This window comes from Mesorhizobium sp. M1A.F.Ca.IN.022.06.1.1 (assembly GCF_003952605.1).
Classification (GTDB): Bacteria; Pseudomonadota; Alphaproteobacteria; order Rhizobiales; family Rhizobiaceae; genus Mesorhizobium.
Map to the genome: position 1 here is coordinate 451111 of NZ_CP034455.1, position 55614 is coordinate 506724.

Annotated in this window: 53 protein-coding genes and 4 pseudogenes (2 of these 57 cut by a window edge); 34 read left to right on the forward strand and 23 right to left on the reverse strand. The window is 64.8% G+C overall.

Annotated features, from left to right (window positions below):
• The 3 genes and pseudogenes from EJ078_RS02205 to EJ078_RS02215 all read left to right on the forward strand — a co-directional run.
• Positions 1-991 (forward strand): annotated as a pseudogene (locus EJ078_RS02205) (pilus assembly protein) (it extends 982 nt beyond the left edge of the window).
• 100 nt (positions 992-1091) lie between these two features.
• Positions 1092-1670 (forward strand): nuclear transport factor 2 family protein, encoded by a 579-nt coding sequence (locus tag EJ078_RS02210; RefSeq protein ID WP_127217294.1) that lies wholly within the window; start codon positions 1092-1094, stop codon positions 1668-1670.
• On the forward strand, positions 1646-2278 hold the full coding sequence (locus tag EJ078_RS02215; RefSeq protein WP_095801158.1) for a LysE family translocator: 633 nt from the start codon (positions 1646-1648) through the stop codon (positions 2276-2278). Before EJ078_RS02210 ends, EJ078_RS02215 begins: the two co-directional genes overlap by 25 nt.
• Before the next feature lie 25 nt (positions 2279-2303).
• Here EJ078_RS02215 and EJ078_RS02220 read toward each other — a convergent pair whose 3' ends face one another.
• Together EJ078_RS02220 and EJ078_RS02225 are read right to left on the reverse strand one after the other, a co-directional pair.
• Positions 2304-3185, reverse strand: a complete 882-nt coding sequence (locus EJ078_RS02220; RefSeq protein WP_245459065.1) for a dienelactone hydrolase family protein — start codon at positions 3183-3185, stop codon at positions 2304-2306.
• 55 nt (positions 3186-3240) lie between these two features.
• Positions 3241-4064, reverse strand: a pseudogene (locus EJ078_RS02225) (DUF2189 domain-containing protein).
• Positions 4065-4232: 168 nt separating this feature from the next.
• Between EJ078_RS02225 and EJ078_RS02230 the strand changes: the two are divergent.
• Positions 4233-4739 (forward strand): CAP domain-containing protein, encoded by a 507-nt coding sequence (locus EJ078_RS02230; protein ID WP_208721060.1) that lies wholly within the window; start codon positions 4233-4235, stop codon positions 4737-4739.
• 206 nt (positions 4740-4945) lie between these two features.
• Here EJ078_RS02230 and EJ078_RS02235 read toward each other — a convergent pair whose 3' ends face one another.
• From EJ078_RS02235 to EJ078_RS02245, 3 genes are all read right to left on the reverse strand, one after another.
• On the reverse strand, positions 4946-6478 hold the full coding sequence (locus EJ078_RS02235; protein ID WP_127403376.1) for a DHA2 family efflux MFS transporter permease subunit: 1533 nt from the start codon (positions 6476-6478) through the stop codon (positions 4946-4948).
• 297 nt (positions 6479-6775) lie between these two features.
• Positions 6776-7960: an HlyD family secretion protein gene (locus tag EJ078_RS02240; RefSeq protein ID WP_127216864.1), complete on the reverse strand. Its 1185-nt coding sequence runs from the start codon at positions 7958-7960 to the stop codon at positions 6776-6778.
• Entirely contained in the window at positions 7957-8436 is a 480-nt protein-coding gene (locus tag EJ078_RS02245; protein ID WP_095801336.1) for a MarR family transcriptional regulator, read from the reverse strand. The genes EJ078_RS02240 and EJ078_RS02245 overlap by 4 nt, the downstream gene beginning before the upstream one ends.
• Before the next feature lie 271 nt (positions 8437-8707).
• On the opposite strand from EJ078_RS02245, the gene EJ078_RS02250 reads away from it, so the two are divergent.
• The 11 genes from EJ078_RS02250 (at position 8708) to EJ078_RS02300 (ending at position 21533) form a co-directional block, all read left to right on the forward strand.
• Positions 8708-9316 (forward strand): CDP-alcohol phosphatidyltransferase family protein, encoded by a 609-nt coding sequence (locus EJ078_RS02250; RefSeq protein WP_127216863.1) that lies wholly within the window; start codon positions 8708-8710, stop codon positions 9314-9316.
• A 36-nt stretch (positions 9317-9352) separates the two neighbouring features.
• Positions 9353-11140: a bifunctional alpha/beta hydrolase/class I SAM-dependent methyltransferase gene (locus EJ078_RS02255; protein WP_164750630.1), complete on the forward strand. Its 1788-nt coding sequence runs from the start codon at positions 9353-9355 to the stop codon at positions 11138-11140.
• Positions 11141-11152: 12 nt separating this feature from the next.
• Complete coding sequence (locus tag EJ078_RS02260; protein ID WP_127216861.1) at positions 11153-12484, forward strand: phosphatase PAP2/dual specificity phosphatase family protein; 1332 nt, start codon at positions 11153-11155, stop codon at positions 12482-12484.
• Entirely contained in the window at positions 12481-12924 is a 444-nt protein-coding gene (locus EJ078_RS02265; RefSeq protein ID WP_127216860.1) for a hypothetical protein, read from the forward strand. Before EJ078_RS02260 ends, EJ078_RS02265 begins: the two co-directional genes overlap by 4 nt.
• Positions 12921-13580, forward strand: coding sequence for a lysophospholipid acyltransferase family protein (locus EJ078_RS02270; protein ID WP_127403374.1), 660 nt, complete (start codon positions 12921-12923; stop codon positions 13578-13580). The genes EJ078_RS02265 and EJ078_RS02270 overlap by 4 nt, the downstream gene beginning before the upstream one ends.
• Positions 13580-14515 carry a phosphatidate cytidylyltransferase gene (locus EJ078_RS02275; protein WP_066996678.1) on the forward strand — a complete coding sequence of 312 codons (936 nt, stop codon included), beginning with the start codon at positions 13580-13582 and terminating at the stop codon, positions 14513-14515. The genes EJ078_RS02270 and EJ078_RS02275 overlap by 1 nt, the downstream gene beginning before the upstream one ends.
• Positions 14516-14735: 220 nt before the next feature.
• Complete coding sequence (locus EJ078_RS02280) at positions 14736-15872, forward strand: efflux RND transporter periplasmic adaptor subunit (RefSeq protein WP_245459068.1); 1137 nt, start codon at positions 14736-14738, stop codon at positions 15870-15872.
• Positions 15873-15874: 2 nt separating this feature from the next.
• On the forward strand, positions 15875-17455 hold the full coding sequence (locus EJ078_RS02285; protein ID WP_164757266.1) for an FAD-dependent monooxygenase: 1581 nt from the start codon (positions 15875-15877) through the stop codon (positions 17453-17455).
• Between the two features lie 118 nt (positions 17456-17573).
• The gene (locus EJ078_RS02290; RefSeq protein WP_275955119.1) at positions 17574-20678 is read left to right on the forward strand and encodes an efflux RND transporter permease subunit; all 3105 of its coding nucleotides are present in this window, start codon (positions 17574-17576) and stop codon (positions 20676-20678) included.
• Positions 20679-20756: 78 nt separating this feature from the next.
• Positions 20757-21170 carry a hypothetical protein gene (locus tag EJ078_RS02295; protein ID WP_067324856.1) on the forward strand — a complete coding sequence of 138 codons (414 nt, stop codon included), beginning with the start codon at positions 20757-20759 and terminating at the stop codon, positions 21168-21170.
• A 30-nt stretch (positions 21171-21200) separates the two neighbouring features.
• The gene (locus tag EJ078_RS02300; RefSeq protein WP_066996527.1) at positions 21201-21533 is read left to right on the forward strand and encodes a hypothetical protein; all 333 of its coding nucleotides are present in this window, start codon (positions 21201-21203) and stop codon (positions 21531-21533) included.
• Positions 21534-21645: 112 nt separating this feature from the next.
• Here the strand turns inward: EJ078_RS02300 and EJ078_RS02305 are convergent, their stop codons facing one another.
• Complete coding sequence (locus EJ078_RS02305) at positions 21646-23139, reverse strand: winged helix-turn-helix domain-containing protein (RefSeq protein WP_127403616.1); 1494 nt, start codon at positions 23137-23139, stop codon at positions 21646-21648.
• Between the two features lie 148 nt (positions 23140-23287).
• On the opposite strand from EJ078_RS02305, the gene EJ078_RS02310 reads away from it, so the two are divergent.
• The gene (locus EJ078_RS02310; protein WP_127217083.1) at positions 23288-24121 is read left to right on the forward strand and encodes an AraC family transcriptional regulator; all 834 of its coding nucleotides are present in this window, start codon (positions 23288-23290) and stop codon (positions 24119-24121) included.
• A 165-nt stretch (positions 24122-24286) separates the two neighbouring features.
• Here EJ078_RS02310 and EJ078_RS02315 read toward each other — a convergent pair whose 3' ends face one another.
• From EJ078_RS02315 to EJ078_RS02330, 4 genes are all read right to left on the reverse strand, one after another.
• Entirely contained in the window at positions 24287-25222 is a 936-nt protein-coding gene (locus EJ078_RS02315) for a bifunctional helix-turn-helix transcriptional regulator/GNAT family N-acetyltransferase (protein WP_127217084.1), read from the reverse strand.
• A 117-nt stretch (positions 25223-25339) separates the two neighbouring features.
• Entirely contained in the window at positions 25340-26476 is a 1137-nt protein-coding gene (locus tag EJ078_RS02320) for an alanine racemase (RefSeq protein WP_127403615.1), read from the reverse strand.
• Positions 26473-27753 (reverse strand): D-arabinono-1,4-lactone oxidase, encoded by a 1281-nt coding sequence (locus EJ078_RS02325; protein WP_127217086.1) that lies wholly within the window; start codon positions 27751-27753, stop codon positions 26473-26475. Before EJ078_RS02325 ends, EJ078_RS02320 begins: the two co-directional genes overlap by 4 nt.
• Positions 27754-27766: 13 nt before the next feature.
• The gene (locus EJ078_RS02330) at positions 27767-28951 is read right to left on the reverse strand and encodes an MFS transporter (protein ID WP_127403614.1); all 1185 of its coding nucleotides are present in this window, start codon (positions 28949-28951) and stop codon (positions 27767-27769) included.
• A 111-nt stretch (positions 28952-29062) separates the two neighbouring features.
• Between EJ078_RS02330 and EJ078_RS02335 the strand changes: the two genes are divergently transcribed.
• Positions 29063-29689, forward strand: coding sequence for a TetR/AcrR family transcriptional regulator (locus EJ078_RS02335; RefSeq protein WP_127403613.1), 627 nt, complete (start codon positions 29063-29065; stop codon positions 29687-29689).
• 204 nt (positions 29690-29893) lie between these two features.
• Here the strand turns inward: EJ078_RS02335 and EJ078_RS02340 are convergent, their stop codons facing one another.
• Positions 29894-30793 (reverse strand): LysR family transcriptional regulator, encoded by a 900-nt coding sequence (locus tag EJ078_RS02340; protein ID WP_067324844.1) that lies wholly within the window; start codon positions 30791-30793, stop codon positions 29894-29896.
• A 106-nt stretch (positions 30794-30899) separates the two neighbouring features.
• Between EJ078_RS02340 and EJ078_RS02345 the strand changes: the two genes are divergently transcribed.
• On the forward strand, positions 30900-31661 hold the full coding sequence (locus tag EJ078_RS02345; RefSeq protein WP_095801140.1) for an SDR family oxidoreductase: 762 nt from the start codon (positions 30900-30902) through the stop codon (positions 31659-31661).
• Here the strand turns inward: EJ078_RS02345 and EJ078_RS02350 are convergent.
• Positions 31658-32509: a hypothetical protein gene (locus tag EJ078_RS02350; RefSeq protein WP_127403612.1), complete on the reverse strand. Its 852-nt coding sequence runs from the start codon at positions 32507-32509 to the stop codon at positions 31658-31660. The two genes, EJ078_RS02345 and EJ078_RS02350, sit on opposite strands and share 4 nt — an antisense overlap.
• Positions 32510-32582: 73 nt before the next feature.
• Here EJ078_RS02350 and EJ078_RS02355 point away from each other — a divergent pair, with 73 nt between their 5' ends.
• The 5 genes from EJ078_RS02355 (at position 32583) to groL (ending at position 36811) form a co-directional block, all read left to right on the forward strand.
• Complete coding sequence (locus tag EJ078_RS02355) at positions 32583-33377, forward strand: methyltransferase domain-containing protein (protein ID WP_127216891.1); 795 nt, start codon at positions 32583-32585, stop codon at positions 33375-33377.
• A gap of 99 nt (positions 33378-33476) precedes the next feature.
• Positions 33477-33947: a hypothetical protein gene (locus EJ078_RS02360; RefSeq protein ID WP_127403611.1), complete on the forward strand. Its 471-nt coding sequence runs from the start codon at positions 33477-33479 to the stop codon at positions 33945-33947.
• An 88-nt stretch (positions 33948-34035) separates the two neighbouring features.
• Positions 34036-34539, forward strand: coding sequence for a hypothetical protein (locus EJ078_RS02365; RefSeq protein ID WP_127403610.1), 504 nt, complete (start codon positions 34036-34038; stop codon positions 34537-34539).
• 258 nt (positions 34540-34797) lie between these two features.
• Positions 34798-35094 (forward strand): co-chaperone GroES, encoded by a 297-nt coding sequence (groES, locus tag EJ078_RS02370; protein WP_010915433.1) that lies wholly within the window; start codon positions 34798-34800, stop codon positions 35092-35094.
• A 64-nt stretch (positions 35095-35158) separates the two neighbouring features.
• On the forward strand, positions 35159-36811 hold the full coding sequence (gene groL / locus EJ078_RS02375) for a chaperonin GroEL (protein ID WP_067324836.1): 1653 nt from the start codon (positions 35159-35161) through the stop codon (positions 36809-36811).
• Between the two features lie 468 nt (positions 36812-37279).
• Here the strand turns inward: groL and EJ078_RS02380 are convergent.
• From EJ078_RS02380 to EJ078_RS02395, 4 genes and pseudogenes are all read right to left on the reverse strand, one after another.
• A pseudogene (locus EJ078_RS02380) lies at positions 37280-37890 on the reverse strand (LysE family translocator).
• 235 nt (positions 37891-38125) lie between these two features.
• Positions 38126-38458, reverse strand: a pseudogene (locus tag EJ078_RS02385) (YkgJ family cysteine cluster protein); the annotation flags it as partial.
• 193 nt (positions 38459-38651) lie between these two features.
• The gene (locus EJ078_RS02390; RefSeq protein WP_245457244.1) at positions 38652-39434 is read right to left on the reverse strand and encodes an SRPBCC domain-containing protein; all 783 of its coding nucleotides are present in this window, start codon (positions 39432-39434) and stop codon (positions 38652-38654) included.
• Positions 39431-39751 carry a metalloregulator ArsR/SmtB family transcription factor gene (locus EJ078_RS02395; RefSeq protein ID WP_067001113.1) on the reverse strand — a complete coding sequence of 107 codons (321 nt, stop codon included), beginning with the start codon at positions 39749-39751 and terminating at the stop codon, positions 39431-39433. The genes EJ078_RS02390 and EJ078_RS02395 overlap by 4 nt, the downstream gene beginning before the upstream one ends.
• Positions 39752-39892: 141 nt before the next feature.
• Here EJ078_RS02395 and EJ078_RS02400 point away from each other — a divergent pair, with 141 nt between their 5' ends.
• Both EJ078_RS02400 and EJ078_RS02405 read left to right on the forward strand, forming a co-directional pair.
• A complete protein-coding gene (locus EJ078_RS02400; RefSeq protein WP_095802556.1) occupies positions 39893-40072 on the forward strand; it encodes a CsbD family protein in 180 nt (59 codons plus the stop codon).
• 166 nt (positions 40073-40238) lie between these two features.
• Positions 40239-40418: a CsbD family protein gene (locus tag EJ078_RS02405; RefSeq protein ID WP_095784086.1), complete on the forward strand. Its 180-nt coding sequence runs from the start codon at positions 40239-40241 to the stop codon at positions 40416-40418.
• Positions 40419-40547: 129 nt separating this feature from the next.
• Here the strand turns inward: EJ078_RS02405 and EJ078_RS02410 are convergent, their stop codons facing one another.
• Positions 40548-41681, reverse strand: a complete 1134-nt coding sequence (locus EJ078_RS02410; RefSeq protein WP_208721062.1) for a metallophosphoesterase — start codon at positions 41679-41681, stop codon at positions 40548-40550.
• A 145-nt stretch (positions 41682-41826) separates the two neighbouring features.
• Here EJ078_RS02410 and EJ078_RS02415 point away from each other — a divergent pair, with 145 nt between their 5' ends.
• Positions 41827-42420 (forward strand): hypothetical protein, encoded by a 594-nt coding sequence (locus tag EJ078_RS02415; protein ID WP_127217106.1) that lies wholly within the window; start codon positions 41827-41829, stop codon positions 42418-42420.
• A 45-nt stretch (positions 42421-42465) separates the two neighbouring features.
• Here the strand turns inward: EJ078_RS02415 and EJ078_RS02420 are convergent, their stop codons facing one another.
• A complete protein-coding gene (locus EJ078_RS02420) occupies positions 42466-43125 on the reverse strand; it encodes a TetR/AcrR family transcriptional regulator (protein ID WP_127217105.1) in 660 nt (219 codons plus the stop codon).
• Here EJ078_RS02420 and EJ078_RS02425 point away from each other — a divergent pair.
• On the forward strand, positions 43118-43999 hold the full coding sequence (locus EJ078_RS02425; protein WP_306462625.1) for an NIPSNAP family protein: 882 nt from the start codon (positions 43118-43120) through the stop codon (positions 43997-43999). The two genes, EJ078_RS02420 and EJ078_RS02425, sit on opposite strands and share 8 nt — an antisense overlap.
• Here EJ078_RS02425 and EJ078_RS02430 read toward each other — a convergent pair whose 3' ends face one another.
• Both EJ078_RS02430 and choX read right to left on the reverse strand, forming a co-directional pair.
• A complete protein-coding gene (locus EJ078_RS02430) occupies positions 44000-44836 on the reverse strand; it encodes an alpha/beta hydrolase (RefSeq protein ID WP_067324826.1) in 837 nt (278 codons plus the stop codon).
• A complete protein-coding gene (gene choX, locus EJ078_RS02435; protein ID WP_127403609.1) occupies positions 44833-45771 on the reverse strand; it encodes a choline ABC transporter substrate-binding protein in 939 nt (312 codons plus the stop codon). Before choX ends, EJ078_RS02430 begins: the two co-directional genes overlap by 4 nt.
• Before the next feature lie 108 nt (positions 45772-45879).
• On the opposite strand from choX, the gene betI reads away from it, so the two are divergent.
• Positions 45880-46491: a transcriptional regulator BetI gene (gene betI, locus EJ078_RS02440; protein WP_127216670.1), complete on the forward strand. Its 612-nt coding sequence runs from the start codon at positions 45880-45882 to the stop codon at positions 46489-46491.
• A gap of 6 nt (positions 46492-46497) precedes the next feature.
• On the opposite strand, the gene EJ078_RS02445 is transcribed toward betI, so the two are convergent.
• Positions 46498-47457, reverse strand: a complete 960-nt coding sequence (locus EJ078_RS02445; RefSeq protein WP_208721063.1) for a LysR family transcriptional regulator — start codon at positions 47455-47457, stop codon at positions 46498-46500.
• A 105-nt stretch (positions 47458-47562) separates the two neighbouring features.
• Here EJ078_RS02445 and EJ078_RS02450 point away from each other — a divergent pair, with 105 nt between their 5' ends.
• The 4 genes from EJ078_RS02450 (at position 47563) to EJ078_RS02465 (ending at position 50839) form a co-directional block, all read left to right on the forward strand.
• Positions 47563-48045 carry a cupin domain-containing protein gene (locus EJ078_RS02450; RefSeq protein WP_127216666.1) on the forward strand — a complete coding sequence of 161 codons (483 nt, stop codon included), beginning with the start codon at positions 47563-47565 and terminating at the stop codon, positions 48043-48045.
• A 131-nt stretch (positions 48046-48176) separates the two neighbouring features.
• Entirely contained in the window at positions 48177-49574 is a 1398-nt protein-coding gene (gene fumC / locus EJ078_RS02455; RefSeq protein ID WP_127216667.1) for a class II fumarate hydratase, read from the forward strand.
• A 291-nt stretch (positions 49575-49865) separates the two neighbouring features.
• The gene (locus tag EJ078_RS02460; RefSeq protein WP_127216668.1) at positions 49866-50288 is read left to right on the forward strand and encodes a DoxX family protein; all 423 of its coding nucleotides are present in this window, start codon (positions 49866-49868) and stop codon (positions 50286-50288) included.
• A 128-nt stretch (positions 50289-50416) separates the two neighbouring features.
• A complete protein-coding gene (locus EJ078_RS02465) occupies positions 50417-50839 on the forward strand; it encodes a DoxX family protein (RefSeq protein ID WP_127216669.1) in 423 nt (140 codons plus the stop codon).
• A gap of 4 nt (positions 50840-50843) precedes the next feature.
• Here EJ078_RS02465 and ppx read toward each other — a convergent pair whose 3' ends face one another.
• Both ppx and EJ078_RS02475 read right to left on the reverse strand, forming a co-directional pair.
• Entirely contained in the window at positions 50844-52379 is a 1536-nt protein-coding gene (gene ppx / locus EJ078_RS02470; RefSeq protein WP_127847224.1) for an exopolyphosphatase, read from the reverse strand.
• Positions 52376-54571: an RNA degradosome polyphosphate kinase gene (locus EJ078_RS02475; RefSeq protein ID WP_127217251.1), complete on the reverse strand. Its 2196-nt coding sequence runs from the start codon at positions 54569-54571 to the stop codon at positions 52376-52378. The genes ppx and EJ078_RS02475 overlap by 4 nt, the downstream gene beginning before the upstream one ends.
• A gap of 240 nt (positions 54572-54811) precedes the next feature.
• On the opposite strand from EJ078_RS02475, the gene EJ078_RS02480 reads away from it, so the two are divergent.
• On the forward strand, positions 54812-55057 hold the full coding sequence (locus EJ078_RS02480) for a zinc-finger domain-containing protein (RefSeq protein WP_066997164.1): 246 nt from the start codon (positions 54812-54814) through the stop codon (positions 55055-55057).
• 26 nt (positions 55058-55083) lie between these two features.
• A protein-coding gene (locus EJ078_RS02485) for an FAD-dependent monooxygenase (RefSeq protein WP_127403282.1) crosses the window boundary here: on the forward strand, positions 55084-55614 show its start. The gene runs 699 nt beyond the window's last position; only the first 531 of its 1230 coding nucleotides appear in the window; the start codon lies at positions 55084-55086; the stop codon falls past the right edge of the window.

A 55614-nucleotide genomic window follows, 5' to 3' on the forward strand; every position in this document is an offset into this window, starting at 1 on the left:
GCAGGGCTGCGTCGAAGTGCGTCCCTACCCTTACAATGTCGACGATACGCCTGCGTCCGGCGGGCCGAACAACACCGGCATCGGGGTCGGCGACCCGGCGACCATGTTCGTGCCGATGTTCGCGCCCGACGAACCCGGCAACCACTGGAAGGTGACGCAAGATCCCGACGAGCCGAACCCGGTGACCTACGGCGCCGCCAACAGCTGGTGGAACGACGATCCGTCGAGCACCACCGGCAAGACGCGCCAATCCAATATGGCCAAGTATTTCATGCCGCGGCCGATCAATGCGCCGGTGCTGGCAACGGGCGCCGGTCCCAACTACAGCTGCACCACGACGCCGGTCACGCCGCTCACCGACGTCACCACCGCGGACGGGCTGGCCGCGATCAAGGCGGCTGTCGACCTGATGCAGCCCAACGGCAACACCAACGTGCCGGAAGGCATGGCCTGGGGCTGGCGCACCGTGTCCAGCACGGCGCCCTTCACCGAAGGGCGGCCGGAGACCGAACGCGGCAACGACAAGGTCGTCATCGTGCTCACCGACGGCGAGAACACCTATTCGACGGTGAACTCCGATCCGGCCGGCAACAAATCGACCTATGCGGCCTACGGCTATACCGGCGTCGGCTACAAAGGCACCTCGGTCACCCGCCTGTTCGGCGGCACCTCCAGCGACATCGGCCAGTTCAACTATTCCTCGGGCAATTACACCAACGCGCTCAACGAGCAGATGGCCAAGCTCTGCGACCACGCCAAGGCGGCCAACATCATGGTGATGACGGTTGCGCTCGACATGTCCGCGACCGACGCCGGCGACAAGCAGGCGATGGACGCCCTGAAGACCTGCTCATCCGACTCCCGCTTCCGCAAGGATCCCGCCGACCCCAGCAAGCCCGCCAAGCTTTTCTGGAATGCAACCGGCGCGACGCTGTCCGACAATTTCAAGGAGATTGCGAACGAGCTATCGAATTTGCGCGTGGTGGGGTAAGGGACATAAACTGACGCCGGCGCGCCAAGAAGCGAAAAGGCAGGATCAGGGGCTTGATTTCAGATAGTATTCTCTTTCCCCTTTATCGGAGGATGCTGAGATGCTGTCAGACCTCGCGAAACTCATCGAGCAGGATCATTTAGCCGTGGATGCCTTCGTCAAGAGCAATCCCGAACCATTGAAAAGTCTCTTCTCACAACGGGATGACGTCGTCATCGCCAATCCATTCGGCCCGCCGGCAAAAGGATGGAAAAAGGCTGCCGAAACGATGGACCGGGCCGCTACCAACTACCGAGACGGAGAGGTTATCGGCTTTGACCGTGTTTCCGAGTACGCAACGACCGACTTGGGTTACATCATCGAGATCGAGCGGGTCCGATCCAAGGTCGGCGGCAGCGACAAGCTTGTTCCGATCGCACTTCGAACCACCACTATATTTCGGCGGGAGAAAGGCGCGTGGAAGATCGTCCTTCGTCATGCCGATCCTATTACCTCGCCTCGTCCGAGTAGAAAGGCTACCAAAGCCTGCGGCGCTGCCCGCCCTGGCGCAACGAACGGCGCCGGCAAGTCCCTTGCGCTGGTGCGCGGCACAAGGCACATGTCCGTCCCCGCCGGCATCGGACCTTCCCTGCCGCAGGTGCTGGAGATCGAGCGATGCCTGACGCCGCCAACCATCTGACCTTCGCGCTGATCTGCCTCGGCATGGTGCTCACACCCGGCCCGAACATGATCTATCTGATCTCGCGCTCGCTGTCGCAAGGGCCGAGGGCCGGGCTGATCTCGCTGGGCGGCGTGGCGCTGGGCTTCCTGTTCTATGTGGTGTCCGCGGCCTTTGGCATCACCGCGCTCATCTTCGCCGTGCCTTATGCCTATGACGCGCTGCGCTTTGCCGGCGCGCTTTATTTGCTGTGGCTCGCCTGGCAGGCGCTAAGGCCCGGCGGCCGCTCGCCATTCCAGGTGCGCGAGCTGCCGAAGGACAGGCCGCGCAAGCTGTTCGTCATGGGGCTGATGACCAACCTGCTCAATCCGAAGGTGGCGGTGCTCTATCTGTCGCTCTTGCCGCAGTTCATCAACCCGGCCAAGGGCCATGTGCTGTCGCAGCTTCTGGTGCTCGGCGTGACGCAGATCTCGATCAGCCTGACCGTCAACGCCATGATCGCGGTGACGGCTGGCTCGATCGCCACCTTCCTCGCCGGACGGCCGTTCTGGCTGGTCGTCCAGCGCTGGATGATGGGCACGGTGCTGACGGCGCTGGCTTTGAAGATGGCGACCGAAGCGCAGCGCTGAGATCGGATGATCAGGGCTATGGCTGTTATCCGCTGAAGGCCTGCTTTAAAAACGTGTGGACGTCGCTTGCCGATTTTTCGGCCGCAGCTGCGTTGTACTCCACCCGGTGGCCATACTGCTCGGTGCCCGTCTTGAATGACGGGGAGGCAAAGGCGTGGCGAGCGCCCTTGAAGACATCAAGCTGCACGGCGCTGCCCTTGCCGCTGCGCTGCGCCATCATTTCCCGGCAATTTTTGGCGGGGGTCCAATCGTCGAGCTCGCCGATCAGGATCAATGTCGGGACCGCCACGTCGCCATTCGTAGCCGAACAATTCGGATAGTAAGCGACAGCCGCCTTGAACTTGCGATCCATCAGCCGCTCGGCGCCGCCAGGTTGCACGGCCGCGAGCGTTGCGATCCCACCGGCGGAGAACCCCATCAACGCTGTGCGCTGCGGGTCGACGAAACTCAATTTCGACAGGAACTCCAAGGCGCCGTAGGCGTCATAAACGCGATCAGCAAACAGGCTGCCATCGGCGAGCAGGCCGTGATCACACGTCTCGCGAATACCGCGCGTGCTGAAGCTGTCGACAACGAGTACGACGTAACCCCAGGAAGACAATCGCTGCGACCAGGTTTTCTCTACAGTTGGGAATAGGCCCGAACATCCATGGAGAACGACGACCGCCGGGAACGGCCCCTCACCCGGCGGTCGCGTCAGATACCCATTCAATGGCGTGCCAGGAATGGCCTGGAGCGCTCGCCCGTTTTGTTGCGCAATGCGCTCCTGAAACGGCGTCGGCTTCACGGCCGCGCTTTCAAAGTGCGCCAACTCGTCAGCGTTGGCACGCGTAGTATCAATGCAGCCGACAGCCCAAAGCCCGGCCACGAATGCCGCCCCCTTGAGTGACCTCAAGAACATCTTCATGAACCAGGCTCGGTAAACCGTTTCGGGCCGTCTGCTTTGTTCGAGCCGGCGCGGCCTACATCGGCCGGCGGATGGGCCGGATATCCTGCGGCTCCACCACCTTGCGATAGAGATGCCAAGTCGCGTGGCCGAGGACCGGCATGACGACGGCAAGGCCGGCAAACAGCGGGATCGAGCCGATCACCAGCAGCACCGCGACCTCAGGCCCCAGAGCGCCATCTGCAGCGGGTTGACTATTACGGCGCGCGCCGAGGTCTCGATCGCCGAGACGGCGCCGACGTCGCGGTCGAGCAGCAGCGGGAAGGCAATCACGGTGGTGGCGAGCACCACGACCGCGAAGACGAGGCCGGCAGCGTTGCCGAGCAGGATCAGCGTCCAGCCCTTGCCGGTCGTCAGCACGTCGCGCAGGAAGGTTCCGACGGAGGCGGGCGGCTCGGCGCCGAACAGGCTGGTGTAGATCGACTGCGCGGTGAACAGCCACAGAAGGAACAGCGCGAAAAGCAGGACGCCGATCGCGGCGATCGAGGGCAGCGCCGGCGAACGGCGCACGTCGAGCGCATCGTGCCAGCGGCTGCTCATGCCGAGCTCGCGCCGGCGGCTGATCTCGTAGAGGCCGATCGCCGCAAAGGGGCCGATCAGCGCGAAGCCCGACATCAGCGGATAGACGAGCTGGATGGCACTGGAGCCGGAGGTCCACCGCGTCAGGATCAGGCCGACGACCGGATAGATCAGGCACAGGAACACGTAGTGCGAGGGCTTGGCCCAGAAATCCTCGGCGCCGAGCCTTAGCGCGTCCCATAGATCCGACGTGGTGATGTGGCGCACCGTGGGCTGCACATGCAGCCCTTGCGCGTCCGCCATGACATGAAAACCAGCCATAACCGTCCTCCGTATCGCTCGGGGGGCGGTCACCGCCTGGGTGGCCCGCCCGTGGCTGCCACTTCTAGAACGCCAGGATGATAACCGATCTCCCGGAGGATGTCGCCGCATAACGCGATTTTCATCGGCTGCCCGGCAAAAGCCACGATCGCCGGTATCAGAGGCCGGATGACCAGCCTGACCACCGATTCCCCCAATCTCGACAGACGCACATTGCTCGAGACCGTCGGCCTTGCGGCGCTTGCCGGCATTGCCGCCTGCACAAGCGTCCCGCTGCCGACCGGCGAAGGCGCCGGCGTGTCGTCTTCCGCCACAGGAACGTTGAGCACAATCCGCACATCGGCCGGACTGCCGGCGCTCATCCCGGACACGCAGCTCGAACAGGCGGCGCTGCAGCAGGCCGGCTACATGGCGTCGCGCGCCCGTATGAGCCACACCACGGGCTGGGGCAAGGATTTCGCCTCACGCATGAAGGGCAATGGCGTGCGCGGCGCCGCGGGCGAAAACATCGCCGAGGGACGTTTCGACCTGCAAAAGCTGTTCGACATCTGGATGCATTCGGACGGCCACCGGCGCAACATGCTCGACCCGGACTTCAGCCGCTTCGGGTTGGCTTACGTGCGCGACGGCCGCGATCCCAGCCTGCGCTACTGGGCACTGGTGCTGGGGAGGTAGCGGAGAGAGGGGACAGGAGCGACGCGTAATCTCTCCCCTTGAGGGGGAGATGGCCAGCAGGCAGAGAGGGTCGGTTCGACCGGGCTCGGCTTGCATGTGCAGATGAAGGTTGGCGTTCCATGCGCGGCGACCCCCTCTGTCGCCTTTCGGCGACATCTCCCCCTCAAGGGGGGAGATTACGCATCGCAGAGGCGGCGCGATGAAAATCAATCCATATGCGCGGCCGGCGCGCCGCCCGCGGGCGCGGCCTTCGGCTTGCGCAGCAGGACGACGAACGGGACGGCAAGCAGCGTCATCACCATCAGGAGTTTGAAGTCGTTGATGTAGGAGATCATCATCGCCTGGACGTTGACCAGCCTGTCGACCCGCGAAAGGGCCATGGGATCACCGCTCGCCGCCGCGGGCGAGGCTGCCCACAGGTTGGGGTTGTAGGGGTTGATGAAGGCTCCGAGCTCGCTGTGGTTGACCTGCGTGTTCTGCACCATCAGCGCCGCAACCACCGAGACGCCGATCGATGAGCCGAGATTGCGCACAAGGCTGAACAGCGAGGTGGCGTCGGTGCGGTAGCGCGCGTCGAGCGTGGCGAAGGCCACCGCCGAGAGCGGCACGAACACCATGCCCATGCCGAGGCCCTGGATGACGCCCGAAGAGATGATCAGCCAGTTGTCCATCTGCGGCGTGAAGCTCGCCATGGTGTAAAGCGACTGCGCGGTGAGCAGGAAGCCGATCGCGACCAGAATACGCGCGTCGATCCTGTGCATGATGCGGCCGACGAACAGCATCGAAATCATCGTGCCGATACCGCGCGGGCCGAGCACGACACCGATGGTGACGGTCGGGTAGCCGAAGATGTTGGCAAGCATCGGCGGCAGCAGCGACATCGAAGCCAGGATCAGCACGCCCATGACGAAGATGAAACCGAGCCCGGTCACGAAATTGCGGTCGAGGAAGATTTTCGGATCGATGAAGGGACGTTCGGACGTCACCGTGTGGATGATGAACACCCAGAAGCCGGTGATCGACAGCGCAAGCTCGATCCAGATCTCTGTCGAGGAGAACCAGTCGACCTCGCCGCCGCGGTCGAGCATCAGCTGCAGCGCGCCGACGCCGAGCGAGATCATGGCGAAGCCGAAGAAATCGAAGCTGCGCACGCGCTTGGCGACGACAGGCAGGTAGGCGGCCATGCCGATGAAGGCGAGGATGCCGACCGGCAGGTTGATGAAGAACACCCAGCGCCAGTTGAAATTCTCGGTCAGCCAGCCGCCGAGCGTCGGGCCGAGGATCGGCCCCAGCATGATGCCGGCGCCCCAGATGGCCATGGCCTGGCCGTGGCGTTCGCGGGGATTGATATCGAGCAGGAAGGTCTGCGACAGCGGCACGATCGCCGCTCCGAACACACCCTGCAGCAGGCGGAAGAGCACCATCGTCTCGAGGCTCCACGCCATGCCGCAAAGCATGGAGAAGATGGTGAAGCCGACGACGGAGGCCAGGAACAGCTCCTTGCGGCCGAGGCGGTCGGCGAGCCAGCCGGTGACCGGCGTCATGACGGCGGCGGCGACGATATAGGAGGTCAGCACCCAGTTGATGTTGTCAGGCGAGGCACCGAGGTCGCCGGTCATGGTCGGCAGCGCGACATTGGCGATCGTGGTGTCGAGCGCCTGCATGACCGTCGCCAGCATCAGCGCGACCGTGATCAGCCCGCGGTGCGGTACTTCCTTGAAGGGTTCGGGCGTGCTCATGGTGCTGAACTTCCAGCAGGTAACAAAAACGGGTACATTGGGATTCCGGGCGGCGAGGCCTTGCTTTGAGACCCTCGTCGCGGTGGGACGCGAGGATCGATGTGGGGGTTACATCGAGCGAAAGTCTCTGTTGGAGCGGATGCCTGCCGCCCGGAAACCTGAGGACCGACGTATCCGTGTCGAAAGCCTCTGCCTTGGATCGACCCGCGACGCGGCTCGCCTCAAACGCTCGGCTTTCCCTCCAACCCTTCAGACCATTCCCTTGCGGCCGCTCATGCCCGCGGGCTTCACTTTGCTTTATTGCGCGTGCTCGCCGGCCGTGGCGTGACCGAAGATCGACGGCAATCCGCGCGCGACGCCGGTATCGACGGTGACCGTCGCGCTCATGCCGGTGCGCAGCGCCATCTTGGCGTCGGGGTCGGTCAGTTCCAGGCGCACGGGAATGCGCTGGGTGACCTTGACCCAGTTGCCGGTGGCGTTCTGGGCGGGCAGCAGCGAGAACTCGGCGCCGGTGCCGGCGCCGATCGCCTTGACGGTCGCCTCGAAGGTCCGGCCCGGATAGGTGTCGACCACGATCTCGGCCTTCTGGCCCGGCTTCATATTGGTGAGCTGCGTCTCCTTGAAGTTGGCGTCGATCCAGGTGTCGTCCGTCTCGACCAGCGCGAACAGCGGCGTGCCGACGGAGACATACTGGCCGATCTTGAAGGACGAGGCCTGGTAGACGATGCCGTCCGACGGCGCCTTCACCGTGGTCTGCGAGAGGTTGTAGGCGGCCTTGTCGCGCGCGGCGAGCGCCGACATCACGCTTGGATGCTTGTCGGTCTCGATGTCGGGGTTGCCGCCAAGCGCGGCCTTGGCGCTGATGATGCCCTGCTCGGCGACCGCGAGCTGCTGCTTGGCCTTGTCGAGGTCGTTGCGGGCCTCGTCCAGCGACGACTTGGCATTGATGCCCTTCTCAGCGAGATCGGCGGCGCGGTCATATTGCGACTGCGCATAGTCGACCTCGCTCTTGGCCGACTTCTGCTGCGCCATCGCCTGGCTATAGGCGGCGCGCAGCTGCTCGACATTGAGCCGCGCGGCGGCGACAGCCGCGTCGGCCTGGGCCAGCGCGATCTTGTAAGGCTCGGGGTCGATGACGAAGAGAAGGTCGCCCGCCTTGACCGTCTGGTTGTCGGCAATGCCGACCTGGACGATGCGGCCGGCCGTATCCGAGGCGATCGAAATCCGGGCCTGCTGCAGGTTGGCGTTCTCGGTCTCCTGGTAGCGACCGCCGGTGACCCAGACATAGGCGCCGCCGGCGAGCAGCGCCAGCGGCAGGGCGACCATCAAAAGGAAGCGGCCGGTGCGGCGCTTCTTCCTCGGTGCTGCCGGTGCGGGCTGCGGCTCCGCTGCCGCGGAGACTGGCGCAGCCTCCGGCTTCGCCGGCGCCTCGATCTCGAGCTTGGTGACGTTGTCGTCTGCTTTCTTGGCTGCCGCGTTCATGCTGCCCGCCCTTCCGTATTCTTGATCTTTTCGAGCGACGACGTCTCGCCGTCGGTCAAATTCTGCACGATGGTGTCGAGCACCCGGATCAGGATGCGACGGTCCTCCAGCGATACGCCGGTGAGCGATTCCTCATAGACCTCGCCGGCGAGGCTTTTGACATCGGCGTAGGCCGCGTTGGCCTTTTCGGTCGGGAAGATCATGCGCACACGCCGGTCGGCCGCATCGGCGCGACGCTCGATCCAGCCGCCCTCCTCCATCCGGTCGACGAGGCGCGAGACGCTGATCGGCTCGATCTCGAGCAGCTCGGCGAGCCGCGCCTGCGCGACACCGGCCTCCTTGGCGACGCGGACGAGAAGCCGCCACTGCGCCGAGGAAAGGCCCAACCCGCTGGCGCGCGCCTCGAAGCGCTTGCGCATGAGGCGCTGCACGTCGTGGATCAAAAATCCCAATCTGTCGATGCCATCTGAAACCATGAGCGGCATATATAATAAGCGTGCTTACTATTCAAGTGGCTGCGTTGTTCCAGAAGCCGGCAACCGCATGCGGCCATGCCAGGGCTGCATGGTCGAAGCTCGCCAAGGCGGCATGAGAGCGCCACAGAGCGCCGGCTCCGGCGTCGTCTTCAGGCAATGGGTGCATGGCATGGTGCCAACTGTCTAGGATTCACAGTGTTTTAGCAGCTGTGCTGGTGCCGTTCGGCATGTTTGTGATACATCTGGCGGCGAGGATCGGGGGATCATCGCAATGCCGACGCTCTATGCGCTGAAGCCGGCTTTCCAGGACAGGCTGCGGCCGCTGGTCAACAGGCTGGCGGCGATGGGTGTGACGGCCAACGGCATAACGGTCGCGGCTGCGCTGCTGTCCATCGCGGCTGGATCGGCGATCGCGATCCTCCCCGATTGGAGCCCGCTGCTCTTCCTCATCCCCCTTGTGCTTTTCCTTCGCATGGCGCTCAACGCGATTGACGGCATGCTGGCGCGGGAACATGGCCAGGCCTCGACGCTCGGCATGTACCTCAACGAGATCTGCGATGTCGTCTCCGACCTTGCGCTGATCCTGCCGTTTGCCGCCCTTCCCCAATTCGGCGCCTGGGGTGTCGTCGCCTTTGCCATTGCCGCGGCGCTCACCGAGTTCGCCGGCGTGCTCGGCATCGCCGCCGGGATCGGGCGAAACTATGCCGGGCCGTTCGGCAAGAGCGACAGGGCGCTGGCGCTCGGCGTGGTCGCCGTGCTCGCCGCCGCCGGGCTCTGGCCTGAGGCAATCGCGCCGTTTGTGTTTCCGGCCATGGCTACGCTTTCGCTGCTGACCGCCATAAACCGGATACGCGCCGGTCTTATTGGCAGCACCGGCTGAGCACCGAGACTCGCCATGCCGTCCGGGGGAACCACCATGCTTCACGAACAGGTCGCCAGCGCGCCGGCGCAAAGCCTTGCGCGGCAGGCGCAGGAACGCACCTTCCGCAGCCATGACGGCACGCAGATCTTTTACCGCTACTGGCCGGCGATGCAGGCCACGGCCAAGGGCGCGGTCGTGCTCTTCCATCGCGGACACGAGCATGGCGGCCGCATGGCGCATCTCGTCGACGAACTCAGCCTGCCCGACTACGCCTTCTATGCCTGGGATGCGCGCGGCAACGGCCGCTCCGCCGGCGAGCGCGGCTACGCTCCGTCTTTCGCCGCGCTGGTGCGCGATATCGACTGTTTCATTCGCGAGATCGCCGCCAGGGACGGCTTTGCCGCGCAGGACATCGCGTTGATCGCGCAGTCCTTCGGCGCGGTGCTGGCGGCCGCGTGGGTGCACGACTATGCGCCCAAGCTGCGCGCCATGGTGCTCGCCTCGCCCGCCTTCTCGGTGAAACTCTATGTCCCTTTCGCCAAGGAAGGCATCGCGCTGTGGCAGAAGATCAAGGGGCGCTTCTTCGTCAATTCCTACGTCAAGGCGAACCTTCTCACTCATGACCCTGTGCGCATTGCTTCCTTCGAAAACGACAAGCTGATCACAAGGCCGATCGCCTCGAACATCCTGGTCGAGCTCTATCAGCACGCGGCGCGCATCGTTGCCGATGCGCGCGCCATCACCGTGCCGACGCAGCTTCTTCTGTCGGGCAGCGACTGGGTGGTGCGGCACGCGCCGCAGCACGAGTTCTTCGTCAATCTCGGCAGCCGCGCGAAGGAGCGCCACGTGCTGCCGGGCTTCTTCCACGATACGCTGGGCGAGCGCGACCGCGCCAAGGCGCTCGACCTGATCCGGCCGTTCCTCGAAGCGCAGTTCGCGGCACCCGCGGAAGCTGTAGACCTGAAGCAGGCGGACATCGCCGGCTACACGCGCGACGAGGCCGACCGCCTCGCCTCGCCGCTCGATCTGCTTTCGCCCAGGGGCCTCTACTGGGCGATGAGCCGCGCCTTCATCCGCATCGGCAGCTGGTTCTCGCAAGGCATGAAGGTCGGCGTTACCACCGGCTTCGATTCCGGTTCGACGCTCGACTATGTCTATGAGAACGAGCCGCGCGGCCTGGGGCCGATCGGCCGCATGGTCGACCGGACCTTCCTCCACGCCATCGGCTGGCGCGGCATCCGCCAGCGCAAGCTTCACATCGAAGAGCTGATCGGCTCGGCGCTGGCAATGCTGAAGGCCGCTGGGCGGCCGACCAACATCCTGGACATTGCGTCTGGTCACGGCCGCTACGTCCTCGATGCGATCGACATGAGCCGGGAGCAACCGACCAGCGTTCGGCTGCGCGACTATTCCGACCTCAATGTCGAGCTCGGCCGCAAGCTGATCGCCGAGCGGCAATTGCCGGCCAGCGTGTCGTTCCAGCGCGCCGACGCCTTCGACGGCGACGGGCTCGCCGCGCTCGATCCGGCGCCGGACCTCGCCATCGTCTCCGGCCTTTACGAGCTCTTCTCGGACAATGCGCTGATTGCGCGCTCGCTCGGCGGCCTTGCCCGTGCCATGCAGCCAGGCAGCCTGCTCATTTACACCAACCAGCCCTGGCACCCGCAGCTCGAAATGATCGCGCGCAGCCTGACCTCGCATCGCGGCGGCCAGGCCTGGGTGATGCGGCGGCGCACGCAAGCCGAGATGGATCAGCTGGTCGAGGCGGCAGGCTTCGAGAAGCTCGACCAGCGCATCGACCAATGGGGCATCTTCACCGTCTCGCTGGCAAGGCGGCTTTAGGACCACCGCCGCATGCCTTCCAGTGCCGAGCCCCCGCCACTTTCACCCAGCGCCGAGCCCTATGGGCATGTCGTCCTTCGCGCAGCGCTGTGGCTCGCCTTCCTCGCGCCGTTCTTCTATTCGACCTACGGCTTCGCCAATTGGCTCGCCTCGACGCGCGACCATGTCGGCAGCATCGTGTTCTCCTGGGAACACCATGTTCCGTTCGTCGCCTGGACGATCGTGCCCTACTGGTCGATCAACCTGTTCTACGGACTGTCGCTCCTGCTCAACGACAGCCGCCAGGGCGTCGACCGGCTTGCCGGCCGCTACCTCACCGCGCAGATCGTCGCCGTCGCCTGCTACATCCTGTTTCCGTTGACCGCCACCTTCGTGCGGCCGGAATCGAGCGGCCTGCCGGGTTTCCTGTTTGCGGTGCTCGGCGGCTTCGACAAGCCGTTCAACCAGGCGCCGTCGCTGCATATCGCGCTGTTGGTGATCATCTGGGATCATGGGCGCCAGCGCCTCGCCGGTCCTTTGCTGGGGCTCTGGCACGGCTGGTGCTTTCTGATCGGCGCCTCGGTGCTGACCACCTGGCAGCATCATTTCATCGACATCCCGACCGGCGCGCTGCTCGGCTTCTTGGCCCTGTGGCTCTTTCCGGCACAGGGCGAGCTGCCGTTCGCCGGTTTCCGCCTGACTGCCGACGGCAAGGCACGGCGGCTTGCGCTATACTACGCGCTGGGCGCCGCCCTGGCGCTAACGGGCGCTGCGGTCGGCGCCTTCTTCTCCGCCCTCGCCTTGTTGCTTCTATGGCCCTCGCTGGCGCTGGCCATTGTCGCCTTCGCCTATGCCGGGGCCGGCGCGAAAGTGTTCCAGAAGACGGCGGATGGCCGTGTGTCGCTGGCAAGCCGCATCCTGCTTTGGCCTTATCGCCTAGGCGCCAGGGTCAATGTCTGGGCATGGACGCGCAAGCTGCCACCGGTCGTCCCGGTCAGCGACGGCGTCTTCCTTGGGCGGTTCCCGAACGCCGCCGAGGCTGACGGCTTCGGCACGGTGATCGATCTCGCCGCCGAGCTTGAGCGGCCGGGCGACGCGCCGGGCCGCTGGCAAAGCTTCGGCATGCTCGATCTGCTGTCGCCGCCGGCGGACACGCTCGACCAAGCGGTGGCGGCGATCGAGCCGGCGCGCCGGCATGGCACGGTGCTGATCTGCTGCGCGCTCGGCTTCCAGCGCAGTGCCACCGTCATCGCCGGATGGCTCGTCGCGAGCGGCCGCTCGCACACGCCGTCACAGGCGCGCAAGCAGCTCGCCGCGTCCGGACGACCGGTGCATCTTCAGGTCGGACTGGACGAGCCGGCATGACGGACGAAGCCTATCAGCAGCGGACAGCCGCCTTTGCCGCGATGCTGATCAAGCACGCCGCATGGCCGGCCGCGATCGTGCTCGTCTGCGACGGCTTCGCGCCTTTGGTCGCTTCGGCGCGCGGCGCGCTCCAGGCGCCGATCGCGGTGCTGGCGCTGCTGGTCGCCGCGGCAAGCGCCGTCGTGGTGCTTGGGTTTTCGGCGCTTCTCGCCTTCGACGCGCTGTTGTTCCGGCTGATGGCGAGCCATGACAATGAGCGTTCGGGATGCGCCGCGGTCGACGACATGCTGGCGCGGATGCGGCTCAAGCCCGCCTCCTCGTCTCCGCGCCCGCTCGACGACCGCATCGCCGGAACGCGCCGCCTGCTTGCCCGGCAGCGCATCGCCTTCGCGATCTTCATCATCGCGTTCCTGACAGCCGGATTCTGGATGCCGGGATGAACAAGCTGTCGCTCCGGACCTTCACGCTGCTGCAGACGGCGACCTCGGTCGGCCTGTCGGCGCTGGCGCGGGCGGTGACCGGCGTGCGTCCGATCTGGAGCGGCTGCCAGCCATCGGACGGGCAGCGCATCTATTTCGCCAACCACACCAGCCATGGCGACTTCATCCTTTTGTCGGCCTGCCTCAGCGAAAGAGAACGCGCCACCACACATGCGGTCGCCGCCGCCGAATATTGGCGAAAGTCGCGGCTGCGCCGCTTCATTGCCGAGGACATGCTGTCCTCCGTGCTGATCAGCCGGCAATGGACGAGGCCGGACGAGAACCCGATCTCCGTGATGCTTTCCGTCCTCGACCGAGGCCATTCGCTGATCATCTTCCCGGAAGGCACGCGCAACATGAGCGACGAGCTGCTGCCGTTCCGCTCCGGGCTCTACAATCTGTCGATGGCGCGGCCGGAAGTGGAGCTGATCCCGTGCTGGATCGAGAACATGTCGCGCGTGTTGCCCAAGGGCCAGTTCCTGCCGGTGCCGCTGCTTTGCCGCGTCGTCTTCGGTACGCCGGTGGCGGTGGCGCCGGGCGAGGAACGCCGCGCCTTCCTCGAACGCGCCCGGGCCGAACTTCTGGCGCTCAATCCGCGCCCTGATCGAGACGAATGATGCGCCACGAAATCAGCATCCTGATCATCGGCCTTTTCGTGGTGCTGACCACCGCCAGCGCCACCGCCGCCGTGCTGTCGGCGCGCGCGCCGAAGCCGCTCAGCGCGACGCTCACCAACCTCACCCAGCGCATCAATGCCTGGTGGGTGATGGTGGCGCTGATGACGGTCGCCTTCTTCTTCGGCCGCTACGGCATGACCATCCTGTTCGCGCTGATCTCGTTCGCGGCGCTGCGCGAGTTCGTGACCTTGACGCACAGCCGCCGCAGCGACCATTGGGTTCTGCTCGGCATGTTCGGCATCGTCATTCCGTTCCAGTACTGGCTGGTGTGGACGGCCTGGTACGGGCTGTTCGTGATCTTCATCCCGGTCTACTGCTTCCTGCTGATGCCGGCGATCACGGCGCTGCACGGCGATACCGAGCGCTTCCTGGAGCGCGTGTCGGCGCAGCAATGGGCTATCATGATCGCGGTCTATTGCGTCAGCCACGTCCCTGCTCTGCTGACGCTGAACGTGCCCGGCTTCGAGGGCCGCAACCTGCTGCTCGTCGCCTTCCTGATCATCGTCGTGCAGGGCAGCGACGTGCTGCAGTACATCTTCGGCAAGCTGTTCGGAAAGCACCGCTTCTCGCCAAAGGTCTCGCCGTCGAAGACTTGGGAGGGGTTGATCGGCGGGCTCGTCGCCTCGAGCCTGCTCGGCGCGCTGCTCGCCTTCATCACGCCGTTCTCGCCATTGCAGGCCTCGGCCGTCGCCTTCGTCGCCTGCACGATGGGGTTTCTCGGCGGGTTGGTCGCTTCCGCCATCAAGCGCGACCAGGGCGTCAAGGATTGGGGGCATCTGATCGAGGGCCATGGCGGCATGCTCGACCGCACCGACAGCCTGGTCTTCGCCGCGCCGATCTTCTTCCACCTGGTGCGCTATTTCTGGACGGTTTGAGCGTCCGCGCATCGGCGTCTTCCCTGCGCAATTCCAAGGTCGCCTCACCCAAACATCGGAAAATTTTCAGAAACCGTTCGGGATTTCCGGAGCCGGAAGCGCCAAGAAGATCGGGCTGGCGAAAAGACAGGCCGCAAAGCCCGATCTCCCTCTCCAGCCAACTGATTTCCCGGTCGCCGCATCCTCCCAGCGCGGCCGCAACCTTGGTCATGGAGACAACATGATTGCACTTTTTCATAACAGGCCGCTGCGGCGCCGCCTTGTCGCCGGATCGATCGCCGTTCTTGCCTGCGGCGGCGCCATGGTCTGGCACGGCGCCAGAAGCGAGGCCTCGAACGTGAAGCCCGCCGCAGCCGAGACAAAGCTTGTCAAGGCCATCGCGGCCGTCCCGATGCTCAGCGCCGATACCCGCATCGCCATCGGCGAGATCCGGCCGAGGCTAGAAAGCGACCTCGGCTTCCGCGTGTCGGGCAAGCTGCTCGAACGCGTCGCCGAGATCGGTTCGACGGTGAAGAAAGGCGAGGTGCTGGCCCGCATCGAAGACCAGGACTATCGCAACCGGCTCGCCAGCGCCGAGGCCGATGTCGCGGCGGCACAGGCCGTGCTTGTCGAAGCAAAAGCTGCGGAGGCCCGGATCGGTGCGCTGCTCGGCAAGGGTTTTACCACCCGAGCCAATTATGACGCGACACTGAAGAATCTGCGTTCGGCGCAGGCCAAGCTCAAGTCGGCGAACATCGCCTTCGAGATGGCCAAGGACCAACTCGGCTATACCGAGCTGCATGCGGAATTCGACGGCATCGTCACCGCCACCGGTGCCGAAGCCGGCCAGTCCGTCAATGTCGGACAGATGGTGGTGCGGGTTGCCGATCCCGAGAGCCGCGACGCGGTGTTCTCGATCGCCGAAGCTGTCTTCGCCAACGCGCCCGATACGAAGCACCCGCCAAAAGTGACTGTCTCGCTGCTCAGCAATCCGGCAATCACCGCGGTCGGCACCATCCGCGAAATCGCACCTATGGCCGACGCCGCGACCCGCACCTTCCAGGTAAAGGTCTCGATCGAGAATGCGCCCAACGAGATGCGCTTCGGCGCAAGTGTTTCCGGCCGCGCCGAGATGGGCGGCGCGCCGGTCATGGTGCTGCCGGGCAGCGCGCTGTTCGACAAGGACGGCAAGCCGGCCGTGTGGGTCGTGTCCGCCTCGTCGGCGGTGGAGCTCAAGCCGGTCACGGTTGCCCGCTACGAGACCGACCGTGTCGTGGTCAGCGGCGGCCTCGCCAAGGGCGATCTGGTCGTCACCGCCGGCGTGAACCGGCTGCGGGAACGCGAAAAAGTGCGTATCGTTGAAGGAGAGGAAAAATGACCATGTCCAAGACAAAGGTCCTGATCGCCGGCGCCGGCCCGACCGGGCTGACGCTCGCTCTCTGGCTGACCAGGCTCGGGGTCCCGGTCCGCATCTTCGACAAGGCCACCGGTCCGGGCGAAACCTCGCGCGCGCTCGCCGTCCAGGCGCGCACGCTGGAGTTCCATCGCCAGATCGGCATCGTCGAGGACATCCTTGCCGAGGGCATCCGGCTGGAACGGCTTACGTTGCATACGCCGGCCGGCGTCGCAGCGCGGCTGCCGCTTTCCGATTTCGGCCGCGGCATCAGCCCGTACTCCTTCGCCTTCGCGCTGCCGCAGGATATCCATGAACGCGTGCTGATCACGCATCTGGAACGCGCCGGCGTCGAGGTCGAGCGCGGAACGGAGCTCGTTGCTTTCCAGGACAAGGGTGACGCGGTCATCGCGACTCTTTCGCGGAACGGCAAGACCGAGACCGTCAGCGCAGCCTATCTTGCCGGTTGCGACGGCGCCCGCAGCACGGTTCGCCATGGGCTGAACATCGGCTTTCCGGGCGGTACCTACGAGCAGGCCTTCTACGTCGCCGACGTGAAGGGCACGGGCAACGTCACCCGCAATGGCATGGACACGACCATCAGCACCTATGGCTTCGCTATCGTGATGCCGGTCCGGCAGTCGGGCTCGCTGCGCCTCATTGGCATCGTGCCGAAGGCGCATGAGGCCGACGAGACGATCAGCTTCGAGGCGATCCGCGCCGATGTCGAGCGCGACACCGGCGTCACGGTCGAGGAGGTCAACTGGTTCTCGACCTATCGCGTCCATCATCGCGTCGCCGAGCGCTTCCGCGCCGGCCGCGTGTTCCTCGTCGGCGATGCCGGACACATCCATAGCCCGGCCGGCGGCCAGGGCATGAACACCGGCATGGGCGATGCTGTGAACCTCGCGTGGAAGCTAGGCGCCGTGGTGCAGGGCCGTGCCGATCCGCGCCTGCTCGACAGCTACGAGCCGGAGCGCATCGCCTTTGCCCACAAGCTGATCGAAAGCACCGACAAGGTGTTCCGCTTCATCACCAACCGCTCGCGACTGGTCGGCCTGTTCCGGCGTTACGTGATGCCGAAGGTCATGAACATCGGGCTCCACACATCGTTCGGGTCTCGCGCATTCTTCGGCGTGATCTCGCAGACGGCGATCGAGTACCGCGCCGGGCCGATCAGCTCGGGCATGGCGGGCAGGGTCAGCGGCGGCGACCGCCTGCCCTATGTCGCCGGCAACGTCATGGGCGCGGGCGGCGACAATTTCGAGCCGCTGCGCTCGCTCGACTGGCAGGTCCATGTCTATGGCGAGGTCAATTGCGATTTTCGGGCGATGCTCGCACCGACAGGAATTGCAGTGCATGCGTTCGCCTGGACAGACGCAGCCGGGAAGGCCGGCCTGCAGCGAGACGCAGCCTATCTGGTGAGGCCGGACGGCCATGTCGCGCTCGCCTCGCCAGTCCAGGAGGCAGCCGCCTTTCAGCGCTATCTCGCGGGCCTCGCCATCAGGCCGAGAACCGCCGAGCGCGCGCCTTACCGTGTGCCGGGCACCATGCACAGCCTGGCCTGAATTGCGACAGTGCCCGCCAAGCGGCGGGCGCTGACCGAACCCAAACCGTCATTTGTTTTGGCCAGCCGGCAGGCGCCGGCGGAGCGCGCTTGCGCGCGCCCTGAAAAGGAACCGCATCATGACCAGCTTCAATCTTTCCGAATGGGCGCTGCGGCACCGCAGCTTCATCGTCTACCTGATGATCGCGGCCGCCCTTGCCGGCCTCTACGCCTATGGCGGCCTCGGCCGCGAAGAGGACCCGCCCTTCACCATCAAGACCATGGTGGTGAAGACGATGTGGCCGGGCGCCAGCACCAGCGACACGGTGGAGCAGATCACCGATCGCATCGAGAAGAAGCTCGAAGAGCTGCCGGACCTCGACTACGTCAAGAGCTACACCAAGCCCGGCGAATCCGTCGTCTTCGTCAACCTCAAGGACACGGTGGCCGCCGACCAGGTGCAGCCGCTCTGGTACCAGGTGCGCAAGAAGCTCGACGACATCAAGCCGACGCTGCCGTCCGGCGTGCAGGGCCCGTTCTACAATGACGAGTTCGGCGACACCTATTCGCTGATCTACGCGCTCACCTCCGACAGCCTCAGCCATCGCGAGTTGAAGGATCTCGGCACCAGCCTGCGCGCCGGGCTGCTGACGGTGAAGGACGTCGCCAAGGTCGACCTCATCGGCCAGCAGGACGAGAAGATCTATCTCGAATTCTCGACGCAGAAGGTGGCGGCGCTCGGCCTCGATGTCGGCACGCTGTCGCAGGCGCTGCAGGCGCAAAACGCGCTGACGCCGAGCGGCACGGTCGATGCCGGCCCCGAGCGCATCGCCATCCGCGTCTCCGGCAGCTTCACCTCCGAGGAAAGCCTCAAGGCCATCAACTTCTACGCCAACGGCCATTACTTCCGGCTGGGCGACGTCGCCGAGGTCAAGCGCGCCTATTCCGACCCGCCGCAGCCGATGTTCCGCTTCAACGGCAAGCCTGCGGTCGGCATCGCCATCTCGATGACTTCGGGCGGCGACGCGCTGGCGCTGGGCGAGACCGTCAAGGAGAAGATGCATGAGATGCAGGCCGAGCTGCCGCTCGGCGCCGAGCTCGGCCTGGTCGCCGACCAGTCGCATGTGGTGGAAGAATCCGTCGGCGAGTTCACCAAGAGCCTCGGCGAGGCGATCGCCATCGTGCTCGCCGTCTCGCTGCTGGCGCTCGGCTGGCGTCCCGGCGTCGTCGTGGCGGTCGCCATCCCGCTGGTGCTGGCGATCACCTTCGTCACCATGGAGTATTTCGGCATCTCGCTGCAGCGCATCTCGCTCGGCGCGCTGATCATCGCGCTCGGCCTGCTGGTCGACGATGCCATGATCGCGGTCGAGATGATGATCTCGCGCATGGAGGAAGGCTACGACAAGATCTCGGCCGCCACCTATGCCTACACCTCGACCGCCTTCCCGATGCTCACCGGGACGCTGGTGACGATCGCCGGCTTCGTGCCGGTCGGCTTCGCCAAGAGCGGCGCCGGCGAATACTGCTTCTCGCTGTTCGCTGTCGTGGCGATCGCGCTCGTCGTCTCGTGGGTGGTCGCGGTGCTGTTCACGCCGCTCACCGGCGTCTTCCTGCTGCCCGATCGCATCAAGGGTCATGGTGGCAGCCATCAGCCCTCGCGCATCGGCCGCGGTTTCCAGGCGCTGCTCGAGATGGCGATGCGGGCGAAGTGGCTGGTGCTGTCGGCGACGGCCGGACTGTTCGCGCTCTCCGTCGTGGCGATGGGCTTCGTCGGCCAGGAGTTCTTCCCGAAGTCCGACCGGCCCGAGGTGATGCTCGACCTCACCTTGCCGCGCACCGCTTCGATCAAGTCGACGGATGCCGTGGTCGAGCGCGTCGAGAAGCTGCTCGCCGCCGATCCAGATATCGACCACTGGAGCTTCTATGTCGGCCAGGGCGCGGTGCGCTTCTACCTGCCGCTCGACGCACAGCTCGCCAACGACTTCTTCGCCCAGGCGGTGGTCGTGACCAAGGGCCACGCCGTGCGCCAGGCGGTGATCGACCGGCTGGAGAAGCAGCTGTCGACCGGCTTCGACGACGTCATGGCCCGCGTCACGCCGCTGGAGCTCGGCCCGCCGGTCGGCTGGCCGCTGAAGTTCCGTGTCAGCGGTCCGGATCCGGACAAGACGCGCGGCCTCGCGCAGCAGTTCGCCCAGGTGCTGGGCAGCGACGCCTCGGTGCGCAACATCAACTACGACTGGAACGAGCCGGCCAAGGTCATCAAGGTCGATGTCGACCAGGACCGGGCGCGCGCGCTGGGCATCTCCTCGCAGCAGCTATCGGAGACCATCAACGCGGTGCTCTCCGGCTCGAAGATCACGCAGATGCGCGACGACATCTACCTCGTCGACATCGTTGCCCGCGCGGTGGAAACCGAACGTGCCAGCATCGACACGCTGCGCGGCCTGACGATCAGCGCGTCCGGCGGACGGCGGGTGCCGCTCGAGCAGGTGGCGAAGCTCACCTACCAGACCGAGCCGCCGCTGATCTGGCGCCGCGGCCGGCTGCCGACCGTGACCGTCCAGGCCGATGTCGCGCCGGGCGAAAATGCCACGCTGGTCACGCGGCGGCTGGAGAGCGCCATCGCCGCCTTCAAGGCGGAACTGCCGGCGCGCTACAGCGTCGAGCAGGGTGGCGTTATCGAGGACAGCGCCAAGGCCCAGGCCTCGATCTTCGTGGTGTTCCCGCTGATGCTGTTCATCATGGCCACCGTCCTGATGGTGCAGCTGATGAGCTTCCAGCGCCTGGTGCTGGTGCTGCTCACCGCTCCGCTTGCGATCATCGGCGTCGCCGGCGCGCTGCTCCTCTCGGGCGCTCCGATGGGCTTCGTCGCGATCCTCGGCGTGATGTCGCTGATCGGCATGGTGATCCGCAACTCGGTGATCCTGATCGCGCAGATCGACCAGCACATCGCCGCCGGCGAGGAACCATGGGCAGCGGTGATCAGCGCCACCACGCATCGGTTGCGGCCGATCCTGCTCACGGCGGCGGCCGCCATCCTCGGCATGATCCCGATCGCGCCGACGGTGTTCTGGGGGCCGATGGCCTATGCGGTGATGGGCGGCCTCTTGGTGGCGACCGTGCTGACGCTGGTTTTCCTGCCGACGCTCTACGTCACCTGGTTCGGCATCAAGGCGCCGGCTGAGAGCACCCCCGCGGCCGAACCGACCGCGGCCGCAGCCGAGCCCCGGCCGCTGGTGGCCTGAGCGTTGCCTCCTCCCAGCAGCCACGGCGGCCAACGCCGCCGTGGCGACCTTTATCACCCAAAACGGAAAGGAACGATCATGACACCCTTCTTTGGAAATCTTCTCGTTCGCGTGAATGCCGGCTTCCTGGTCCTTGCTTCCGCAGGCGGGCTCGCCACCGACATTGCCGGCTCGTTCTTCGGGCGCGGGGCTGAAGCCGTGCTGCTCAACAACGCACCCGGCACCGGCATCGGCTTCATCGAGGCGCACGGGCTGGCCCTGATCATCGGCGTGACGCTCTGGCGCATCGCCTACTCCCGCAACTGGCACGCCGTGCTGGCTGCCGTGCATGTGCTGCTCGGAACGGCCAACCTTCTGTTCTGGCAGTTCTTCATCGCCGCCGACGTGCTTGTCGTCGGCTACGTAACAACCGCGGCGCACTGGCTGTTCGTGGTTGCTCACCTGGCGGCGCTGACGGGTTCGACCCGGCTGGCCGCTTCATCCTCCCACTAGAACTGAACACCAACCTCAGGAGAAACGAAAATGCCTGTGAAATCTTTCAGGAAAATGCGCTCGGCCGCTGCGTTGCTCGCCATCGGCCTCGCCGCCGTCGAGATTGTCGGCATGGCCGTGCCGGCCCTGTCGCTGGTCGGTACCGCCGAAGCCCGCATCGGGGCGCCCTGGACACCGCACAGCGCCGCGGGCGTCGCTCGGCGCGCCACGACATGGCGTGTGCTGAGGCACACCACCGCCTGGGTCGCCACGCTGCCGGCAGGCTGCGTTCGCACCAAGGTCAACGGCTTCGACGTCTGGCGCTGCGGCCGGACCTACTACCGGCCCTATCAAGGCCGCTACATCGTGGTCGTCGTCGATTGAGGCGGCTCGGGCACAGCCCAAAGCGCGTCGCGCTGAAACGGATTCGGGCGACGCGCTTTAGGTTTTTGTTTTGATATCCCAGAACCGCTGCACACTTCCGGGGCGAGATGTTTTAGCCGAGGGCAAGCCTGACGCCTTCGCAGAGATGCTCGGCATCGGCCGGATTTTCGAACGGCACGCCGTGCAGCGCATAGTCGAGCGGCGAGAAGGAAGCGCCCTCCTCGATGAGGGCGATCTGCCGCCGCGCCTTGTCCCTGTCGCCCATCTGGGCATAGCAGGCGGCCAGCCTCGTCCTGATCCAGGGCGCCGGCCGCGTCGCGAGCTCCAGCGCTTCCGCCGCCTGCCGATATTCGCCCATCATGTAGAGCGCCAGGGCGCGGTCGAACTGGTACCAGTGCGGATGCAGCGGATCGATGCGAATGCCGCGCGCCAGCCAGGTCAGCGCTTCGAGCGGCCGGCCGCGCATGGTGAGCAGCATGCCCATCTGCTCGATGCTGTCGGCGTCGTACGGGTTGAGCTGCAAGGCGATGCGCATGTGATGCTCGGCCGCCTCGTGATCGCGCATATAGAGGCGGATCAGCGACTGCACGCGGTGGCCGGTCGGCTGGTCGGGCGACAGGGCCAGCCCTTTGTCTGCAAGGTCGCGCGCATTTTCCAGGACAGCATCGCTGGCGCGCCCGAACTCGCCGTCCAGGGAGCGCGCCAAAGCGAGATAAGAATAGGCAAGCCCGTAATTCGCATCTTTTGCGATCGCCGCCTCGAACAAGGCCTCGGCGCCGCGTTGGTCGGTCTGAGCGGGATCGCGCAGCAGCGCGAAGCCGCGCAGCAGGAGCTCGTACGCGGCAAGGCTGGTCACCGGCTTGCGCGAGGCCTGCTCGAGGCCGGCGTTGGTGACCCGCGTGACCAGGCGGCTGACGATCTGCTCGACGATGTCGCGCTCGATCGCGAACAGGCCGGCGCCCTGTGACTGGTAGCGGTCGCCCCAGAGCTGGCTGGCGCTCGCGATGTCGACGAGGCTGACGGCCACTACGACATGCTCGCCCTGGCGGCGCAGCGAGCCCTCCACCAGATAATCGGCGCCGATGCGAGCGCGGATCTGCGGCCACTCCGCGCGGCCGAAAGAGGCGAAGGAAAAACTTGAATTGCGCGCCAGCACCGTCACGGTGCCAAAGCGCGCCACGCCGTTGATGAGATCCTCGGCAAAGCCGTCGACCATCGCCTCGTCGGCCGGATCGCCGCTCTCGTTGCGGAAGCGCACCACCGCCACGATCGGCTGGCTGCTGATCTCGGGCGCCGCTTCGGCTTCTGCGGCAAGCATATAGCCGCGCTTGGAGACGGTGCGCACCATGTCCTCGCCCAGCACCTTGCGGATCTCGCGCACCGACTGGGTGAGCGAATCCTCGGTGACATAGACGCCGGGCCAGACGACATCCATCAGCTCCGACTTCGGCACGACGCGGCCCATATTGCGGGCGAGATGCGAAAGCAGCGCGTAGGCTTTCGGCCGCAGGAACAGCGGCTCGTTGATGCCGCGCAGCGTTCCCTTGGCGAGGTCGAGCGTGAACCCGCCAAATCGGAACACCTGATCGGCCGTCGCCGTCGTCATCGGGACACCCCTTCGCGCGTGCCGTTAGTGCCAAGTCGATTCCACTCGACCCGGCATGCGCGTCGCTATTATTGCTCACTGCGCAATTTCGATCAAACTGCCTGTCGGAGCGCCGACTAGTGTGGCCGCGCCAAATGCGAGGAGCCGTATGAACCCGACCGAGAAAGCGCTGTGGTTTGTCGAAAGCCATCTGCCGGATGCGATTTCGCTCGACGATGTCGCGGCAAGCAGCGGCGTGTCGCGCTTCCATGTGACGCGCGCCTTCGGCGCCGCCACCGGGCGGTCGGTCATGGGCTATATGCGGGCGCGGCGGCTCAGCGAAGCGGCGCGCAAGCTCGCGGGCGGCGCGAGCGACATCCTGGCGGTCGCGCTCGATGCCGGCTACGGCTCGCATGAGGCTTTCACACGGGCCTTCCGCGACCAGTTCGGCACCACGCCGGAACTGGTGCGCGCTGGAGGCTCGACCCAAAACCTCGACCTCGTGGAGCCCATCCTCATGGACAGTTCGCTTCTCACCGCGCTCGAGCCGCCGCGCTTCGAGACCAGCCGGGCGTTTCTCATCGCCGGGCTCGGCGAGCGCTACAGCTGCGCGACCAGCGCCGGCATCCCAATGCTGTGGCAGCGCTTCGGACCCTATATCGGCAACATTCCCGGCGAGGTTCCTGACGTCGCCTACGGCGTTTGCACCAATGGCGACGATGCCGGCAATTTCGACTATGTCGCCGGCGTCGAGGTGTCGGATTTCTCCGATCTGCCGGAGGATTTTTACCGGGTTCGAGTGCCGGCGCAGAAATATGCCGTGTTTGCGCATCGCGAACACATCTCGACCATCCGACGCACGGTCAACACCATCTGGAACAAGTGGCTGCCTGCATCCGGACATGAGATCGCCGACGCCCCGGACTTCGAGCGTTACGGCCCCGAATTCGATCCGCGCAGCGGCAATGGCGGGCTGGAGATCTGGGTGCCGATCGAAGGTTGAGACGCTGCCCCTCTCCTTCTCCCCTTGCGGGAGAAGGTCTCGCCGAAGGCGATGGATGAGGAGTGTTCCAGCGGAGTGAGACGCCGGCGTCCCCTGGAACATCCCTCATCCGTCTCGGCGCTGCGCGCCGATCCACCTTCTCCCACAAGGGGAGAAGGAGAGGTGCTAAAGCTCCAAGTTCCAGGTCTGGCCGACAAGATCCTTGCCGAAGGAATGGTGGCGCTCTTCCTCGGCCAGCTTGAAGCCCGCCGCCTGGTAGATGCGGCGGGCCGAGCCAAGAATGTCGTTGGTCCACAGCGTCAGCGTCTTGTAGCCCTTGGCGCGCGAGAACGCGATGCACTCGTCTACCAGCCGTCGGCCGATGCCGAGGCCGCGCGCCGACGGCTCGACATAGAGCAGCCTGAGCTTCGCCACCTTGGGCGACTTGCGCATGACGAAAACCGAGCCGACCACCTCGCCTTCGCGCTCGGCGATCCAGCTGCGCTCCCATTGCGGAACGAAGTTCTTGACGAACTCGCCAAGGATCTCGGCAACCAGCGCCTCGTAGGTTTCGTCCCAGCCATAGTCCTGCGCGTAGATGAGGCCCTGGCGATGCGTGATCCAGCCGATGTCGCCGACCTGCAGCGGCCGCAGGATATAGGGAACTTTGGGTTGGGGTTTGTCGCCGAGCAGGTCCTGCACCGTGCGCATCGCCTTGACCAGCCGCTCCTGATCGGTCGGCGCCAGGCGATCGAGCAGCGCGCGCACCTGGTCGTGCGAATCCTGGTCGAGCGGCGCGAACGCCTCCCTGCCCGCGGGCGTCAGCGCGATCGAGGACCGCCGCGCGTCGGCCTCCGTGGCGGCTCGTTCGACCAGGCCGCGCTCCTCGAATTTTTTCAGCAGCCGGCTGACATAGCCGGGGTCGAGACCAAGGTCGCGCACCAGGTCGCTGGCGACCAGCCCGTCGCGATGGGCAAGCTCGTAAAGCACGCGCGCCTCGGTCAGCGAGAACGGGCTCTTCAGGAGGCCTTCGTCGAGCAGGCCGATCTGGCGGGTGTAGAAGCGGTTGAAGGCGCGCACGGCATCGATGCGCTTGTTGCCGGGGTGATCGTGGATGGTCATGGGGAGTTCCTCCTGTCGCGGACAGGATCGACCAATTAGTTGACTTAGTCAAATAAATTTAGGCCGACGGGACAGAGGGGGCGCGAAGGATCGCGACGAAGACAGTTGGGGCGCCCGTTACCCCATCGGCAGTACCGGCCAGGACTCGACGATGCGCCCACCGGCAAACACCGCGAGCGAGCCGAAATGCTGCAGCACCGCCTCGCTCTGCGTCGGCCGCAGGAAGGCGTAGTCACCGGGCTTCACCTCCGCGCCCGCCGGCAGTCCCATGAACTGCTGGTTGGACGACAGCCCGATCAGGCCGTTCGGCTTCATGCCTTCGGGGAACACCGGTTCGGCCATCCACTTGCCGCCATAGAGATAGCAGCCCTTCTTCGGGAAGAGGCCGAGCGCCTTGAGCGTGCGGGAAATGGCCGCCGGGCCGGGCAGCACCGGATCGAGCGCCTTCAGGATCGGCGACGCAATGAAAGCGGCCGGCCGGAAGCCGTCGAGGCCGGGCGTGTCGAAGTCTCGGGGCAGCAGGAAGGCCGAGCCGATCGACACTTCGTTGGCCACGCCGCCGCCATGCAGCAGCGCCGTCTTGGAACCGCCGATGTTGAGGATGCGGCGCTGGTCCGCGTCGAGGGCCGCGACGAACTCGGCAGCCCTCGCCGAGGCCTTTTTCAGCGCGCCGGCCGCGCCGCCGAACAGCCCGGGAATTTCCGGCGCATGCGCCTCATAGGCCATGATGCCTTCGCAGCGCAGGCCCTTCGGTATGGCCAGCGAGCCGATCTCGGTAGGACCGGAAAAGCCGCCGCGATGCAGACCGACATCGACCTCGAAAGCGAAGCGCAGTTGGGTGCCGAACGCTGCGGCGAGCGCACCGTATTCGGACAGGCGCTCCGGCGTGTCGATCAGCCAGCAGACGCGCGACCACCAGTCGGCGCCGCCTCTAGCCAGCGCCGCTTTCGCAGCACCCACCGGCATCGGCTTGCCGTAGAGGAGATCGCCCGCGGGAAAGGCGTCGAGCACCGCCTGCGTCACCGGCGGATGGAAGGTCATGAAGCGGCCGGTTTCGAGCGACTTGGCGATATGCGAAAGCAGCGGCAGGCAAGGCAGCGACTTGTCGACCAACCGCACGGCAAGACCCGGCGCCAGCCTCTGCTTCACCAGCGCGATGTTGGCGTCCAGCCGGTCGCGGTCGAGCACCAGGCAGGGCCGAAAGATCTCGGCGGCCTTGAGCGCCTTCGACAGCTCGGCGAAATAGGCGCTCATTGTTGGATGCCGAACAGGCCGGCCATATAGGGCGACACGAAGCGGTTCCCAGGATCGATGTCGCGGCGCACCGCCATTGCGTCGTCCCAGCGCGGATAGAGTTTCTTGAAATCCGCCGCCGTCAAGCTGTGCATCTTCCCCCAATGCGGCCGCCCGCCATATTTGCGGAAGATCGGCTCGGCCGCGCGCATGAAGGGCAGCGGATCGTTCGCCGCGTCGTGATGGATGGCGATCGAGCAGGTCAGCCTCCTGTGGAAGGGCGAGAGCCAGAATTCGTCCGGGGCGACCGAACGCACCTCCATCGGGAAATAGACTTCCGGGAAATGCTTTTCGGTCAGCGCGATGATCTCGGCCAGCGCCCGGGGACCGTCCTCGTAAGGCAGGTGGTACTCCATCTCGTTGAATTTGGTGCGACGGTCGCTGGCGTAGACGTTGAGCCAGTCCTGCACATAATCCTCGGCCGGCACCTTCTTGACCGCACCCTTGATCAGCGCCCGGCGGAGCGCCGGCAGCCGGCGCAGCACGGTGCGCAGCTTGCGCAACGTCGCCAGGCCCTCCTCGTCATCCTCGGTCGGCCGCGACGTCGGCGTTGCGTCGCTGAGATCGCTGGCGATGAACTGCGCATAGCCGGAAAACGGGATGTAATAGAACTCTGCCGAACGGTGTGCGCCCATCATCGTCTCGAAGTCGCGCAGCATTTCGCCGATCGGCAACACCCATTTGCGGCGCCGCAGCCGGTAGGTCGGGATGTTGTTCATCGTCACTTCGGTGAGCACGCCGAAAGCGCCGAGCGCGACGCCGGTGGCATGGATCATATCCTGGTCGCCCGCCCGGCTGTATTCGCGCAGCTTGCCTTGCCCGTCGACGAACTGCACCGTCTCGAGCTGCGTATGATAGGCGCCGAGCGTCGGGCCGGAACCATGCGTCGCGGTGCCCAGCGCGCCGCCGATCGCTTGCTTGTCGATGTCGCCCATATTGGGCAGGCCCTGGCCGATGTCCTGCAGGATGTGCATCAGCGCGCCAAGCCTTGTCCCCGCCCTCAGGCGTGCCCGATTGGCTGCGGCGTCATGCGAAACCAGCCCCTCGATCTTCGCCAGCGAGATGATGGTGCCGTCGGACTGCACCAGCGGCGTGAAGGAATGGCCGGCGCCGGCGACGCGCAGCGGACCGGGCGCGGAACGCACCAGATCGGCCAGCTCGCCGACATCGGCTGGCGTGCCGATCAGCTTCGGCGCGGCGTTCACGAAACCCGACCAGTTGCTCCAGGCGTTTGCCATGGTCACCTCCCGCTCAGGCTGGAACGCGGCGCCCGGCAACCAGCACGAAGACGCCGAGCAGCGCCACGCTGGCCAACGCGCTTGCCGCGGCGAATTCCGGCACCGGCCGGAAATTTTGGCCGTCGATCAGCAGCGAAGCGGCCACCGGGCCGATGGCGAGGCCGAAGAGCTGCGCCGCCGGCACAAGCAGTACCGCATTGCGCGTCTCGTCGGCGGTGATCGCCAGCCGGATCTGGTAGGGCACGATGAAGAGCAGGATGAAGCCCATCACCAGCGCCACCGACCAGAAGACCGAAAGCCCAGGGCCGGAAGCGAGCAGCACCGAGCTGATCGTCGCGATGGCGCCGATGACGGTGATGGCGAAGCGGTAGTCGATGCGCGCTTCGAAGACAGTGGCGGTCATGGCGCCCATGACCTGCGCGGCGAGGCTTGTCGAGACCATCAGGCCGACGGTGCGGCCGTCTATGCCGAACTCGGCGCCGAGCGGCTCCAGAAATGCCCAGACGGCGCCGAAGAACATGAAGTAGCAGAAGATCGACAGCAGCGCCGTGATCGCCGGCACGGTGAGCACATTGGCAAAATGCTCGTCCTTCGGCAGGTCGACGTAGTCGTCCGGCACGATCCACGCGACGACGAGCGACAACAGGCAGACAACGCCTAGCGCGACGAAGCCGCCGGCCGCGCCCGCGGCAGGCACCGCATAAAGCGCGAGCAGCAGCGCCAGCGCGCATTGCGCCAAGGTCTGCAGCGTGACGAAATAGCCGCCGATGCGCTCGGCCCGGCGCGAGCGGGCGATCAATTCGGTCGCCACGGCGACCAAGCCACCCTCAGCAAGCCCGGCGAGCGTGCGCGCCCCGATCAGCGCATTGGAACTCATCGCATAGGCGGTCCAGAAATTGGCGAGCGCCAGCAGCACCAAAAGCGCGGCGCTCTTCCAGCGCATGTTGCGCGCCGGGAGGAGCATGGCCACGATCGCCGAGCCGATGGCGATCGCGATCATCTCGGCGGTGGCGACCAGTGCCAGCTCGTCACCGGTGACATGACCTTCGCTGTAGAGCGCGCCGAGCAGCACCGGCTGCAAGCCCAGGATGAGCAGGCCGACCGAGCCGATCCAGAGCGCCGCGGCGAGTTGCAGGCCGGTCGGGTTGCCGACCAGCCAGTCGCCATTTTCCGCATGCGCGGCATCGGTTGCAGTCACGAGGCGCCCTCCCTTGCAGCCCGGTGAAAAAGCTGACAAGTTGTCAGCATTCACGAAACTGATACTTGATCAGTTTCCTGTCAACCGAGAATCAACGACTGCCCGCGCGAGATGAGGCAAACTAGGCAAACGGCGACGGCACCCAGACGCAGGCCCAAGCAGGAGCGCAGCCGCGAGCGCATCGACGCGATCCTCGCTACGACCATGCGGCTGATCGGCGAGAAGGGCATAGACGCGGTCACGATGAAGGAAGTCGGCGCGCTGGCGGGCGGGCCGATCGCCACGGTCTATCATTATTTTCCAAGCAAGTCGGCGATCTTGGCGATGCTCTACGAGCGTTTCTCGGAGGAGAGCCGGGCTCGCTTCGGCGCGATCATCGCCGATATCCGGGGAGTGGATGACGTGACCGCTGCAGCCGATCGGCTGCTCGACGATTACTACGGCCGTGTCGCGGCGGATCCGGCGATCCAGGATCTGCAGAACGCGATCCAGGCCGACAAGGCGCTGCAGCATCTCGACATCGCCGAGACGCGGCATCAGGCGAAGATGTTCTGCGACCGTGTGGCGCCGATGCTGAAGCCTAAGCAGCGCGAGGCGTTCGGGCGCGTGGTGTTCCTGATCTTTCAGCTCGCCGGCGGCGTCGTGCGGCTGGCGCTGACGCAGGACGAGGCGGAAGGCCGGCGCACGATCGAGGATTACCGGTCGATCATCCACGCGCAGTTGCGGCTGTTTTTGTAGGCATCCCTAACGGTGGTCATCCTCGGGCTTGACCCGAGGATCCATGCCGCGACTCCGTCATAGAGCGCAACGGCGGAGAATTCTGCAATCCTTGCAACGCCTTAGCGTCACGGCATGGATCCTAGGGTCTGCGCGCGTCGCTTCGCTCCTTGCTCCGCCCTAGGATGACGACCGCTGGATACGATCCCCTCCGCGATTGCCAACTTACCCCGCATCCAGCTTCGGCCCCAGGATCTCCACCAGCCAATCGACAAACACCCTGACCCGTGGCGACAACTGCCGGCTCGGCGGATAGAGCACCGAGATCGGCGTGGGCGTCGGCGGAAAATCGGGTAGCACTTCGACCAGCCGGCCTGCCTCGAGGTCGTCCGCATATCGGAGCCTTGGCGCCTGGAACAGCCCGAAGCCCAGCCGGACCAGCGCAGCACTCGTGTCCGAATTGGCGACCGTGACCCGCGACGGCAGGACGATCTCGCGAACCATGCCGTCGACGGTGAATTCCAGCGGCATCACCTGCCTCGTGCGCGACGACACGAAGCCGATCATCATGTGCCCAGCCAAGTCGTCCGGCGTGCGCGGCACGCCGTGGCGTTCGAGATAGGCGGGGCTGGCCACGGTGATTTCGCGCGCGATGCCGAGACGCCGCACGATCATGTCGCTGTCGGGAAGCGTGCCGGCCCGGATGACGCAATCGACGCCTTCACGCACGAGGTCGACGAGGCGGTCGCCTTCGCCGATATGCACGGTCAGGCCCGGATATCGGGCGAGCAGCGCCGGCAGTTCCGGCAGCAGGAAGGTGCGCGCCATATGGCCGTTGACGTCGACGCTGAGGCGCCCACGCACCTCATGCGCGCCGAAGCCGCCCTCGGCATCCTCGATGTCGGCGAGGATGCCGATGCAACGCTGGTAATAGGCTTCACCGTCGAGCGTGGTGGTGACGTGGCGCGTGGTGCGACGCAGCAGCTGCACGCCCAACCGCTCCTCCAACTGCTTAATCGCGGCGGTGGCGCTGGAGCGCGGCAGGCCGAGATCGGCAGCGGCCGCCGTGAAGCTGCGCCGTTCCACGACGCGGGTGAAGAGCCGCATGCTGTCGAACCTGTCCATCGCGGATTGTTCGCAAATCTTGAATAGAGTTGGCAATCCATGCCAGATTATATCGGTCATTCGCGCGAGTATATGGATCACCATCGCCAAGACGGAGATTTTCACCATGACCACTCGCGCCATTGCCCTCATCACCGGCGGCAGCCGCGGCCTCGGCCGCAACACAGCGCTCAACCTCGCCCGCAAGGGCGTCGACGTCATCCTCACCTACCGCTCGCGCGCCGACGAGGCGAAGGCGGCGATCGCCGAGATCGAGGCCGCAGGCGGCCGCGCCGCGGCGCTCGAGCTCGACACCGGCGCCGTTACCACCTTCCCGGCTTTCGTCGCGGCATTGAGAAAGACGCTTCAGGGAACCTGGCAGCGCGACCGCTTCGATTATCTCGTCAACAATGCCGGGACCGGCCTGCGCAAGCCGATCGCCGAGACGACGGAAGAGGAATTCGACACGCTGATGAACATCCATCTCAAAGGCGTGTTCTTCCTAACCCAGGCGCTGCTGCCGCTGATCAACGATGGCGGCCGCATCGTCAACGTGTCGAGCGGGCTGGCGCGCTTCTCGGTTCCGGGCTCGGCCGCCTATGCGATGATGAAGGGCGGCATCGAGGTGTTCACGCGCTACCTCGCCAAGGAGCTCAGCCAGCGCCGCATCACCGCCAACACCGTGGCGCCCGGCGCCATCGCCACCGACTTCAACGGCGGCCATGTGCGCGACGACGCCGAGATCAACCGCGTCGTGGCTGGCATGACGGCGCTCGGCCGCGCCGGCGTCGCCGACGATATCGGGCCGATGATCGCCTCGCTGCTGTCGGAGGACAATCGCTGGGTCAACGCCCAGCGCATCGAGGTCTCGGGCGGCATGAATATCTAAGCGTGTTGGCGGATCAACCCTTCGAAGCCATCGGCAAGATTGGCATTGCCGGCGGCGATGAAGCTCGACAGATTGCGGGCGCGTCCAGGCGTTTTGTTGGCATCGAGCAGCACCGCCCTGCCCTCATGCATGACGAAATCGAACTTTCCGTAGTCGAAGCCCAGCTTGCGCCTTAGCGCGCGAAGCTCGTCCGGCACCGGAACCGCCTCGCGACGGATCGTGTCGTCGCCCTTGACCAGGCTCTGCGGCGAGACATGGCGTGTACAGCGCTCGCGCTCACCGCAGAACAGCCAGAAACGGGCGGCAAAGCCATCCGGCTCAGGCTCGGGAATGAATTTTTCCACAATGAGGTCCTCGCGTCCGAACAGCTCGGCCGGAACGTCGGCGAGCGAGGCATGGATCTGGTATTGGTCGAAAGATTCGACGCCGGGAAACGGCATCGGCTTGCCGGCGCGCCGCGGGCGCCGATTCAGTTGCTGTTCCGGCGTTCCCCGATGGTTGAGGCTGCTCTTGACGATAACCTGCCCCTTCCAGCCGTCGTCCTTGCCGACGACGGCTCCGCTGATGCGGCGCTTGGAAATGTCGGCGGCGCCGAGATTGAGGCAGAAGCGAAAGGCGCGGGCATACTCGACATAATCGGGCGACGTTACGGTCGCATCGACATGCAGCACCGCGATATCGGCGGCCGGCTTCGCCGACGTGCCGCTGAGGACCTGCACCGAATGGCCGCGGCGCTTCAGTTCCTCCAGCAGATCGAAGAGCATGTACGGGCTGTCCCGGCGCCATAGCAGCCCGCGCCGGCTTTGGAAGCGGTCGAACTCATGCGTGATAACGGCGATGCGTGCCATTGTTCCCCACTTGGCCTATCAAGCGTCGTCCACTATTCGATCGGATACAACGCGCTACCGGGCTGGGGTTTGCATGACCGAGCATTGGAATGCAATTCGCAAACATTGGCAGTTGCTCGGCTCACCCCTGCGGCCGCCGGCGGAGGTTATCGAAACCTACGATCGCGAGCTCGGCCTTGCCCCGTCGGATGTCGTGATGCTCGGCGTGACACCCGAGCTCGCCGGGCTCGGCGCCACGATGACGGCGGTCGACGAGTCTTCGGACATGATTGCCGGCATTTGGCCAGGCGACACCGATACGCGCAAGGCGGTGCAGGGCGACTGGTTCGATCTGCCGTTCGCCGATGCAAGCGTCGAGGCGCTGATCGGCGACGGATGTCTCTCGGTCATCGGCGCCGCCGGCCTCAGGCGCACCCTATTTGCGTCGATCGCGCGCGCGCTCAAGTCCGACGGCCGCGCCGGCATCAGGCTTTACGCCTCTCCCGCAACGCCGGACGACCCGAAGGATGTCCGCGCTCTGGCACTAAGCGGCGGCGTCTCGACTTTCCATGAGCTCAAATGGCGCGTGGCCATGACCGCGATCGGCGACGCGCCGGATTACACGATCCCGGTCAAAGCCATCCTCGAACACTTCGAAAGGGTGTTTCCCGACCGCGAGGAGCTGTCGGCCCGAACCGGATGGGAACTACCGGTCATCGGAACCATAGACGTCTACCGGAACTCGTCCGCCGTCTATAGTTTTGCGCCGGCGGCCGTCTTGATCGAGGAAGCCGAGGTCTTCTTCAAAGCCGTCCGATTGGCCTCGACCGGAAGCTACGGGCTCGCCGAGCGGTGTCCGCTGCTGGTGCTGGGGCCACCTAACCGCTGAAATCTACAGGCAGAGCTGTGACGCAAAAATTGCAAAGCGCCCTGCAATAATTCATCTTCGCCACGTCGAAATCTATCGGCCAAAAAGATGGGCTCGGGCATGAAGATACTTGCGGCATTGCTGTCGATCCTGTTGTGCGCACTCCTCTATCCGTCCTCTCCTGCCGGAGCCGATGGCACTCCCGCAACCATTCCCTTGATAAAACTTGAGTATCCGGGGAGCCCTAAGAATATTCGTATGCTCTATGTGAGAATTCTCTCTCTCGGAAACCGGAAAATCAATCAGCCTCTTTTGCTGGATACCGGCTCAAGCGGAATGACGATCGATTGTCGTTCGACGCTCCCCGCCGGATTATGCTCCGAGAACGGTATCAAGGTTGCGAAAACCCTGGAATTGGACGGTATAATTGTCACGACCCAAAAAGTGGTCATGCACTATGGCACCTACGATGAGTATGGAAATATCGCTTCGGCGCGTGTGACTTTTGGTTCGTCAAGGCGCGCTGGCCTCCACGGACAGGCGAATATCGTTCCTAATCCGCTACAAGAAAGTCAGGCGCGACACAGGTGAAGTTGTCGGCGGCCCGCTTTGGCCAAAAGGCATCTTTGGCATCTCGCCCATTGGGGGCGACGGGCCACATCAGATGATCAAATCGCCAATGGACGCAGTGAGCGTGGGACCCGGCCTGCATAGAGGTTACTACCTTTCTGCGATCGGCAGTAAGTGGAAAGCCTGCACAAATGAGGCCGGCAACTGCCCACAGGTAGAAGCCCTCCACGTCGGCATCCCAGATGACGTGAAGAAGAATTTCAAGATACAAAAATGGAAACAGGCCAGCCCGCGATACAATTTCCCCACTCTTGACTCCTGTCTCTCATGGGGCTCTGAGCCGGTTTGTCGGCCGACGCTGTACGACACGGGCAACTCAACCATAATGGTCCCAACCGATACATCCAAACCGTATGCATCATTGAATGTCGGCACCAAGGTGGTGGTGAAAACCGAAGGCCAGGACGATTGGAATTTTACAACCACCTACAAGCCTGAGGTGGAAATTGTCCCTGGCCTTGAACGTAATATCGTCGGTATCCGGTATTTTGAAAGAAACAGCTTGCTCGTCGATCTTGAAACTCAGGAGATCGGCTTGCGGCTTGGATATTAAGCAGCCGATGCTCGGCCGTCCCATCGAACTCACGAGCAATTTCTGCCAAGTAGTCGTGGGGCAACCACTGTGTTTCAGAACCACGTCGGTACATGGAAAAAATTTTGCGCCATTGCCCCTCCCCGCGCGCCTTGACTCTCGCAAGCCACCAGCCTATCTCAGCGCCACGTTAGCACTCGCCTTAGGTGAGTGCTAACTTATATCCGGCCTCGCCGGATGGAGGAACAGTTCTCACCGTTCTCATTCGAGGAAGACAACATGGCAAAGTCCAAGTTCCGCCCGCTTCATGACCGCGTGGTCGTTCGCCGGGTCGAATCCGAATCCAAGACCGCCGGCGGGATCATCATCCCGGATACGGCGAAGGAGAAGCCGCAGGAAGGCGAGATCATCGCCGTCGGCTCCGGCGCCCGCGACGAAAGCGGCAAGCTCGTGCCGCTGGACGTCAAGGCCGGCGACCGCATCCTGTTCGGCAAGTGGTCGGGCACCGAAGTCAAGCTCAATGGCGAAGACCTTCTGATCATGAAGGAATCCGACATCATGGGCATCATCGGCTGATCATCGGCCTCTCTCTATCAACTGAATTTTCGGGCTCTGTCCGAGCCCCTGTCAGGAGCTTACTATGGCTGCAAAAGACGTAAAATTCTCCCGCGACGCCCGTGAGCGCATGCTGCGCGGCGTCAACATCCTCGCCGACGCGGTGAAGGTCACCCTCGGTCCGAAGGGCCGCAACGTCGTCATCGACAAGTCGTTCGGCGCCCCGCGCATCACCAAGGACGGCGTCACCGTCGCCAAGGAGATCGAGCTCGAGGACAAGTTCGAGAACATGGGCGCGCAGATGGTGCGTGAGGTCGCTTCGAAGACCAACGACATCGCCGGCGACGGCACGACCACCGCGACCGTTCTCGCCCAGGCCATCGTCCAGGAAGGCAACAAGGCCGTTGCCGCCGGCATGAACCCGATGGATCTGAAGCGCGGCATCGACCTCGCCGTCACCGAAGTCGTTACCGCTCTCGGCAAGGCTGCCAAGAAGATCAAGACCTCCGAGGAAGTCGCCCAGGTCGGCACGATCTCGGCCAATGGCGACGAGTCGGTCGGCAAGATGATCGCGGAAGCGATGCAGAAGGTCGGCAACGAAGGCGTCATCACCGTCGAGGAAGCCAAGACCGCCGAGACCGAGCTGGAAGTCGTCGAAGGCATGCAGTTCGACCGCGGCTATCTCTCGCCCTACTTCGTCACCAACGCCGACAAGATGGTCGCCGATCTGGAAGACGCCTACATCCTGCTGCACGAGAAGAAGCTCTCCAACCTGCAGGCCATGCTGCCGGTCCTGGAAGCCGTCGTTCAGACCTCGAAGCCGCTGCTCATCATCTCGGAAGACGTCGAAGGCGAGGCTCTGGCCACGCTGGTCGTCAACAAGCTGCGCGGCGGCCTGAAGATCGCCGCCGTCAAGGCTCCGGGCTTCGGCGACCGCCGCAAGGCCATGCTGGAAGACATCGCCATCCTGACCGGTGGCCAGGTCATCTCGGAAGACCTCGGCATCAAGCTCGAGAATGTCGGCCTCAACATGCTCGGCCGCGCCAAGAAGGTGTCGATCTCCAAGGAGAACACCACCATCGTCGACGGCGCCGGCAAGAAGGCCGAGATCCAGGGCCGCGTTGCCCAGATCAAGCAGCAGATCGAGGAGACCACCTCGGACTACGACAAGGAGAAGCTGCAGGAGCGTCTGGCCAAGCTCGCGGGCGGCGTCGCGGTGATCCGCGTCGGCGGCGCGACCGAGGTCGAGGTCAAGGAAAAGAAGGACCGCGTTGACGACGCTCTGAACGCGACCCGCGCGGCCGTTGAAGAAGGCATCGTCCCCGGCGGCGGCGTCGCGCTGCTGCGCGCTTCGCACGCCGTCAAGGCGACCGGCGTCAATGCTGACCAGGCCGCGGGCATCGCCATCGTTCGTCGCGCGCTGCAGGCTCCGGCCCGCCAGATCGCGGCCAACGCCGGTGCCGAGGCTTCGATCGTTGCCGGCAAGATCCTCGAGAACAAGGCTGCGACCTACGGCTTCAACGCCCAGACCGGCGAGTATGGCGACATGATTGGCATGGGCATCGTCGACCCGGTCAAGGTCGTTCGCACCGCTCTCCAGGACGCGGCCTCGGTCGCCGGCCTGCTGGTCACCACCGAAGCCATGATCGCCGAGGCTCCGAAGAAGGAAGCCGCCGGCGGTATGCCGGGCGGTATGCCTGGCGGCGGCATGGGCGGCATGGGCGGCATGGACTTCTAAGAAGTCCATAAAGCACGCCCATCAACTAACATTGCTCAAGCCCGCAAGCGGGCTTGAGTGGCGGCATGGACTTCTAAGAAGTCCGGTCCCACAGCGAATATGGAAAGGGCGGCAGACATGTCGCCCTTTTTGTTTGGCATGCGGGCAGCCGGTCCAAAGGCGGGCTTCTATACTGTTGCGAAGTGTTGCGATTGGCGAAGGCCCGCGCAACAGCCGATCTCCCCTCTTGAGGGGAGATGCCCGGCAGGGCAAAGGGGGTCCCGCGCATAAGGCTCCGGCGACGACTCCCTTGCAACGAAGGCGCTGGCGCTCCAACGCGCGGCGACCCCCTCTGTCGCCTTCGGCGACATCTCCCCCTCAAGGAGGGAGATCAGCAGCGCCAGCGTCAGCGCTCGGCCATCCCTGCGTCAACCTGATCCGCGTCGCGGACGGGCGATAGTCGAGGCGATGGGCTATATCACGGTTCGCTTACCGATCCGCCAGCGCCAGCTTGGCCCCAGCATGACGAAGGCGCCGGCGAAGGTGCGGCGCATCCAGGTCAGCACCATCGGCCGCGACACGACATGGCTGCGCACCGAAGCCGCGAACACGCCGTAGACGACGAAGACAAGGAAGGTCATCAGCATGAAGACGCCGGACAGTTCCAGCATCCTGGCGAAAGCGTGCGGCTCCGTGGTGCTGACGAATTGCGGCAGGAAGGCGAAGAAGAAGATCGACAGTTTTGGGTTCAAGATGTTGACCAGGATGCCGGAGGTGATCACCTTTCGGGCAGAGCGTGGCGCGGCGTTCTGATCGAGAGCAAGGCCGCCCTTCTCCTTCAGCGTGTTCCAGGCCATGTAGAGCAGATAGGCGACGCCCAGATATTTCAGAGTCTCGAAGGCGACGGCGCTTGTGTGCAGCACCGCCGCAAGGCCGGTGATGGCCGCCGCCATGTGCGGGATGATGCCCAGCGTGCAGCCGAAAGCGGCGATGATCGCGGCGCGAGTGCCGCGCGAGAGGCCGGCGCTCAGCGTGTAGAGAACGCCGGTGCCGGGCGAAGCGACGATAATCAGCGACGTCAACAGGAATTCGATGCTCACGGTTTCCTCCATGGCCTGCACGGCGGGGAAGGTATCGGGAGGTCCGAGCGTGGGCAAGCGGGGAAAGAAAGTAATCTCCCCCTTGTGGTCCCCTCGCGAGGAGATGTCGCCGAAGGCGACAGAGGGGGCTCGCCTCGTGTAGAGCGCGATCACGTCGGCGATTTATGTGAGACGACCCCCTCTGACCGCTTCGCGGCCATCTCCCCCTCGAGGGGGAGATCACGCTCTCCGCCGCCAGCCCATGGGCGGCCCTTGCCATTAGGCAGTCGTCGCCGCCGGGCATGCAGGCGCGGCAGACATGCGGGCGGGCTTCGTAAATCGCGCAGGCCGTCTGCTTGCCCACCTCGCCGCGAAGCGCGGCGCAGCGGCCGTCCTCGCAGCGCATGCCTGACAGGTCGGTCGCGACCAGCTCGTCGGGGATGCGGTCGAGCTCGGCATCCTCTTCGGTCGAAAAGCGCGGCCAGTCCGCCGAATAGGCGCAGCAGGCGCCGCAGCTCTGGCAGTCGAAGGCGGCTGATGCGTCAAGCAGGGTCGGGCAGGGTCGGTCGTGCGGCAAGGCTATCCTCATGCTGGCAAGTGCCTTTAGCACGGAGCCGGGAAATGCGTCGCATCCGGCCGAGCAAAAAATTTTGTTTTGCCGGGAACCCTTTTGCCGGGGCGGTTTTGTCCCTGTTATCGGCAGTTCACGAGTATCGAGAAAAGCTGATAACAAAAGACGCCTCCCGCGCCCTGAAAAGCGCGAGAGGCGTTTTCCATTCGCCTTACATGATCGTGCTCATCATCGGCAGGATTTCATAGCGGAAGCCGCGGCCGGAACGCGCCACCGGGTCGCCTTCGGTAACCGCCCTGGCGTCGGCTTCCGTGCCGACCTGCAGGATCAGAAGCCCCCACGGTCCGGCTGGATCGGCGACTGGGCCGGCAATCATCATTCTGCCTTCACGAAGCAGGCCGCGCAGATAGTCGGCATGCGCATTCATCAGCGCCCTCTCCTCATCTGTCAGGGTGAAGGCGAAATCCGGACGCGGCGGAATCAGCCGGCAATGGAAGACCGAAGGCGACCTGGCAGCCGTCTCCTTGGCAAGGAATTCGTCCAACCAGCCCAGAACGCGCTCCCAACCGGAACCGTGATCGCGGCAGGAGTCCCGTCGCGACCCGAAGCCGTCATGGCGCAGCGTCAGCCGGGTGCCGTTCTCGACGGCTTCGAGCGTATAGGTGACGGTGGTGAGGTTATCGCCGTCCCAGGGCGCCTTCCAGGTCATCACCAGACGATGCGGCGGCTCGACCTCGAGATACTCGCCGGCGACATGGAAGTCCTGCCCGTCCGCGCCCTTGCCTTCCGAGCGCCAGGCGCCGCCCGGCCGGACATCGGCCGTGTGCTTCGTCGTCCGGTACATGTTGTCGGCGCCCCACCAGAGCGGGATCTGGTCCTCAGCGGTAATGGCGCGGAAGACGCGCTCCGGCGGCACGGCGATCGTCACCGTGGCAAGGATGGTACCGGCGGAAATGTCGGCGATCGCGCGCGGCTTGTCTTGGATGGCCATCATTCATTCTCCAGGTAGGATTTGAGATTGCCGAGGCTGTGCTGCCAGAAGTCTCGGTAAGGCAGGATCCAGTCGGCGACATCCTTCAATTCCGCCGGCTCCAGCCGGTAGACTCGCTCGCGGCCCTGCCGCTGCTCGGAAACGACGTTGAGCTCGCGCAGTATCCTCAGATGCTTGGAAATGGCCGGCCGACTCTGCGAGAAGGCGGACGCCAGTTCGTTGACCGGCGCGGGGCCCTGCCGCAGCCGGTCGAGGATGGCGCGCCGCGTCGGATCGGCGATGGCGCGGAAGACGGAACGGTCGTGCTCAGCCTGCGGCATAATGCGTATCCATTTGGTTACATATTATGCCGAATTCGGTCGCCGGTCAATTATCCTCGACCGGTGTGCTTTGGCGCAACGGAACCGCGAAGCACTCCGGCCCGTTTCTCCTCGCGAATTGGATCTCCGGGAGATGCGGAGATGGTGAACATGGACCAAATAGTGGGCTTGGCGAAGCAGATCAAAGGTTCGATCCGGCAAGCCATAGGCAAGGCCGCCGGCAACCGGCCGATGGAAATCAGGGGCATGGCGGACAAGTCGGCAGGCCAGGTGCAGAAGGCCTGTGGCGACATGAAAGCCATGCTCAAAAAAGCGATGTGACCAGCAGGCCCCGCGGTCAGATCTCGAACGCCCGGCACGGGCTGTCCGTCATGCCGACAGCGGCGTGATGCGGCCGGCCGCACGGAACTCAAACATTGCCCGTTCGTTGTCGTGGCGGATGCGGTTGGCGCATCCCGCTCCTATTCCAGGCCCAGGAGATGCGGATATGGTGAACAGGCATCAAGTTGCCGGCATCGCCAAGCAGGTAAAAGGCAGGCTGAAGCAGGCGGCCGGCAAGGCCACCGGCAGCCGGCGCTTGCAGGTGGAAGGCATGTCCGAAAGAATCGCCGGCAGGGTGCGCAAGGCCTATGGCGACGTGAAGGACAAGGCTCGCAAGGCGCTCTGACTCCATACGCCGCGAGGCAATGGCCGACCCGCGCGCCGGCCTGTTCGTCTTTGAGCGCCGACGGCCTCAACACCGCAGAACAGCTCGAACAACAGGCCTGGACAACTCTACCCGGCGCGCTTTCTCCCTTCAGGTGGCCCAGCTTTTGGTGAAGGCGTTGGTGAAAACGACCTCGCCATGGTCGCCGGCCGCCTCAGCCAAGACCACGTCCATGTGGTCATCGGTCACCCGCGCCAGCGCAAAGCCGCCCATGAAGGCCGCCTTCGGCTTGACGAGGTCGAGCCCGTCGCGCCGGTAGATCATCGGCACTGCGTGCTGATGGCCGTGAAAAATGGCGATCACATTATAACCCTTCAGCGTGGCGAGAAGCGCCTGGCGGTCGGCGTCGCCCCACCAGTGCGGGCGGCCGGCGCCGCCTTCGCCATAGGTGCGCTTCACTGGATCCCAGCGCTCGACCGAGAAGGTGTCCCAACCATAGTGCTGGAAGAGAATCACCGGACGGCCGTCGCCGGCATAGGTCGCCAGATCCTGCTTCAGCCATGGCAGGCTGCCCGTCGCGTCATGGCCGGTGTCGCCGGCGAAGCGATGCGTCTGGACGAGGTGCAGGCCGCCCCAATCCCAGGAATAGCAATCGGTGTCGACATCGTAATTGGTCGCCGGCACCGGCGGCTTGAAGAAAACGCCGGGGCGATGGTTGACTTCGACATAGTCGCGCATCTCGCGACGGTACCAGTCGACATGGCGCGTCGGCCCATTCTGGTCGAGATCGTGATTGCCGAGCCCGACATAGACCGGGACATGCACGCGATCAGGGCCGATGCCTTGCTGGTAGCGCTGGCTGAACTGCAGAAGCTGCGTGCCTTCGCTCGGCTCAGTGATCTGGCCGCCGCCATCGTCGGTGATGTCGCCCCCGGTGACGACCCCGAGCGGCGTGCCGATGCGTGTGCCGGCCGAGCGCAGGCCGGTGGCAGCGCCGTTGATCTCGGCCGGCCACTCTTTGTCGTCGATTGCGTTGAGCGCGGCCACATTGCGCAGCAATGCCGCATCGGTCTTGCCTTCCTGCTCGCAATGCGGGCTGAGCCCGGTCGCCATGCGGCAGGCATGGATATCGGCGATGAACAAAAAGGTGGCGTCAATCGGCTGGATAGGCTGGCCGGTCTGGGCGAAAGTGGTGTCCGGCAGGGCGCAGGTCGCGGCAAGGCCGGCCACCCGGGCCAGGAAATCGCGCCGGGACAAGAATGCTGAGGATAAGCGATTCATCATCGCGCCATTGGAACATTTTCAGCGCCGGATCGTCCAGATTGGCGGCTCTTTTCAAGCATTGGTTGAATTCGTGAAGGGCACTTTGGGTCGACAGCGCAGAGAGGGTCTGTCATTCCTTCCAGAACACATTTCCAGGGGAGAAGGCATGAAACCCGTGACGACCTGTGTGGCCCTCTCCATGCTTGCCCTCACCGGCGCCGCCGAGGCGGCCGACTGCGTGGACGCCAAATCCGCCAAGGCCGGCTTCGTGCTGGAGAAGCCCGGCATCCGCAGCGAGTTCCGGCCGGCGCCGGGCGGCATGGTCGCGGTCGCCAACAACTACCAGTCGCAATCGCCGCAGACGCAATATCTTTACGCCGGGCTGATCGAGATTTTCCGCGATAGCGACACGGGCCGGCTGTCAATGATCCCGCTCGGCGACCTCAAAAAGCTCTTCCCGCTGAAGGCCGGTGCCAAGAGCAAGACCGAGTTCGTGCGGCTTTCGGCGAAGAAGGCGCCGAAGGGCACCGAAACACTGGCTTTAAGCGTCAAGGGCAAGGACACCTACAAGCTGGGCGACTGCAAATACACGGTGCTGACGGTGAAAGAGACGCTGACCGGCGATTCCGGCACGGTGATCGACAGCTTCACCGCGCTCTATTCGCCCGACCTGCAAGCGGTGCTGGCGCGGCGCTACGACGAGGGGACGAGCGCGCAGAGCGAAGTGGGGTTCGAGACGATCAAGCCGCTGAGGGAGTGAAGGCTGCCTTTCAGTCAGGGACTTACGATGATCCTCATACCGGCATCAGCGGATTGCCTGCTGCCGCACCACCCTGCGGCGTCGTCTGGCGGGCGAACCGTTCTGTGATGGCGGGGGCTCGACCCGCTCCAAACCCCCCAGGCACTGCCGCAACACACCGGCATCCTGCTCGGCCTTGGCCATCGACATGGCGCCGGAGTAAGCCGCCACCGTCAGCGCGGCAAAGCGGTCGGGATCGGTCCCACCTTCCCGGCCGGCCTCCTGATCGGCGCGCACCTTGTCGGAGATCGCCCGCCGCCAGCCGGCGAAGATATCGGCCAACGCAATACGGAAATCGGGATCGGCGAGCGACAGCTCATGCGCCAGATTGTTGAGCGGGCAGCCGCGCACATAGCCCTGCTGCTCGAGCGCGGCCGCTACCGCCTCAAACACGGCGCGCACGCCCTTGCGCGCCGAAGGCGCCGCCCGCACCGGCTCGATCCAGGTCTCCTCAACCGCGGCCGCCACCCGCTCCTCGATCACCGCCAGCGCCAGCGCCTTCTTGGTCGGGAAATGATGGTGCAGCGCGCCGCCGGTGACGCCGGCCGCCGCCATCAGGTCGCCGAGGCTCGAGGCGTGGTAGCCGCGCGCCTGGAAGCAATCTTCCGCCACGTCGAGCACGCGCCGCCGCATGCCCTGCGGATCGTTGGTGCGCTTCTTGCGCATCGCCACCTCCACCTTTCCCCGTCGGAGAGAAGGGGAAGAACGTAGCATATTGACAAAACAGGACAACCGGTCTGTTTATAAACAGGATGAACACCCTGTTTTCGAGAGTCTAGCCATGAACAGACCTTCCCGCCTTGCGTCGCCGATCGTGGAGCTCAGGCAATACACATTGAAACCCGGCGATCGCGAAACGCTTATCGCGCTGTTCGACCGGGAGTTCATCGAGAGCCAGGAAGCCGTGGGCATGACCGTTATCGGCCAGTTCCGCGACCTCGATCGTCCCGACATGTTCGTCTGGCTGCGCGGCTTCGCCGACATGGAGGCCAGGAGGAAAGCGCTCACCGCCTTCTATGAGGGCCCGGTGTGGGCCGAGCATCGCGACGCCGCCAATGCGACGATGATCGATTCCGACGACGTGCTGTTGCTGAAGCCCGCGTGGCCGGACGCCGGCTTCGACCTGTCGAGGCGGGAGCGGTCGACCGTGAGCGAAGGCGAAAACAAAAGTGCGCAGCCTCACTTAGACGGCATTGTTGAGATTTCGATTCATCATTTGCGCCACGGCATGGAAACCGGCTTTGCCGAGCGTTTCCGGGCGGAAATGGTTCCGCAACTGACGGCCAGCGGGGGCCGGCTGCTCGGCGCCTTCGTCAGCGAGCATGCCGAAAACACTTTTTCGCGGCTGCCGGTGCGAGCCGGCGAAAATGTCTTCATCGCAGTCATCGGTTTCGACGATGGCGACGCCCATGCGAACTATCGGTCCGGCCTTGGCGCTTCTCCGGCATGGCAGGCGGTTCGCCAAACCATGCAGGCTGCTTCGACGCAGCCGGCAGAGACGTTGCGCCTCACGCCGACGGCCCGATCGCTGTTGCGGTAGTCACTCGGCTGGCAGCACGTCGGCTATTGCCTTGGCGACGAAGGCCGGGTCTTCCCAGTGCGGATTGTGGCCGCAGTCCTGCGCCCAGACGAGACGCGATCCGGCAAGCGCCTCGGCCAAAGCCTCCTGGTGCGCTTGGCCGAAGAGGGGATCGCAGGCGCCGGCAATGATCAACGTCCGGACCCGCACAGCCCGCGCCGCCGCGGTCAGATCCGTGCGGCGGATTTCTTCGAGAATGGCGCGCCAGCGCGCCGCCGGCATCGCCGAAGCGTCCGCCGCCAGGCCGGCAAGAAGGGCCCGCGGCACGCCGGACCCGCAGGCGTGCCACCAGTCGTAGAACGGATCAGTCGGCGAGATCGGGTCGCGCAGTTCCGCCACGCCGTCAACCAACGGATGGTCCGGCGCGAAATCTGCCTTCAGCGCCCCGGCCAGGATGACCAGCCCGCCGACCAGTTCCGGATGCCGCGCGGCCACCTGCATGGCGACCATGCCACCCAGCGAATGGCCGAGAACGACCGGCCGGGCGAGCCGCAGGTTGCGGATCAGCCCGGCGACATCGTCGGCGAAATCGGCGATGCCAAAGCCCCTGCCCGCCTGCGAGGCGCCATGGCCGCGCAGGTCCGGCATGACCAGCCGCCGCGCGGAAAGATGCGGCGCCAGCAACGAGAAACTGCGGCTGGTGTCGGTGAAGCCGTGCACCAGGACGAGCGGCGGTTCCGAGCCGGCGACCTCGACATAGGCGAGGTCGAGGCCACCGACATCGACGAATCGCTTGCGGCCGGCCCAGGCGTCCTGCTCGCCCCCCTGTCCCGACAGATCCAATGCCGCGGGCCTCACAGTCCAAGCTTTTCCTTGACCGCGGCGAGGCCGGGCTTGCCGTCGAAGGTGGTGACGCCGGCAAGCCAGGCGTCGACACGATCCTTGTTGAGCGTGATCGACCTAAGCGCCGCTTCCTCCGGCTTCATGCCGTCATTGATGAGGTAGCCCATGCCGACATTTTCCAGATCGATGTCGAAGGCAAGGTTCTTCAGGAACTGCGCCACGTTCGGGCACTCCTGCAGGAATCCCTTGCGCACCTGGGTCGTCACCGTCGCGGCGCCGAAATTCGGGCCGAAGAACTTGTCGCCGCCGGTCAGATACTTGAAGTCGTACATCGTGTTCATCGGATGGGGCGCCCAGCCCTGGAAGACGATGAACTGCTTCTCCTTGATCTCGTAGCCGACCTCCGAGAGCATGCCGGCTTCGCTCGATTCGACCACCTGCCAGCCGTCGAGCTGGAACTGAGGATCGGCGATAGCATCCATCATCAGCTGGTTCGAGCCGGGCTCGATGCCGTACATCTTCTTCCCGAACTTGTCGGCGAATTTGTGCAGGTCGGAGAGATCCTTGACGCCGGCTTCCCAGACGTAGGTCGGCACGGCGAAGGTGTATTTGGCGCCGACCAGATTGACCCGCACATTCTCGATCGAGCCGTCCTTCCTGTAAGGCTCGTAATAAGTGACCATCGCCGGATCCCAGTAGCCGAGGAACAGGTCGAGGTCTTTGTTCTTCATGCCTTCGTAGATGACGTTGATGCCAAGCACGTCGCTCTGCGGCTCATAGCCGAGCGCCTGGAGCAGGACCTTGGCCACGCCCGTCGTGAAGGCGAGATCGTTCCAGCCGGGCTCGGCCATTCGCACCACCTTACATTCCTCCGCCTCGGCCGCCTGAACGGTTTGAGCGGCCACCATCAAGGCAGCGAGACAGACGCCATTCGCAAGCAAGCGCACCATTCCGGTTCTCCTCTGTTGACCATTTGGTCATGTTATTGTCCCAGTGGTCAATGATTGATCTGAGCGGGCGAAAATGTCAACATGGATTCGCAAACATGGATCGATCCGGTGAAGCTCACACGTCTCAGCGACATACGCCGCAAGGAGTTGCGGCAAGCGGCCTTTGCGGTGCTCGAGCGCGAGGGCATTGCCGGCGCCACCTTGGAAAAGGTCGCGGCCCAGGCCGGCGCCTCGAAGGGCATCGTGCTGCACTATTTCCGCAACAAGCAGGAATTGTTCGAGCACGCGATGCGCGAGGCCAATGCAGTGCTGTGCAACGCGGTGGTGGCGCGGCTCAAGCGCGCGCGAACGCCGATCGAGCGGCTGGACGCGGTGATCGAGGGCAATTTCGAGGAGCATTTGTTCCTGCCGCCGCTCTGTCACGCCTGGCTGTCGCTCTGCGCCGAGGTGCCGCGCGACGAGAAGCTGGCGCGCATCCAGCGAGTGATCCACGCGCGCATGCGCTCGAACCTGTTGTCCGGCCTGCGCGGCCTCGCATCGCCGGAGTTGGCCGCGGAGATCGTACTCGGCGTCACCGCTCTGATCGACGGGCTGTGGCTCAGGCTTGGCCTGCAGCCGGGCAGCGTGTCGCGCGCGCAGGCGGTCCGCCAGGTCAAGGACTATGTCGCGGGGCGGCTCGCGCTGCGCCAGCCCGCGGCCATCGGCCTGGCGGCCGGATAACAGAGTCTACTCCCCGACCTCATCCTCCAGGTTGCGGAAGCCGAGCGCCTCGACTTCCACCAGGATCTGCTCGCGGATCCAGCGATGCGGCGCCTCGTCGTCATGGCGGGCGTGCCAGTACATCCTGACCGCCGGCGAGGGAATCGAGATTGGCGCCCCGTAGATGCCGAGCGGCAAGGATTTCGCCGCCACCGCCGCGAACTGCATTGGAACGGCCGCCAGATAGGGTCCGCTCGCCACGGCCAGCGCGACCGCCTGGAAATGCGGCAAGGCAAGCGTGACCCGGCGCGTCCGGCCCATCTTCCCCAGCGCGTCATCGGTGAAGCCCGACATCGAGCCGTCGATGGAGCGCAGCGCGTGCGGCAGCTCGCAGAAGAGATCGAGCGGCACCTGCTCGCCTTCGGCGATGCCGGCCCGATTGAGCGCTGCATTGCCCTTCGCCGCGATGACGGCGAAGGGCGAGCCGAACAGCGGTACGCTGGAAACCCATTCGGCGACTTCCAGGGGACGCTCCAGCGCCACGTCGATTTGGTCCTCCTGCAACAGTTTCGAGACGTCGCCGATGGCGCTGTCGAGGAAGCGGAACGACACTGATGGCGCCACCGCCGCGATGCGCGCGGCAAAGGGCGGCATCAGGAGCATGGAAAAGAAATCCGCGCCCATGAAGGTGAAGGTCCGCTCCAGCCTGGCCGGATCGAAGTCCTTCGCCGGCTGGAAAGCACGCTCGATCTCGCGCAGCGCGGCACGCACAGGCCCGGCCAGGCTTTCGGCGCGTGGCGTCGGCACCATGTCGTTGCCGCGCCGCACGAAGAGCTGGTCGTTGAGCGTATGCCGCAGGCGGTTGAGCGCGGCACTCACCGGAGGCTGGCTGAGGCCGATCTGCTCGCCGGCGCGCGTCACGCTTTTCTCGCGCAAAAGCGCGTCGAGCACCCTCACCAGGTTGAGATCGAGCGCGTTCAAATTCATCGCATCAATTCAGTCCATATGATCATTCGATTTCCATCTCCCACGCGTCGCTGGTTAGTTCGCCGTCGACGCCGCTTCGCCGGCCCAACACAAAGCAGAGACACTATGACAATGATCAACCGGACCATCGCAGGCAAGGAACTCCTTTGGTTCAACAACACGCTCGTCGCCATCCAGGTCTCTTCGGCCGACGGAGAGGACGGCATCTGCGTCATCGAGCATCGCCTGCCCTATGGCGATTCCCCGCCGCTGCATATGCACCGCAACGAAGACGAGGTATTTCACATCCTCGAAGGACAAATGCGTTTCCAGATCAACGGCCATGAGCGGGTCGTGGGCGCGGGCGAAACCGTCATCGCGCCGAAGGGCCTACCGCATACATACAGGGTCGAATCTCCGCAAGGCGCGCATACGCTCACCGTCACGAGCGGCTCGGATTTCGAGACGATGGTGCGCCTGGCGAGCCGCCCCGCCGAACGGCCGGACCTGCCGCAGCCGGGGGCGCCGACGCCCGAGATGATGGCGACGCTGACGAGACTCTGCGCCGAGAACGGCATCGACATTGTTGGACCGCCGATGGAGGGCTGATCTGGCCCACAAGGGGGGAGATCGGCAACCCCCTTCAACCAATTTGCATCTTCCTCGCCCGCAATCTCCGCTTGAAGGGTTTTGTGCAACGCGATACGCCCTTGCGCAAATCGACAGACCGGAGATTTCCCGTGAGCGCTGAGAAGACCAGAACCGAAACCGATACATTCGGTCCCATCGAGGTCGCGGCCGACCGCTACTGGGGCGCGCAGGCGCAGCGTTCGCTCGGCAATTTCAAGATCGGTTGGGAAAAGCAGCCGGCCTCGATCGTGCGCGCGCTGGGCATCGTCAAGCGCGCCGCGGCCGAAGTGAACATGGAGCTGAAACGGCTGGATCCAGCCATCGGCAAGGCAATCGTGGACGCCGCGCAGGAAGTGATCGACGGCAAGCTCGACGACCATTTCCCGCTCGTGGTCTGGCAGACCGGTTCGGGCACGCAGTCCAACATGAATGCCAATGAAGTGATCTCCAACCGGGCCATCGAGATGCTCGGCGGCGTGATGGGCTCCAAGAAGCCCGTGCACCCGAATGACCACGTCAATATGAGCCAGTCGTCGAACGACACCTATCCGACGGCCATGCATGTCGCCTGCGCTGAGCGGGTCGCGCATCACCTGATCCCGGCGCTACACCATTTGCACAAAGCGCTCGACGCCAAGGCCCGCGCCTTCAACCACATCATCAAGATCGGCCGCACCCACACGCAGGACGCCACACCCCTTACGCTCGGCCAGGAATTCTCCGGCTACGCCGCGCAGGTCGCGTCGTCGATCAAGCGCATCGAGCAGACGCTGCCCGGCCTGCAGGAACTGGCGCAGGGCGGCACCGCGGTCGGCACCGGGCTCAACGCGCCGGTTGGCTTTGCGGAAAAGGTGGCGGACCGGATCGCTGCCATCACCGGCATCGCCTTCGTGACGGCGCCGAACAAGTTCGAGGCGCTCGCAGCACACGATTCCATGGTGTTCTCGCACGGCGCGATCAACGCGGCGGCGGCGGCGCTCTTCAAGATCGCCAACGACATCCGCCTGCTCGGTTCAGGCCCGCGCTCGGGCCTCGGCGAGCTGTCGCTGCCGGAGAACGAGCCGGGCTCGTCGATCATGCCGGGCAAGGTCAACCCGACGCAGTGCGAGGCGCTGACGCAGGTCTGCGTGCAGGTGTTCGGCAACAATGCCGCGCTAACCTTCGCCGGCAGCCAGGGCCATTTCGAGCTCAACGTCTACAACCCGCTGATGGCCTATAATTTCCTGCAGTCGGTGCAGCTGCTTGCCGACGCTTCCGTATCCTTCACCGACAATTGCGTCGTCGGCATCGAGGCGCGGGAAGACAACATCAAGGCGGCGCTGGAGCGCTCGCTGATGCTGGTGACGGCGCTCGCCCCCACCATCGGCTACGACAACGCCGCCAAGATTGCCAAGACCGCGCACAAGAACGGCACCACGCTGCGCGAGGAAGCTCTCGCCACCGGGCTGGTCAGCGAGGCCGACTACGACCGGCTGGTGCGGCCCGAGGACATGACGCATCCGGGGTAGTTCTCGCGGCGCGGACAGGCCAAAGGGGTCGTCGTACCAGGGCGAAGACGACCCGATCGGGCGTTTCGGCTAGTCCCCGAGGTCTGCGACTGCAACCCCAACCGATAGTTTGGCTATTTTGCGGGGGCACAATTTACTCGTTAATCCCAATCCGCCGACACGATTTTCGCGCGCGTCCGCCGGTCACCGAAACATACTGCCTGTGAACAATGTGTCGCCGCATCGGCGGCTTTGGTGAACAGTCTTCATCGTCTATCTCACTGGGCATTCAACCCGTTCGGAGACTCGCCAATGTCCATCAACACTTCCGCCGCCGGTACCAGCATCGCGTCCAACAGTTCCACCACCATCCTGCTCGGCCGTATCCTGCTCGCCGTCATCTTCCTGCTTTCCGGCTTCGGCAAGCTTACCGCCATTTCCGGCACCGCCGGCTATTTCGGCGCCCTCGGCCTGCCGCTTCCGACCGTGACGGCCGTCGTGGTCGGCCTCATCGAGCTGCTCGGCGGCCTTGCCATTCTCGTCGGGTTCCAGACGCGGATCGCCGCCTGGTTGCTCGCCATCTTCACGATCGCTACCGGCCTGGTTGCTCACACCGGCTGGGCCGACCAGATGCAGATGATCCAGTTTCTAAAGAACCTCGCCATCACCGGCGGCTTCATCCTGCTCGCCTCCTCCGGCGCCGGCGCCTATTCGATCGACGCCAAGCGCGGCTGATCTCCTTCCCCTCCCAAGCTGAAATTGGCGGCGCGGAATTTTTCGCGCCGCTTTTTCGTTTTTCGATTGCAGGCGTACACTGCACCGAGAGCCGGTGCATTCCCGGATACCGGCAAGGGAGGTGGGCCATGAACCGCAACGCGTTGCTTCTCGCCTCGCGGCTCCTGCTTGCCGCGCTGTTCGTGCCCTCGGGCTTCCAGGTGCTGACCAACTTATCCGGCACGATCGATTACTTCACCGGCCTCGGCCTGCCGCTACCGACCCTGGCGGCCTGGGGCACCGGCCTGTTCGAGCTGATCGCCGGACTTTTGATCCTTGTCGGTTTTCAGACGCGGATCGCGGCGCTGCTGCTTGCCGCCTTCACTATCGTCGCCGGCTTCATCGGCCATTTCGGCCAGGGCGGCGAGGATGCGACCCTCACCTTCATGCACCATCAGATGCTGATGAAGGACATTGCCATTGCCGGGGGCTTCCTGGCGCTCGCCATGGCCGGCGCCGGCGCATGGTCGGCCGACGGCCGCCCTTTTGGCGTCGGTGCCGAGATCACCTGATCCGTCACTTGACGGAAATGCTCGGCCCGCCCTCGACCGCCAGCACCAGCCGGCGGTTGGTGATGCGCGCCAGCTGCGCCAGCCGCCCGGCAGGTCGTTCGCCATAGAGGTCGGCAAGCGACGCCGGCAGCACCAGCGCAAGCGCACCGTTGCCGCGGCTTTCCCATTTCAGCCGCGGCATGACCCCGGGCATCGCCGCCGTCAGCAGATAGACGACGCGCATCATCGCCGCCAGCGCACGGGCGCGCTCGAGCATGCGCGGCGGCGCCAGGGTCTTGATCTCGGGCGCGATCGCATCGTTGAAGATGCCGTCATGGCGATAGGCGTTGGTCAGGGCCAGATAGGCGCGGCCAGGATGGTCGACGCCGATAAAGGACGCATGCGCGATGATGTTGAGCGACTGCCGGCCGCGATATTCGGGATGCGCCCGCCAGCCGATATCGGCAAGCAGGCAGGCGGCGTGGCGGTAGCGCGCCTCATCCACCGTCTCGTCGATGCCAAAGGCCTTGAAAGCCTTGTCCGTCCATTCGACGAGGTCATGCGCGTGATGGACCGAGCGCGAGCGCAGCAGCGCCAGTTCCTCCGCCGCGGAGATCAGCGGATCGGCCTTCTGCTCGGCGGCGTCGAGCAGCGAATAGAGGAAGCCTTCGCGCACGCCCTGCGCCGAGACGACGATCTTCGAGGGCTGCATTGCCGCCATGATTTCCTGCAGCACGACCGCACCGTAAGGCAGCAGCGAGCGGCGGTTCTTGGAGACGCCTTCGATGCCCTTAACCTTTTCGACCTCGCCCTTGGCCACCTGCCTAAGGAAGTTCAGGGCGCTGTCGGCGGCGATCTCGTAATGATGCATGACGCCGAGCGGGTAGTTGGTCATCTCCATATGCAGCCGGGCGAGGTTTCGCCAGGTTCCGCCGACGGCGTAGAACACCCTGCCCTGCCCACCCTTCAAAAGCCTCGCCCGCGCCAGCTCCTGGCGCGCGATCTTCTGCGCCTGGACGAGAGAGTTCTTCGCCATGTCCTGCAGGCGCAGGCCGCCGAGCGGCAGCGTGATACCGTCGCCGATCGCCTCGCCATTGATGTCGACGAGTTCCAGGCTGCCGCCGCCAAGGTCGCCGGCGATGCCGTTGGCCGGATAGAAGCCGGAAATGATGCCAAGCGCCGAATAATGCGCTTCCTGGCGGCCGGAAAGCACGCGGATCTCGGTCTTCAGCACATCCTCGGCGCGGTGGATGAAGTCCGGGCCGTTGACCGCCTCGCGCGCGGCCGCGGTCGCCAGCACATAGATGTGCTCGGCGCCGGCTTGATCGGAAAGCGCGCGAAAACGGCGGAACTCCTCCATCGAGCGCGTCACCGCCTCGGGATCGAGCTTGCCCGTCGAAACGATGCCGCGGCCGAGGCCGGCCAGCATCTTTTCGTTGAACAGCATCGTCGGCGAGCGGGCCAGCCCTTCATAGACGACGAGGCGGATCGAGTTCGATCCGATGTCGATGATCGACAGCGGCCGCCGGTCCTGGAGCCGGCCCTGGGAGACTGAAATCACGCGGCGGCGTTCTTCTTGCGGCGCTTGAACTGTGCAATGCGCCTTGGCGCATGCGATTTCAGCGCGTCACCCCGTCCGGAAAGACTCGGATTGGTCATGAAATATTCCTGCGCGTTGAACGGTTCCTCGCCCTCCTCGAGCGCAGCGCGCCGGGAGGTGCCATCAGCCAATACGTCGAAACTTTGCTGATTGTCCATGATGTTGCCGAGCATGATCTGGCCAAGCACTTGTTCATGCACAGTCGGATTGGTGATCGGCACCAGGGTCTCGACGCGGCGGTCGAGATTGCGCGGCATGATATCGGCCGAGGAGATGTAGACGATCGCTTCGTCGGACGGCAGACCGTGGCCGTTGCCGAAGCAGTAGATGCGGCTGTGCTCGAGGAAGCGGCCGACAATCGACTTCACCCTGATGTTCTCGGAAAGACCCGGCACCTGCGGCCTCAGGCAGCAGATGCCGCGCACGACGAGATCGATCTCGACGCCGGCGCGGCTGGCGTTATAGAGAGCGTCGATGACGGTCGGATCGACGAGCGCGTTCATCTTCATCCAGATACGGGCCGGCCTGCCCTCGAGCGCATGGGCGATCTCCTCGGCGATGTGCCTCAGGATGCGGTCGCGCAGCGTGAACGGCGACACCGCAAGACGCATCTCCTCGGCAGGCTCGGCGTAGCCGGTGATGAAGTTGAAGATCTGCGCGACATCGCGCGCGATCGTCGGGTCGGTGGTGAAGAAGGACAGGTCGGTGTAGATGCGGGCGGTGACCGGATGGTAGTTGCCGGTGCCGAGATGCACGTAATTGCGCAGCCGGCCGTCCTCGCGGCGGACCACCAGCGACATCTTGGCGTGGGTCTTCAACTCCAGGAAGCCGAACACGACCTGGACGCCGGCGCGCTCGAGGTCGCGCGCCCAGCGGATATTGGCCTCTTCATCGAAGCGCGCCTTGAGCTCGACGAGCGCCGTCACCGACTTGCCGGCCTCCGCCGCGTCGATCAACGCCCGCACGATCGGGCTGTCGTTCGAGGTGCGGTAGAGCGTCTGCTTGATGGCGACGACTTCCGGATCGGCCGCCGCCTGGCGCAGGAACTGCACCACGACGTCGAAGGATTCGTAGGGGTGGTGGACGATGATGTCCTTCTCGCGGATGGCGGCCAGGCAGTCGCCGCCATGCTCGCGGATGCGCTCGGGAAAGCGCGGGTTATAGGGCGTGAATTTGAGGTCGTCGGGCGGGATGGCGACGATCTCGGAGATCTGGTTGAGCGCCAGCGGCCCGGTGAGCACGCTGATGCGGCTCGACGACACTCCGAGCTCGCCGGCGACGAAGTCGCGCAACTCGGCCGGCATCAGCGTGTCGAATTCGATGCGGATGACGGAGCCGCGGCGGCGGCGCTTCAGCGCCGTCTCGAACAGGCGAACGAGGTCTTCCGATTCCTCCTCCACCTCGATATCGCTGTCGCGGATGATGCGGAACGTGCCCGAGCCCTTAACCTCATATCCAGGGAAGAGCTTGCCGATATAGAGGCCGACCGCTTCTTCCAGCGGGATGAAGCGGACATGATGCTTGCGGTCGGGCAGACGGATGAAACGCCGCAGCGCCACCGGCAAGCGCAAGAGCGCGCTCATCTCCTCGCCGTTCTTGCGGTGGCGCAGCTGCAGCGCCATCGAGAAACCGAGATTGGGGATGAACGGAAACGGGTGCGCCGGGTCGATCGACAGCGGCGTCAGCACCGGGAAAACCTGATCCTGGAAATGCTCCTCCAGCCACGCCTTCTCGTCCTTGGTCAGGCCATCGCGGGGGATGCTTTCGATGCCTTCCTTGTTGAGCAGCTCCATCAGGGCCGACAGGCTCTTCTGCTGGTCTTCCTGCAGGCGCTCGACCTCGCGCAGCAATTGCTCCAACTGCTGCTCAGGCGTGCGGCCGTCCGGGCTCTTCAACGCGATGCCCTCGCGCACCTGACCGGCGAGGCCGGCGACGCGCACCATGAAGAACTCGTCGAGATTTGCGGCCGAGATCGACAGGAAGCGGACGCGCTCGAGCAGCGGGTGATGCTCGTTCAGCGATTCCTCGAGCACCCGGCGGTTGAACTGCAGCCAGGAAAACTCGCGGTTGACGAAACGGTCTGGATTGCCGCCGTCCGGGCTCGCCGCCTCGACGGTGATGAACTCGCTCTGCACCGGCTTCAGTTCGTTCATGGTTCCTGCTCTTGGCCACAACGTCGTTCTTTGAGCGCCATACGCCGCCGGACGCGCTATGCACGCTCTAACACGCTTTTATGACGCATGATGTCACGGAATCGCTTCGTTTCCGGCCTCATGCGCTTAACCGGCTCAACTTATCCTCTGCCAGCCTTTTGCGACAGTTTCATTTCATCGATCTTGCAAACCGGCCGGTTATGATCCAGATGCAAACGGGCCGAACTGAAGGAGACGACGATGGCAGGCGGTACCATTCCCCATTTCCAGAACGACGCGGGCCATCCGGCGATCGATATCGGCGTCAAGGAATTCATGTGCACCGGCGCCAACCCGCCTTTCGACCACCCGCATGTATTCCTCGACATGGGCGACGACAATGAAAAGGTCTGCCCTTACTGCTCGACGCTCTACCGCTATTCGCCGAAGCTGAAGGCGACGGAAACCGAGCCTGCCGGCTGCCTCTATATCGACCAGGCCGCCTGATCGCGGATCTGGGTGACCGCTAGACCATGGAGGAGGCGCGGTCCCGGCAGGTCGTCATCGCCGGGGCCGGTATCGCCGGACTGACAGCAGCTCTTGCCTTTGCCGAACACGGCCATGCCGTCACGGTGCTGGAACAGGCCAGCCAGCTCGAAGCGGTGGGCGCGGGCATCCAGCTTTCCCCCAACGCCACCCGTATGCTCAGTCGGCTCGGCGCGCTCGACCGGTTGCGGCTGAGCGCGATCCGCCCGGAAGCGGTGGTGCTGAAGGGCGCTGCCACCTTGCGCGAACTGGCGCGCGTGCCGCTCGGCCAGGCCGGCGAAGAGCGTTGGGGCGCGCCCTATCTGGTGGCGCACCGCGCCGACCTGCAGGCGGCGCTGACGGCGCGGATGGCGGAGCATCCTGAAATCCAACTCGTCACCGGCGCGCGGGTAACGGACGTCGCTGTTCACCCGCAAGACATCGCCGTCGCCGCCGAAACGGATGGCGGCAGCATCGAGGCCGCCGGCGGCCTGCTGATCGGCGCGGACGGCGTCTGGTCGTCGGTTCGCAGGCTGCTT

What these genes read in the sequence shown, in the direction of transcription:
- EJ078_RS02310 (WP_127217083.1), top strand. Translation starts at nt 23,288, where the DNA reads ATGAACCCGACCGAGAAAGCGCTGTGGTTTGTCGAAAGCCATCTGCCG.
- EJ078_RS02415 (WP_127217106.1), top strand. Translation starts at nt 41,827, where the DNA reads ATGAAACCCGTGACGACCTGTGTGGCCCTCTCCATGCTTGCCCTCACC.
- EJ078_RS02220 (WP_245459065.1), bottom strand. Translation starts at nt 3,185, where the DNA reads ATGAAGATGTTCTTGAGGTCACTCAAGGGGGCGGCATTCGTGGCCGGG.
- EJ078_RS02285 (WP_164757266.1), top strand. Translation starts at nt 15,875, where the DNA reads ATGTCCAAGACAAAGGTCCTGATCGCCGGCGCCGGCCCGACCGGGCTG.
- EJ078_RS02300 (WP_066996527.1), top strand. Translation starts at nt 21,201, where the DNA reads ATGCCTGTGAAATCTTTCAGGAAAATGCGCTCGGCCGCTGCGTTGCTC.
- EJ078_RS02305 (WP_127403616.1), bottom strand. Translation starts at nt 23,139, where the DNA reads ATGACGACGGCGACGGCCGATCAGGTGTTCCGATTTGGCGGGTTCACG.
- EJ078_RS02315 (WP_127217084.1), bottom strand. Translation starts at nt 25,222, where the DNA reads ATGACCATCCACGATCACCCCGGCAACAAGCGCATCGATGCCGTGCGC.
- EJ078_RS02365 (WP_127403610.1), top strand. Translation starts at nt 34,036, where the DNA reads ATGGACGCAGTGAGCGTGGGACCCGGCCTGCATAGAGGTTACTACCTT.
- groL (WP_067324836.1), top strand. Translation starts at nt 35,159, where the DNA reads ATGGCTGCAAAAGACGTAAAATTCTCCCGCGACGCCCGTGAGCGCATG.
- EJ078_RS02265 (WP_127216860.1), top strand. Translation starts at nt 12,481, where the DNA reads ATGACGGACGAAGCCTATCAGCAGCGGACAGCCGCCTTTGCCGCGATG.
- EJ078_RS02320 (WP_127403615.1), bottom strand. Translation starts at nt 26,476, where the DNA reads ATGAGCGCCTATTTCGCCGAGCTGTCGAAGGCGCTCAAGGCCGCCGAG.
- EJ078_RS02230 (WP_208721060.1), top strand. Translation starts at nt 4,233, where the DNA reads ATGACCAGCCTGACCACCGATTCCCCCAATCTCGACAGACGCACATTG.
- EJ078_RS02355 (WP_127216891.1), top strand. Translation starts at nt 32,583, where the DNA reads ATGACCGAGCATTGGAATGCAATTCGCAAACATTGGCAGTTGCTCGGC.
- EJ078_RS02360 (WP_127403611.1), top strand. Translation starts at nt 33,477, where the DNA reads ATGAAGATACTTGCGGCATTGCTGTCGATCCTGTTGTGCGCACTCCTC.
- EJ078_RS02270 (WP_127403374.1), top strand. Translation starts at nt 12,921, where the DNA reads ATGAACAAGCTGTCGCTCCGGACCTTCACGCTGCTGCAGACGGCGACC.
- EJ078_RS02475 (WP_127217251.1), bottom strand. Translation starts at nt 54,571, where the DNA reads ATGAACGAACTGAAGCCGGTGCAGAGCGAGTTCATCACCGTCGAGGCG.
- EJ078_RS02465 (WP_127216669.1), top strand. Translation starts at nt 50,417, where the DNA reads ATGAACCGCAACGCGTTGCTTCTCGCCTCGCGGCTCCTGCTTGCCGCG.
- groES (WP_010915433.1), top strand. Translation starts at nt 34,798, where the DNA reads ATGGCAAAGTCCAAGTTCCGCCCGCTTCATGACCGCGTGGTCGTTCGC.
- EJ078_RS02445 (WP_208721063.1), bottom strand. Translation starts at nt 47,457, where the DNA reads ATGAATTTGAACGCGCTCGATCTCAACCTGGTGAGGGTGCTCGACGCG.
- EJ078_RS02420 (WP_127217105.1), bottom strand. Translation starts at nt 43,125, where the DNA reads ATGCGCAAGAAGCGCACCAACGATCCGCAGGGCATGCGGCGGCGCGTG.
- EJ078_RS02210 (WP_127217294.1), top strand. Translation starts at nt 1,092, where the DNA reads ATGCTGTCAGACCTCGCGAAACTCATCGAGCAGGATCATTTAGCCGTG.
- EJ078_RS02235 (WP_127403376.1), bottom strand. Translation starts at nt 6,478, where the DNA reads ATGAGCACGCCCGAACCCTTCAAGGAAGTACCGCACCGCGGGCTGATC.
- EJ078_RS02215 (WP_095801158.1), top strand. Translation starts at nt 1,646, where the DNA reads ATGCCTGACGCCGCCAACCATCTGACCTTCGCGCTGATCTGCCTCGGC.
- EJ078_RS02410 (WP_208721062.1), bottom strand. Translation starts at nt 41,681, where the DNA reads ATGATGAATCGCTTATCCTCAGCATTCTTGTCCCGGCGCGATTTCCTG.
- EJ078_RS02240 (WP_127216864.1), bottom strand. Translation starts at nt 7,960, where the DNA reads ATGAACGCGGCAGCCAAGAAAGCAGACGACAACGTCACCAAGCTCGAG.
- EJ078_RS02405 (WP_095784086.1), top strand. Translation starts at nt 40,239, where the DNA reads ATGGTGAACAGGCATCAAGTTGCCGGCATCGCCAAGCAGGTAAAAGGC.
- EJ078_RS02255 (WP_164750630.1), top strand. Translation starts at nt 9,353, where the DNA reads ATGCTTCACGAACAGGTCGCCAGCGCGCCGGCGCAAAGCCTTGCGCGG.
- EJ078_RS02250 (WP_127216863.1), top strand. Translation starts at nt 8,708, where the DNA reads ATGCCGACGCTCTATGCGCTGAAGCCGGCTTTCCAGGACAGGCTGCGG.
- EJ078_RS02345 (WP_095801140.1), top strand. Translation starts at nt 30,900, where the DNA reads ATGACCACTCGCGCCATTGCCCTCATCACCGGCGGCAGCCGCGGCCTC.
- EJ078_RS02290 (WP_275955119.1), top strand. Translation starts at nt 17,574, where the DNA reads ATGACCAGCTTCAATCTTTCCGAATGGGCGCTGCGGCACCGCAGCTTC.
- EJ078_RS02480 (WP_066997164.1), top strand. Translation starts at nt 54,812, where the DNA reads ATGGCAGGCGGTACCATTCCCCATTTCCAGAACGACGCGGGCCATCCG.
- EJ078_RS02280 (WP_245459068.1), top strand. Translation starts at nt 14,736, where the DNA reads ATGATTGCACTTTTTCATAACAGGCCGCTGCGGCGCCGCCTTGTCGCC.
- EJ078_RS02390 (WP_245457244.1), bottom strand. Translation starts at nt 39,434, where the DNA reads ATGATGGCCATCCAAGACAAGCCGCGCGCGATCGCCGACATTTCCGCC.
- choX (WP_127403609.1), bottom strand. Translation starts at nt 45,771, where the DNA reads ATGGTGCGCTTGCTTGCGAATGGCGTCTGTCTCGCTGCCTTGATGGTG.
- EJ078_RS02450 (WP_127216666.1), top strand. Translation starts at nt 47,563, where the DNA reads ATGACAATGATCAACCGGACCATCGCAGGCAAGGAACTCCTTTGGTTC.
- EJ078_RS02325 (WP_127217086.1), bottom strand. Translation starts at nt 27,753, where the DNA reads ATGGCAAACGCCTGGAGCAACTGGTCGGGTTTCGTGAACGCCGCGCCG.
- EJ078_RS02460 (WP_127216668.1), top strand. Translation starts at nt 49,866, where the DNA reads ATGTCCATCAACACTTCCGCCGCCGGTACCAGCATCGCGTCCAACAGT.
- EJ078_RS02340 (WP_067324844.1), bottom strand. Translation starts at nt 30,793, where the DNA reads ATGGACAGGTTCGACAGCATGCGGCTCTTCACCCGCGTCGTGGAACGG.
- EJ078_RS02260 (WP_127216861.1), top strand. Translation starts at nt 11,153, where the DNA reads ATGCCTTCCAGTGCCGAGCCCCCGCCACTTTCACCCAGCGCCGAGCCC.
- EJ078_RS02350 (WP_127403612.1), bottom strand. Translation starts at nt 32,509, where the DNA reads ATGGCACGCATCGCCGTTATCACGCATGAGTTCGACCGCTTCCAAAGC.
- EJ078_RS02395 (WP_067001113.1), bottom strand. Translation starts at nt 39,751, where the DNA reads ATGCCGCAGGCTGAGCACGACCGTTCCGTCTTCCGCGCCATCGCCGAT.
- EJ078_RS02335 (WP_127403613.1), top strand. Translation starts at nt 29,063, where the DNA reads ATGAGGCAAACTAGGCAAACGGCGACGGCACCCAGACGCAGGCCCAAG.
- EJ078_RS02245 (WP_095801336.1), bottom strand. Translation starts at nt 8,436, where the DNA reads ATGGTTTCAGATGGCATCGACAGATTGGGATTTTTGATCCACGACGTG.
- EJ078_RS02295 (WP_067324856.1), top strand. Translation starts at nt 20,757, where the DNA reads ATGACACCCTTCTTTGGAAATCTTCTCGTTCGCGTGAATGCCGGCTTC.
- EJ078_RS02400 (WP_095802556.1), top strand. Translation starts at nt 39,893, where the DNA reads ATGGTGAACATGGACCAAATAGTGGGCTTGGCGAAGCAGATCAAAGGT.
- EJ078_RS02275 (WP_066996678.1), top strand. Translation starts at nt 13,580, where the DNA reads ATGCGCCACGAAATCAGCATCCTGATCATCGGCCTTTTCGTGGTGCTG.